This is a genomic window from Candidatus Nitrosopumilus sp. (genome assembly GCF_965263415.1).
GTDB lineage: Archaea > Thermoproteota > Nitrososphaeria > Nitrososphaerales > Nitrosopumilaceae > Nitrosopumilus.
Map to the genome: position 1 here is coordinate 1,581,910 of NZ_OZ253671.1, position 57,671 is coordinate 1,639,580.

General features: G+C 34.5%; 63 protein-coding genes, 1 tRNA gene and 1 pseudogene (2 of these 65 only partly in view). 20 read left to right on the forward strand and 45 right to left on the reverse strand.

Translation table 11 applies throughout. The features are described from left to right. Positions 1-286, reverse strand: the start of a protein-coding gene (locus ACQY22_RS10155; RefSeq protein WP_428324563.1) for a phosphatase PAP2 family protein. The gene continues 383 nt to the left of window position 1, outside the view; only the first 286 of its 669 coding nucleotides appear in the window; it begins with the start codon at positions 284-286; its stop codon lies off the left edge, out of view. Between the two features lie 118 nt (positions 287-404). Here ACQY22_RS10155 and ACQY22_RS10160 point away from each other — a divergent pair, with 118 nt between their 5' ends. Next, on the forward strand, positions 405-1,631 hold the full coding sequence (locus ACQY22_RS10160) for a phosphoglycerate kinase (protein ID WP_428324564.1): 1,227 nt from the start codon (positions 405-407) through the stop codon (positions 1,629-1,631). Here the strand turns inward: ACQY22_RS10160 and ACQY22_RS10165 are convergent. From ACQY22_RS10165 to arsM, 15 genes are all read right to left on the reverse strand, one after another. Beyond that, a complete protein-coding gene (locus ACQY22_RS10165) occupies positions 1,624-1,968 on the reverse strand; it encodes a hypothetical protein (protein ID WP_428324565.1) in 345 nt (114 codons plus the stop codon). The two genes, ACQY22_RS10160 and ACQY22_RS10165, sit on opposite strands and share 8 nt — an antisense overlap. Position 1,969: 1 nt before the next feature. After that, positions 1,970-2,413: an iron-sulfur cluster assembly scaffold protein gene (locus ACQY22_RS10170; protein WP_428324566.1), complete on the reverse strand. Its 444-nt coding sequence runs from the start codon at positions 2,411-2,413 to the stop codon at positions 1,970-1,972. Further along, positions 2,410-3,654, reverse strand: coding sequence for a cysteine desulfurase (locus tag ACQY22_RS10175; RefSeq protein WP_428324567.1), 1,245 nt, complete (start codon positions 3,652-3,654; stop codon positions 2,410-2,412). The genes ACQY22_RS10170 and ACQY22_RS10175 overlap by 4 nt, the downstream gene beginning before the upstream one ends. A gap of 13 nt (positions 3,655-3,667) precedes the next feature. Beyond that, positions 3,668-5,068: a Fe-S cluster assembly protein SufD gene (gene sufD / locus ACQY22_RS10180; RefSeq protein WP_428324568.1), complete on the reverse strand. Its 1,401-nt coding sequence runs from the start codon at positions 5,066-5,068 to the stop codon at positions 3,668-3,670. Positions 5,069-5,087: 19 nt separating this feature from the next. Next, positions 5,088-6,488, reverse strand: a complete 1,401-nt coding sequence (gene sufB / locus ACQY22_RS10185) for a Fe-S cluster assembly protein SufB (protein WP_428324569.1) — start codon at positions 6,486-6,488, stop codon at positions 5,088-5,090. A gap of 80 nt (positions 6,489-6,568) precedes the next feature. Continuing rightward, entirely contained in the window at positions 6,569-6,754 is a 186-nt protein-coding gene (locus ACQY22_RS10190) for a hypothetical protein (protein WP_428324570.1), read from the reverse strand. 41 nt (positions 6,755-6,795) lie between these two features. Next, a complete protein-coding gene (locus ACQY22_RS10195) occupies positions 6,796-7,599 on the reverse strand; it encodes a uroporphyrinogen-III synthase (protein ID WP_428324571.1) in 804 nt (267 codons plus the stop codon). After that, positions 7,599-8,339 (reverse strand): uroporphyrinogen-III C-methyltransferase, encoded by a 741-nt coding sequence (gene cobA / locus ACQY22_RS10200; protein WP_428324572.1) that lies wholly within the window; start codon positions 8,337-8,339, stop codon positions 7,599-7,601. The genes ACQY22_RS10195 and cobA overlap by 1 nt, the downstream gene beginning before the upstream one ends. Further along, positions 8,336-9,271 carry a hydroxymethylbilane synthase gene (gene hemC / locus ACQY22_RS10205; RefSeq protein WP_428324573.1) on the reverse strand — a complete coding sequence of 312 codons (936 nt, stop codon included), beginning with the start codon at positions 9,269-9,271 and terminating at the stop codon, positions 8,336-8,338. The genes cobA and hemC overlap by 4 nt, the downstream gene beginning before the upstream one ends. Then, complete coding sequence (gene hemL / locus ACQY22_RS10210; protein WP_428324574.1) at positions 9,268-10,548, reverse strand: glutamate-1-semialdehyde 2,1-aminomutase; 1,281 nt, start codon at positions 10,546-10,548, stop codon at positions 9,268-9,270. Before hemL ends, hemC begins: the two co-directional genes overlap by 4 nt. A gap of 387 nt (positions 10,549-10,935) precedes the next feature. Then, positions 10,936-11,058, reverse strand: a complete 123-nt coding sequence (locus ACQY22_RS10215) for a hypothetical protein (protein WP_428324575.1) — start codon at positions 11,056-11,058, stop codon at positions 10,936-10,938. 239 nt (positions 11,059-11,297) lie between these two features. After that, positions 11,298-11,558, reverse strand: coding sequence for a hypothetical protein (locus ACQY22_RS10220; RefSeq protein WP_428324576.1), 261 nt, complete (start codon positions 11,556-11,558; stop codon positions 11,298-11,300). Between the two features lie 237 nt (positions 11,559-11,795). Further along, positions 11,796-12,476 carry an MIP/aquaporin family protein gene (locus tag ACQY22_RS10225; RefSeq protein ID WP_428324577.1) on the reverse strand — a complete coding sequence of 227 codons (681 nt, stop codon included), beginning with the start codon at positions 12,474-12,476 and terminating at the stop codon, positions 11,796-11,798. Then, entirely contained in the window at positions 12,476-12,871 is a 396-nt protein-coding gene (locus ACQY22_RS10230) for an arsenate reductase ArsC (RefSeq protein ID WP_428324578.1), read from the reverse strand. The genes ACQY22_RS10225 and ACQY22_RS10230 overlap by 1 nt, the downstream gene beginning before the upstream one ends. 15 nt (positions 12,872-12,886) lie before the next feature. Further along, complete coding sequence (gene arsM / locus ACQY22_RS10235; RefSeq protein WP_428324579.1) at positions 12,887-13,645, reverse strand: arsenite methyltransferase; 759 nt, start codon at positions 13,643-13,645, stop codon at positions 12,887-12,889. Between the two features lie 63 nt (positions 13,646-13,708). Here arsM and ACQY22_RS10240 point away from each other — a divergent pair, with 63 nt between their 5' ends. Next, positions 13,709-14,086, forward strand: a complete 378-nt coding sequence (locus tag ACQY22_RS10240) for a winged helix-turn-helix transcriptional regulator (RefSeq protein WP_428324580.1) — start codon at positions 13,709-13,711, stop codon at positions 14,084-14,086. Between the two features lie 19 nt (positions 14,087-14,105). Here the strand turns inward: ACQY22_RS10240 and ACQY22_RS10245 are convergent, their stop codons facing one another. From ACQY22_RS10245 to pstC, 6 genes are read right to left on the reverse strand one after another with little or no spacing between them, the layout of a single operon-like run. Continuing rightward, the gene (locus ACQY22_RS10245; RefSeq protein WP_428324581.1) at positions 14,106-14,408 is read right to left on the reverse strand and encodes a DUF3240 family protein; all 303 of its coding nucleotides are present in this window, start codon (positions 14,406-14,408) and stop codon (positions 14,106-14,108) included. Then, positions 14,408-15,490 (reverse strand): sodium-dependent bicarbonate transport family permease, encoded by a 1,083-nt coding sequence (locus ACQY22_RS10250; RefSeq protein ID WP_428324582.1) that lies wholly within the window; start codon positions 15,488-15,490, stop codon positions 14,408-14,410. Before ACQY22_RS10250 ends, ACQY22_RS10245 begins: the two co-directional genes overlap by 1 nt. Before the next feature lie 46 nt (positions 15,491-15,536). Continuing rightward, complete coding sequence (locus tag ACQY22_RS10255; protein WP_428324583.1) at positions 15,537-16,196, reverse strand: phosphate signaling complex PhoU family protein; 660 nt, start codon at positions 16,194-16,196, stop codon at positions 15,537-15,539. Further along, positions 16,196-17,029, reverse strand: a complete 834-nt coding sequence (gene pstB, locus ACQY22_RS10260; protein WP_428324584.1) for a phosphate ABC transporter ATP-binding protein PstB — start codon at positions 17,027-17,029, stop codon at positions 16,196-16,198. The genes ACQY22_RS10255 and pstB overlap by 1 nt, the downstream gene beginning before the upstream one ends. Continuing rightward, positions 17,026-17,958, reverse strand: a complete 933-nt coding sequence (pstA, locus tag ACQY22_RS10265; RefSeq protein ID WP_428324585.1) for a phosphate ABC transporter permease PstA — start codon at positions 17,956-17,958, stop codon at positions 17,026-17,028. Before pstA ends, pstB begins: the two co-directional genes overlap by 4 nt. After that, positions 17,955-18,932, reverse strand: coding sequence for a phosphate ABC transporter permease subunit PstC (pstC, locus tag ACQY22_RS10270; protein ID WP_428324586.1), 978 nt, complete (start codon positions 18,930-18,932; stop codon positions 17,955-17,957). The genes pstA and pstC overlap by 4 nt, the downstream gene beginning before the upstream one ends. Positions 18,933-19,049: 117 nt before the next feature. Here pstC and ACQY22_RS10275 point away from each other — a divergent pair, with 117 nt between their 5' ends. Then, positions 19,050-20,093, forward strand: coding sequence for a PhoU domain-containing protein (locus tag ACQY22_RS10275; protein WP_428324587.1), 1,044 nt, complete (start codon positions 19,050-19,052; stop codon positions 20,091-20,093). Positions 20,094-20,428: 335 nt separating this feature from the next. Here ACQY22_RS10275 and ACQY22_RS10280 read toward each other — a convergent pair whose 3' ends face one another. From ACQY22_RS10280 to ACQY22_RS10305, 6 genes are all read right to left on the reverse strand, one after another. Beyond that, a complete protein-coding gene (locus ACQY22_RS10280; protein WP_428324588.1) occupies positions 20,429-22,054 on the reverse strand; it encodes a hypothetical protein in 1,626 nt (541 codons plus the stop codon). Positions 22,055-22,248: 194 nt separating this feature from the next. Continuing rightward, entirely contained in the window at positions 22,249-23,502 is a 1,254-nt protein-coding gene (gene pstS, locus ACQY22_RS10285; protein WP_428324589.1) for a phosphate ABC transporter substrate-binding protein PstS, read from the reverse strand. Between the two features lie 86 nt (positions 23,503-23,588). Then, a complete protein-coding gene (locus ACQY22_RS10290; protein WP_428324590.1) occupies positions 23,589-25,166 on the reverse strand; it encodes a 6-bladed beta-propeller in 1,578 nt (525 codons plus the stop codon). Positions 25,167-25,237: 71 nt separating this feature from the next. Then, positions 25,238-26,023 (reverse strand): ABC transporter permease, encoded by a 786-nt coding sequence (locus tag ACQY22_RS10295; protein ID WP_428324591.1) that lies wholly within the window; start codon positions 26,021-26,023, stop codon positions 25,238-25,240. Further along, on the reverse strand, positions 26,020-27,018 hold the full coding sequence (locus ACQY22_RS10300; RefSeq protein WP_428324592.1) for an ATP-binding cassette domain-containing protein: 999 nt from the start codon (positions 27,016-27,018) through the stop codon (positions 26,020-26,022). Before ACQY22_RS10300 ends, ACQY22_RS10295 begins: the two co-directional genes overlap by 4 nt. 219 nt (positions 27,019-27,237) lie before the next feature. Further along, entirely contained in the window at positions 27,238-27,690 is a 453-nt protein-coding gene (locus ACQY22_RS10305) for a hypothetical protein (RefSeq protein ID WP_428324593.1), read from the reverse strand. Between the two features lie 88 nt (positions 27,691-27,778). Between ACQY22_RS10305 and ACQY22_RS10310 the strand changes: the two genes are divergently transcribed. Next, a complete protein-coding gene (locus ACQY22_RS10310) occupies positions 27,779-28,096 on the forward strand; it encodes a nitroreductase/quinone reductase family protein (protein ID WP_428324594.1) in 318 nt (105 codons plus the stop codon). Here the strand turns inward: ACQY22_RS10310 and ACQY22_RS10315 are convergent. Further along, entirely contained in the window at positions 28,093-28,809 is a 717-nt protein-coding gene (locus ACQY22_RS10315) for an ArsR/SmtB family transcription factor (protein ID WP_428324595.1), read from the reverse strand. The genes ACQY22_RS10310 and ACQY22_RS10315 overlap by 4 nt on opposite strands. 128 nt (positions 28,810-28,937) lie before the next feature. On the opposite strand from ACQY22_RS10315, the gene ACQY22_RS10320 reads away from it, so the two are divergent. Further along, positions 28,938-31,154 carry a beta-propeller domain-containing protein gene (locus ACQY22_RS10320; protein ID WP_428324596.1) on the forward strand — a complete coding sequence of 739 codons (2,217 nt, stop codon included), beginning with the start codon at positions 28,938-28,940 and terminating at the stop codon, positions 31,152-31,154. Positions 31,155-31,162: 8 nt separating this feature from the next. Here the strand turns inward: ACQY22_RS10320 and ACQY22_RS10325 are convergent, their stop codons facing one another. Then, positions 31,163-31,804 (reverse strand): hypothetical protein, encoded by a 642-nt coding sequence (locus tag ACQY22_RS10325; protein ID WP_428324597.1) that lies wholly within the window; start codon positions 31,802-31,804, stop codon positions 31,163-31,165. Between the two features lie 121 nt (positions 31,805-31,925). On the opposite strand from ACQY22_RS10325, the gene ACQY22_RS10330 reads away from it, so the two are divergent. Then, entirely contained in the window at positions 31,926-32,363 is a 438-nt protein-coding gene (locus tag ACQY22_RS10330) for a hypothetical protein (protein ID WP_428324598.1), read from the forward strand. A 5-nt stretch (positions 32,364-32,368) separates the two neighbouring features. On the opposite strand, the gene ACQY22_RS10335 is transcribed toward ACQY22_RS10330, so the two are convergent. Next, the gene (locus tag ACQY22_RS10335) at positions 32,369-32,728 is read right to left on the reverse strand and encodes a tetratricopeptide repeat protein (protein ID WP_428324599.1); all 360 of its coding nucleotides are present in this window, start codon (positions 32,726-32,728) and stop codon (positions 32,369-32,371) included. Positions 32,729-32,774: 46 nt separating this feature from the next. Beyond that, complete coding sequence (locus ACQY22_RS10340) at positions 32,775-34,220, reverse strand: peptidase (RefSeq protein ID WP_428325551.1); 1,446 nt, start codon at positions 34,218-34,220, stop codon at positions 32,775-32,777. Positions 34,221-34,342: 122 nt separating this feature from the next. Here ACQY22_RS10340 and ACQY22_RS10345 point away from each other — a divergent pair, with 122 nt between their 5' ends. After that, entirely contained in the window at positions 34,343-34,510 is a 168-nt protein-coding gene (locus ACQY22_RS10345; protein WP_428324600.1) for a hypothetical protein, read from the forward strand. 35 nt (positions 34,511-34,545) lie between these two features. Here the strand turns inward: ACQY22_RS10345 and ACQY22_RS10350 are convergent, their stop codons facing one another. Then, complete coding sequence (locus ACQY22_RS10350; protein ID WP_187146555.1) at positions 34,546-34,689, reverse strand: hypothetical protein; 144 nt, start codon at positions 34,687-34,689, stop codon at positions 34,546-34,548. 53 nt (positions 34,690-34,742) lie between these two features. Next, positions 34,743-35,624 carry a hypothetical protein gene (locus ACQY22_RS10355; RefSeq protein WP_428324601.1) on the reverse strand — a complete coding sequence of 294 codons (882 nt, stop codon included), beginning with the start codon at positions 35,622-35,624 and terminating at the stop codon, positions 34,743-34,745. Positions 35,625-35,735: 111 nt separating this feature from the next. Here ACQY22_RS10355 and ACQY22_RS10360 point away from each other — a divergent pair. Continuing rightward, positions 35,736-35,810: transfer RNA gene (locus ACQY22_RS10360), tRNA-Glu, on the forward strand. Between the two features lie 44 nt (positions 35,811-35,854). Beyond that, a complete protein-coding gene (locus tag ACQY22_RS10365) occupies positions 35,855-37,087 on the forward strand; it encodes a tyrosine-type recombinase/integrase (protein WP_428324602.1) in 1,233 nt (410 codons plus the stop codon). Positions 37,088-37,365: 278 nt separating this feature from the next. On the opposite strand, the gene ACQY22_RS10370 is transcribed toward ACQY22_RS10365, so the two are convergent. Then, positions 37,366-38,739, reverse strand: a complete 1,374-nt coding sequence (locus tag ACQY22_RS10370) for a hypothetical protein (protein ID WP_428324603.1) — start codon at positions 38,737-38,739, stop codon at positions 37,366-37,368. Positions 38,740-39,126: 387 nt separating this feature from the next. After that, the gene (gene phnD, locus ACQY22_RS10375) at positions 39,127-40,104 is read right to left on the reverse strand and encodes a phosphate/phosphite/phosphonate ABC transporter substrate-binding protein (RefSeq protein WP_428324604.1); all 978 of its coding nucleotides are present in this window, start codon (positions 40,102-40,104) and stop codon (positions 39,127-39,129) included. Between the two features lie 157 nt (positions 40,105-40,261). On the opposite strand from phnD, the gene ACQY22_RS10380 reads away from it, so the two are divergent. Beyond that, positions 40,262-40,609 carry a hypothetical protein gene (locus ACQY22_RS10380; protein ID WP_428324605.1) on the forward strand — a complete coding sequence of 116 codons (348 nt, stop codon included), beginning with the start codon at positions 40,262-40,264 and terminating at the stop codon, positions 40,607-40,609. A gap of 684 nt (positions 40,610-41,293) precedes the next feature. Here ACQY22_RS10380 and ACQY22_RS10385 read toward each other — a convergent pair. Then, positions 41,294-41,641 carry a hypothetical protein gene (locus tag ACQY22_RS10385; RefSeq protein WP_428324606.1) on the reverse strand — a complete coding sequence of 116 codons (348 nt, stop codon included), beginning with the start codon at positions 41,639-41,641 and terminating at the stop codon, positions 41,294-41,296. Between the two features lie 130 nt (positions 41,642-41,771). Between ACQY22_RS10385 and ACQY22_RS10390 the strand changes: the two are divergent. After that, positions 41,772-41,930 (forward strand): annotated as a pseudogene (locus tag ACQY22_RS10390) (TATA box-binding protein); the annotation flags it as partial. Positions 41,931-41,975: 45 nt separating this feature from the next. On the opposite strand, the gene ACQY22_RS10395 reads toward ACQY22_RS10390, so the two are convergent. After that, complete coding sequence (locus tag ACQY22_RS10395) at positions 41,976-43,955, reverse strand: hypothetical protein (protein ID WP_428324607.1); 1,980 nt, start codon at positions 43,953-43,955, stop codon at positions 41,976-41,978. 146 nt (positions 43,956-44,101) lie between these two features. Between ACQY22_RS10395 and ACQY22_RS10400 the strand changes: the two genes are divergently transcribed. Both ACQY22_RS10400 and ACQY22_RS10405 read left to right on the forward strand, forming a co-directional pair. After that, positions 44,102-44,620, forward strand: coding sequence for a MarR family winged helix-turn-helix transcriptional regulator (locus ACQY22_RS10400; RefSeq protein WP_428324608.1), 519 nt, complete (start codon positions 44,102-44,104; stop codon positions 44,618-44,620). A gap of 211 nt (positions 44,621-44,831) precedes the next feature. Beyond that, complete coding sequence (locus tag ACQY22_RS10405) at positions 44,832-45,641, forward strand: ParB/RepB/Spo0J family partition protein (RefSeq protein WP_428324609.1); 810 nt, start codon at positions 44,832-44,834, stop codon at positions 45,639-45,641. 210 nt (positions 45,642-45,851) lie between these two features. Here ACQY22_RS10405 and ACQY22_RS10410 read toward each other — a convergent pair whose 3' ends face one another. From ACQY22_RS10410 to ACQY22_RS10425, 4 genes are all read right to left on the reverse strand, one after another. Further along, on the reverse strand, positions 45,852-46,244 hold the full coding sequence (locus ACQY22_RS10410) for a hypothetical protein (protein WP_428324610.1): 393 nt from the start codon (positions 46,242-46,244) through the stop codon (positions 45,852-45,854). Positions 46,245-46,688: 444 nt separating this feature from the next. Further along, a complete protein-coding gene (locus tag ACQY22_RS10415) occupies positions 46,689-47,381 on the reverse strand; it encodes a hypothetical protein (RefSeq protein WP_428324611.1) in 693 nt (230 codons plus the stop codon). A 41-nt stretch (positions 47,382-47,422) separates the two neighbouring features. Next, a complete protein-coding gene (locus ACQY22_RS10420; protein WP_428324612.1) occupies positions 47,423-48,409 on the reverse strand; it encodes a hypothetical protein in 987 nt (328 codons plus the stop codon). Positions 48,410-48,549: 140 nt separating this feature from the next. Further along, positions 48,550-49,248: a hypothetical protein gene (locus ACQY22_RS10425; RefSeq protein ID WP_428324613.1), complete on the reverse strand. Its 699-nt coding sequence runs from the start codon at positions 49,246-49,248 to the stop codon at positions 48,550-48,552. Positions 49,249-49,331: 83 nt separating this feature from the next. Between ACQY22_RS10425 and ACQY22_RS10430 the strand changes: the two genes are divergently transcribed. The 6 genes from ACQY22_RS10430 (at position 49,332) to ACQY22_RS10455 (ending at position 54,223) form a co-directional block, all read left to right on the forward strand. Next, entirely contained in the window at positions 49,332-49,586 is a 255-nt protein-coding gene (locus ACQY22_RS10430) for a hypothetical protein (RefSeq protein WP_428324614.1), read from the forward strand. Beyond that, complete coding sequence (locus tag ACQY22_RS10435; RefSeq protein WP_428324615.1) at positions 49,576-49,869, forward strand: winged helix-turn-helix domain-containing protein; 294 nt, start codon at positions 49,576-49,578, stop codon at positions 49,867-49,869. The genes ACQY22_RS10430 and ACQY22_RS10435 overlap by 11 nt, the downstream gene beginning before the upstream one ends. Further along, positions 49,862-50,314, forward strand: a complete 453-nt coding sequence (locus tag ACQY22_RS10440; RefSeq protein WP_428324616.1) for an SHOCT domain-containing protein — start codon at positions 49,862-49,864, stop codon at positions 50,312-50,314. The genes ACQY22_RS10435 and ACQY22_RS10440 overlap by 8 nt, the downstream gene beginning before the upstream one ends. A 105-nt stretch (positions 50,315-50,419) precedes the next feature. Continuing rightward, positions 50,420-51,136: an ABC transporter ATP-binding protein gene (locus ACQY22_RS10445; protein WP_428324617.1), complete on the forward strand. Its 717-nt coding sequence runs from the start codon at positions 50,420-50,422 to the stop codon at positions 51,134-51,136. Next, complete coding sequence (locus tag ACQY22_RS10450; protein WP_428324618.1) at positions 51,123-52,994, forward strand: COG1361 S-layer family protein; 1,872 nt, start codon at positions 51,123-51,125, stop codon at positions 52,992-52,994. The genes ACQY22_RS10445 and ACQY22_RS10450 overlap by 14 nt, the downstream gene beginning before the upstream one ends. Beyond that, positions 52,991-54,223, forward strand: coding sequence for an ABC transporter permease (locus ACQY22_RS10455; protein ID WP_428324619.1), 1,233 nt, complete (start codon positions 52,991-52,993; stop codon positions 54,221-54,223). The genes ACQY22_RS10450 and ACQY22_RS10455 overlap by 4 nt, the downstream gene beginning before the upstream one ends. Before the next feature lie 884 nt (positions 54,224-55,107). Here the strand turns inward: ACQY22_RS10455 and ACQY22_RS10460 are convergent. The 3 genes from ACQY22_RS10460 to ACQY22_RS10470 all read right to left on the reverse strand — a co-directional run bounded on the left by ACQY22_RS10460 (position 55,108) and on the right by ACQY22_RS10470 (position 57,454). After that, positions 55,108-55,494 carry a response regulator gene (locus ACQY22_RS10460; protein ID WP_428324620.1) on the reverse strand — a complete coding sequence of 129 codons (387 nt, stop codon included), beginning with the start codon at positions 55,492-55,494 and terminating at the stop codon, positions 55,108-55,110. Positions 55,495-55,534: 40 nt separating this feature from the next. Further along, positions 55,535-56,752: a DMT family transporter gene (locus ACQY22_RS10465; protein WP_428324621.1), complete on the reverse strand. Its 1,218-nt coding sequence runs from the start codon at positions 56,750-56,752 to the stop codon at positions 55,535-55,537. A 171-nt stretch (positions 56,753-56,923) separates the two neighbouring features. Beyond that, on the reverse strand, positions 56,924-57,454 hold the full coding sequence (locus ACQY22_RS10470) for a hypothetical protein (protein WP_428324622.1): 531 nt from the start codon (positions 57,452-57,454) through the stop codon (positions 56,924-56,926). 113 nt (positions 57,455-57,567) lie between these two features. Between ACQY22_RS10470 and ACQY22_RS10475 the strand changes: the two genes are divergently transcribed. Then, a protein-coding gene (locus ACQY22_RS10475) for a HEAT repeat domain-containing protein (protein WP_428324623.1) crosses the window boundary here: on the forward strand, positions 57,568-57,671 show its start. Its footprint extends 439 nt past the window's final position; only the first 104 of its 543 coding nucleotides appear in the window; its start codon is at positions 57,568-57,570; the stop codon falls past the right edge of the window.

The following is a 57,671-nucleotide window of genomic DNA, read 5'->3' on the forward strand; positions in this document are numbered from 1 at the left end:
TAGATAACACAATCAATATCATAAGGGTAATTCCTATCCTTCGAGTTTTTGGAATAATTAACATCACAATTCCAAATATTAACATGTTAAAGACATCGCCACTTTCGGTGATATACTGCATTACGATGTCAAGTGTAGGATTTCCAATATTTTCAGAGAAAAACAAAGTAATGCTTTGATCAAAACTTTCAGTGATTCCAGAATAAACCAACCAAGTTAAAATCAAAAATAAAATTGTCAGTAATACAAATGAACGGGACCTGATATCAAAAAGCCAACTTTGCAATTAATCAAACTCCATATACACATCTTTTAATTTTTGTCAATAGATAAGTTTTGGAAATCACTATTTTTGAAAACAAATCTAAGAAAATAATTCTGATCGGCTCAAAGAATTTAACCAAGTGCATAATAGAAAAGTCGTGAAGGTACTCACACTTGATGATTTTGACTTAAAAGGTAAAACCGTTTTTTTGAGAGTGGACATGAATTGTCCAATTGACCCAGAAACAATGGAGATTTCAGGTACCAAAAGAATTGAAGAGGCAATAGAAACACTGCAATCATTAAAAGATGCCAAAGTAGTTGTTGCATCGCATCAAGGAAGAGTAGGAAATAATGATTATACTGGAATGGACAAACATGCAAAAGTTCTTGAAAAATTAATGGATCGTGAAATAAAATATGTTGAAGATGTTATTGGAGAAGCTGCACAAAATGCAATTAAAAATTTAGAGAATGGAGACATTTTACTTTTAGATAATCTCAGATTGTGTGCTGAAGAGAATTACGAGTTTACTCCAGCGAATGCAGTAAAAACCATCATGGTTACTAGGCTAGCAAAGTTGTTTGATCTATGTGTATTAGATTCATTTCCTAGTGCACACAGATCACATCCATCAATTGTAGGATTTCCACAAGTATTACCTGCATGTGCAGGAAGAATTGTCGAAAGAGAGGTCAGAAACCTAGATGAAATTATGACTGTTGCAAAGGCACCTCATGTGATAGTCTTGGGAGGTTCCAAGGTTCCAGATAGACTTGAGGCAATCAAGCTACTTATTCAAAATGGTAGAGCAGATCATGTCTTACTAACAGGATTAATTGGAAATGTGTTCATGCGTGCACAAGCCAGGGTCAAATCATCACTTGGAATCAAAAGGGAAGAAGAAGTTGTTGCAAAAGCTCACACATTGATAGGAGAACATCCAGATGTCTTTGCAACGCCAGTAGACATTGCAATTGACAAAGATGGGGAAAGAGTAGAGATGGATGTAAGAGAGATGGGTAAAGGTGATAAAATTTTTGATTTAGGTCCAAAGACGGTAGAATATTATTCAAAATTGATTGCAGGTGCAGGAACTGTATTTATCAGTGGACCAGCAGGGTTTTTTGAGAAAGAAAACTTCAGTTACGGAACAAAATCATTGTTAACTGCAGTAGCAAATTCAATGGCAACAACAATTGTCAGTGGAGGTCACTTGACAACTGCATTAAAACAACAAGGACTAGCAGATAAAATCAATCACATAAGTACTGCAGGCGGAGCATTGGTACTTTATCTTACAGGAGAAAAATTGCCAATGATAAAAGCATTAGAAGATGCTAGAATAAGACACCAATCTAAATAGTAGATTTACACGAAGTATTTGGGCAGACTCTATCTTCAGATTTTCCAAGAAAGACATCTTGATTGCAAGCATTACAATGTAGTTTTTCAACTGTATCAAATAATTTGAGATGAATAGTAGTAAAGTTCTGGGCAACATTTCTTGCAAGACCAGAATCACAAAGGTCATTGACAAAAGATTCAAGATCATCAATTATCCACGAAGGGTCAATGTCACCATATTCTTTAAGAATTTCAAAAACAGAATCATTTGTAAAAATGGTATCTGCCTCATTGAATTTTTCAAAAATAATTTTTCTAATTTGAAGTTCAACTGGGGTTTTAGGCGTAAAACTCATACTAGTACAGGTTTGCGGCCTCTTCTTTTAGTTTATCGACATCTTCTGAATTTTCAAGATGTTTTCCGATGTATGTGTAAAGAGCAGATTTGAGTACCTTAAGAGAAAGCAAAGCACATTTGATTCTAACTGCTTGTAGATGTTCTAATCCCAATTCACTTAGGACATCATTTTTTTCGATGTTTCTTACATCTTCAAGACTTTTGCCTTTAGTGATTTCAGTTAAAACTGAAGAACAAGCCATGCAGATTGCACACCCATGACCATGGAATTTGATATCAGTTACTTTGTCATCATCAATTTTCATGTCAATGTCAATACTATCACCACATAATGGATTTGCATCATGAAATGTCACATCATGATCTTCTATTTTTCCAAAGTTTACAGGATTTCTTGAATAATCCACAATCATTTCATGATAAATGTCAGCATTACTACTCATAACTTGAACACCTTTGCCACAGTATTTAATGAATTAACTAGTACATCAACATCTTCTTTGGTATTGTAAATGTAAAAACTGGCTCTTGAAGTAGCAGCAACGTTTAGTCGCTCCATCAATACTTGTGCACAGTGATGACCAGAACGCAATGCAATTCCTTCTTCATCAATAATTTGTGCAACATCATGAGGATGTACATCTGCAAAATTAAATGAGATGACACCACCACGTTTTGAGATATCTTTAGTTCCATAGATATGAAGTCCTTTAATTGCAGAAAGTTTTTCCATAGCATATTTGGTTAGTTCAATTTCGTGTTCACGAATATTGTCCATTCCAATTTTAGTTAGATAATCAATTGCTGCACCAAATCCTACTACATCTGCAATGTTAGGGGTTCCAGCTTCGAATTTGTAAGGCAAATCATTCCATGTAGTTTCATATTTGTGAACTTCACGAATCATATCACCACCTCCATGGAAGGGACTCATTGTATTGAGAACTGATTTTCTAGCCCAAAGAACTCCAATTCCAGTGGGTCCTAACATTTTGTGACCTGAAAATGCAAAGAAATCACATCCAAGTTCTTCAAGATCAACTTTCATGTGAGGTACTGCCTGAGCCCCATCAACCAAAGTAGGAACACCTGCAGCTTTGCATTTTTCAATAATTTTTTTGGCATCAGTAATAGTACCAAGTACATTTGACATTAAACTAAAGGTAACAAGTTTCACCTTACCTGTTGCAAGATGTTTATCAAGATCATCTAGAATTAGCTCACCATCATCATCCATTCCAATGTATTCTAGTTTGGCACGTTTTTCTTGGGTAAGAAGTTGCCATGGAACAATATTACTATGATGTTCATATTCAGTAGTGACAATAATGTCTCCTTCATTGATGTGAGGACGCCCCCATGCATATGCAACTAGATTAATTGCTTCAGTAGTTCCTCTAACAAAGATAATTTCTTGTCTATCTTTGATGTTGATAAAATTTGCAATTTTATCTCTAGTACTCTCATAAGCTTCTGTTGCTTCTTCAGCTAGAGCATAAACTGCCCTGTGAATATTTGCATTATGGTTTTGATAGTAATCAGTAATAGCATCAATTACTTGATTTGGTTTTTGTGTAGTAGATGCATTATCAAGATAAACTAGGTGTTTGTTATCTCTAACAGTTCTTTCAAGAATTGGAAAGTCTTTTCTTAAATTTTCAAATGAAGATTGAGTGCTTTGCAAGTTTTAGTTTCACCTATCTGTATTTGTAGTGTTGTTCAATTTCAGCATCTTCGTTGTATCTTGTCTCTTCAATTTCAACGAATTTTGCTAGTTCTTCATCAGTGTTAATTGTCAACTCACGGTTTTCCCATTTGGATTCAATAAGATATGCAATCCATGCTCTAACCTGGAAAGACATTTTTCGCGATAATGGCTCCAAAAATCCTTCAACAATGGTTCTTTCAGCCTCTTCATGACTCAAACATCTACTTTTGAGGTAGAATATCTGCTCTTCGTCAATTTGTGCAACAGATGCAGAGTGAGTTGCCTTTACATCATTTGTTAGAATTTCAAGTCCTGGAATTGCATCAGATTTTGCATTCTTATCTAGTAAAATAGAGCGACCTGACAAAAAGGAGTTTGATTTTGCTGCATTTTCTTTAATTCTAATCATTCCTTTGAAAAGAGATTTTGATCTGTTTTTTAGAATAGATTTTTCTACAACTCTAGCTTCAGTTGCAGGGCTTTGGTGATTCATGTTTGTTTGGATATCAAAGTGTTGATCGTTGTTTCCAAAGACAACTTCAGATTCATTTGAGGATGCACCAGTACCATTGAGATAATAATCAATTTTGTATCTAGACAATACAGAACCAAATAGACCAGAGTACCAGTTTACTGTGGCGTCTTGTGCCAAATCAGTTCTTCTAGTAGAGAAATTAACAGAGTTTTGATCCATCATCTGTAAAGTTGTAAGGCTTAGTTCTGCATTAGCAGCAACATTTGTGTTGAGTAATTCAAGATATGCTTGTTGAGTTTCAGTTTTTGGAGAGTATAATTCTTGAACAATAAAAGCTTTACTACTTTCATCTGCAAAGATAACATTTCTAGAAATTGTAGATAATCCATCATCAGACAAACAAGATAAGAAATGAATTGGTTTTTCTAAAATAAAGTTTTTTGGAATGTGAATAAACACACCAGAATTGAATGCAGCATTATTCAAGGCTGTAAACTTGTCATCATTGGAATTTGATGCCTCTAGTGCTTTTTTTACAAGTTCAGGGTTGTTTTGAATTGCATCAGAGATAGATGAAACCACTAGTCCCTGGGATTTTAGATCATCAGGAAGATTGATTTTGTGAATGTTAGTTCCAATTTGAATAATACAAATTTCATTTTCTAGTTCACCGAGTCTCTTTTGAAGAAAGTCAGGAATTGTGTCTTTTGTAGAAGATGCAATTGAGATTTTTTCAGGATTGAGTCTTTTTGCATCAGTGTATTTGTTGTAAAGTGGAGACATCTCAATTGGCAGAGTAGAGTAAATTGAAAGAGAGTCTTTTCTGTAATCTTTCAACCAATCAGGTTCATTTCTTGATGAAGAAATTTCATTGATATGGGATTCATCAATTTTAGATAGTGTTTCTTGAGACATTTTACCACAACCAGTAGGACTATCCTACAGAATCATCCATCTCAAGTTTGATGAGACGATTTAACTCAACTGCATATTCCATTGGAAGTTCTTTTGTGAATGGTTCCATGAAACCATTGACAATTAGAGATAATGCTTCTTCTTCAGAAAATCCTCTACTCATAAGATAGAAGATTTGCTCATCTCCAATTTTTCCAACTGTTGCTTCGTGAGTAATTGTTGCATCTTCTTGATTGATTTCCATGTATGGATAAGTATCAGTCTTTGATGTATCATCAAGTAGTAATGCATCACATCTTACAGTAGATTTTACATTAGTAGCCCCTTTTGCTACATTGAGTAATCCTCTGTAAGTGGAACGACCATCTAATCTGCTTACTGATTTGGATGTAATTTTAGATGTAGTGTTTGGTGCCATGTGAACCATTTTTGCACCTGTATCTTGATGTTGTCCTTTACCTGCAAAGGCAATGGATAATGTTTCACCATAAGCGCGTTCACCCATAAGATAGACACCAGGATATTTCATTGTAAGTTTACTTCCAATGTTTCCATCAATCCATTCAACTGTTGCACCTTCATATGCATAAGCACGTTTTGTTACAAGATTGTAAACATCGTTACTCCAGTTTTGAATTGTGGTATATCTTAGATGTGCATCTTTGTGTGCAACTAGTTCAACAACTGCAGAGTGTAATGACTCTGAAGAGTAAACAGGAGCAGTACATCCTTCAATGTAATGTACATCTGCACCTTCATCTACAATGATCAATGTTCTTTCAAACTGACCAATGTTTTCTGCATTAATTCTAAAGTATGCTTGAAGAGGCATGTCAACTTTGACACCAGGTGGAACATAGATGAATGAACCACCACTCCAAACTGCACTGTTTAGTGCTGCAAATTTGTTATCCTCTGGGGGAATAACTTTACCAAAGTATTTTTTGAAAATCTCTGGTTGCTCTTTGAGTGCTGCATCAGTATCTAAAAACAAAACACCTTGTTTTGCCAAATCTTCTCTTAAGCTGTGGTATACAACTTCTGATTCGTATTGTGCACCAACACCTGCCAAGAATTTCTTTTCAGCTTCTGGAATTCCTAATTTGTCAAAAGTGTTTTTTACATCTTCTGGAACGTCATCCCAGTTCTTTTCTGTTTTCTCAGATGCTTTTGCATAATAGTAGATATTTTGAAAATCAATGACACTGAGATCTCCACCCCAAGTTGGCATTGGTTTTTTCATAAAGATTTCAAATGAACGCAATCTAAAATCAAGCATCCATTGTGGCTCATCTTTCATTTTGCTGATGCCAATTACAGTATCCTTAGTCAGGCCTTTCTTGCTAAGGTGGACATACATTTCTGTAGAGTCTTTAAAATCATATTTTGAATAATCCATGTCGAGGTTTTCAGTTGCCATGAGCAAAATAACCCCGTTATATTATAAATACATGAGGAAAAATAGGCAGAGCTAAATAGGATAAGCTAAATTTTTCGTTACTATTTTTTAGATTTTTTCTTTGTTTTTTTCTTGTCCTTTTTCTTTTCTTTTTTGTCTTTTTTCTTGTCCTTCTTCTTGTCTTTCTTCTTCTCTTCGATTTCTAGCTCGATTTCAATTTCAGTCTCAATTGCTTTTTCACAATGAGGACATGTGATATGGATCTTCTTTTTAATTTCATATTCCATGATTTGAAAAGAATTCCAAAGTATTAGAATTTGATCATTAGTTATGCAACAGTAAGAGTATTTTTCATAGATTCAAAGGCACCTGCGACAGTGTGAACTTCAGCTACGGTATTTTTGACTTTGAATTTCTTTAATTCATCAGAAGTAAACGGACCAATTGATACTACAGATAGTTTTGCAAGATTATCAAGCAAAGAATCCTCATCATAATCTTTAGTCATTATCTCAAAAAATCCTCTAACTGATGATGCGCTAGTAAACACTACACCATCAACCTTGTCTTGTGAGAATTGATCTCGGAATCCATTCCATTGAGATTTATCCCTAAATGCACAAACATCATACAGATGAATTTCAGAAACATCTATTCCAATTTTGTTTAATAGTTCTTTGAGAAATGGAGTTGATGCACCACTTCTAGGAACTATGACCTTTTTTCCAACTGCATTGATTTGTGTGAATAGTTCTCCAACACCAACAGATGAGAATGTTTTTTCAGGTTGATGGTTAACTTTGATTCCCTGTGCTTCAAGAGCAATGGTTGTTTTTGGACCAACTGAAATTACAATTGTATTTGCAATTGCCAGTTGAAGAGTTTCAAGTTTTCCAGAGTTTTTTGCAGTATCAAATAACAATTTTACAGCCTTTGAACTCATAAAGACAGAATAATCAGGGTTGTATGTTTTTACAGAGTTTAGAAATTCATCAACAATTTTCTCACCCTTGCTAACTAGTTCAATAGTTGGCAATGCTATTGGAGTTGCATTGTTTTGTTCAGCAAGAGAGATAAATTCAGAAGCATCATCACGGGAACGAGTGATGGCTATAGTCTTTCCATCAAGCATCATTTCCACCCAATAGTGTCTGACAAATCAACAACATTTCCAATTATGATATTAGCAGGAGGAGTTATTTTATTTTCTTTGACTTTTTTTGCAATATTTGTAACAGTTCCTTTGATCATCTTTTGCTTAGGAGTAGTACCATTTTGAATTACTGCTACAGGTGTTTTTTTATCCATACCGCCTGCAATAAGCTGTTTGCAAATAATATTGATTCTAGATAATCCCATCATAATTACTATAGTATCTACAGACTTTGCAAGCCGTTTCCACTTTACAATCTCTTGTTTCTTTTCAGGATCTTCATGTCCAGTTACAAAAACTACAGATGATGCATGTTTTCTATGAGTAAGAGGAATTCCAGTATAAGTAGCCGAACCAATTCCAGATGTAATGCCTGGAACAATTTCATATTTTACCTTATTTTCTTTGAGAAATTCTGCTTCTTCTCCACCACGTCCAAAGATTATTGGGTCTCCTCCCTTTAGTCTAACAACATTCTTTTTTGATTTTGCATATTTTACCATCAAGTCATTTGTTGTATTTTGATGAGTAGTGTCATCACCTACTGCACGACCAACATAGACTTTTTCTGTCTTTTTTGGAATCATTGAGATAATTTTTTTGCTTACCAGTCTATCAAACAAAACAACATCTGCTTTTTGGAGTAATTCAACTGCACGAAGTGTGATTAATTTACTGTCACCAGGTCCAGCACCAACAAGATACACTTTTCCAGTCATGTCTTATTCCATTCCTCCACTTTTTCTCTCCAATTTAATGCAAGATCATTTACTCCTTTCTCACGAAGTTCTTTTCCTGCGCTTTGACCAAGAGATTTTGGATTATTTTTGTCTCCAGTTTTAGTTACGTGCAGGGATTGTTTTCCATCAACAGAGAATGCCATTACAGTCAGAGTCATTTCAGAACCATTAGACTTTGCATATGCACCAACAGGGAATCTACAACCAGAATCAACAAAATCAGATAATGCACGCTCAGCCTCTATCTCTAAACGAGAATCAGAGTCTTCGATTTTTTTGAGCATCTCAATTGTTTCTGAATCATCTGTTCTTGCCACAATAGCGATTGCACCCTGACCAGGAGATGGAGAAAAATCATCAACAGATAACTCTGTATATTTCACATCAACGCCCAATCTTGTAATTCCTGCCTTTGCAAGAACAATTGCATCATAGTTTTCACTAGATGTTTTTTTGATTCGAGTCTCAATGTTTCCACGAATTGGTTTAACTGTAACATCAGGTCTTCTCCTAGATACCTGAACTGCTCTTCGAAGCGAGCTTGTACCAATTACTGAACCAGATTTTATAGAATCAAGAGTGGAGCCATCGGGAGAGATAAACACATCATTGACTGTTTCTCTTTTTGGAATACAAGCTAGTATCAAATTTTCATCTAGTTCAGAGGGAACATCTTTTAGACTATGAACAGCAAAATCAACTTCTTTTTGTGCAACCGCCCTATCAATCTCTTTTTCAAAAATTCCTTTTTGGTCTATTGTAAATAAGGGTCTGCTGTCAGTGTCACCTTTTGTTGTAATTGTTTTAATTTCATATTCTGTATCAGGATGCACTTTTTTTAGTTCCTCAATCACCAGGTTTGTTTGGGCAACTGATAATTGACTTCCTCTTGCACCTACAACATACTTCAATTTTTCACCGATTTTAGTGCCAAATGGTATGCATCAAGTGTTTTGTTTAGATCGTTTTCTGTATGTGCATCAGACAAGAATACAACTTCAAACTGAGAAGGTGCAATGAATACTCTGTTTTTTAGTAGAGTCTTGAACAATTTTTGGAATTTCTTTGCGTTGGCTTTCTTTGATGTTTCATAGTTTGTAACAGGTTTGTTTGTAAAGAAAATCTGGAACATTGAGGCTGTGAAATTGATTTGGTGAGGAATTCCCATGTCAGTTGCCATATCATCTAAAGCAGTAGAAAATAGAAGATTGTATTTTTCAAGTTTAGAGTAGAGTTTGTTTTTGAGTTTGTTTATGGTTTTGATTGAGGCAATTGCAGCACTGACTGATATTGGATTACCAGCAAATGTGCTTGCCTGATAGACTTTGCCTCCAGGAGAAAGCAAGTTCATTATCTCTTTTTTGCCACCTACTGCAGATATTGTAAATCCATTGCTTAGGGCTTTGGCCATTGTAGTAATGTCAGGTATTATTCCAAAGTGTTGTTGTGCACCACCTGATGCAACTCTGAATCCAGTAACTACTTCATCAAAGATTAATGGAATGTTGTTTTCTTTAGTAATTTTTCTCAAGTCAGATAGGAAGTTTTTCTCAGGTAAAATCAGCCCCATGTTAGCTAAAATGGGTTCAACAATTACTCCTGCAACGTCTTTATTTTTTTGAATTGTTTTTTGTAAATCTTCAATGTTGTTATATTGTACCACCAAAGTATTCTTTGATACTTCATCTAATCCACCATCAGAAACTGAAATTCCATTGTGTGCTGATCCTGATCCTGCTTTTACTAAAACAGAGTCATGAGCTCCATGATAGCATCCTTCAAACTTGATTATTTTTTTCTTTTTTGTAAATCCACGAGCTAGTCTGATTGCAGTCATTGTGGCCTCACCACCAGTATTCATTAATCGAACTTTGTCAACTGATGGAAAATTATCAATGATTAGTTTTGCAAGATCAGTTTCTGCTTCTGTAGGAGTACAGTAGAGGGTACCTTTGGTTAGTTGTTTTGAAACAGAATCAATGATTTCTTTTCTTCTGTGTCCTAAAAGCAATGCACCATAACCATTACAAAAATCAATTAGTTTTCTATTATCAGCATCCCAAATGTATGCACCATCTGCCTTTTTTGTGAAAAATGGGTAGGGATCAAAGTATCTAACAGGACTATTGACACCTGAAGGAGTCACTTTTTTGGCATCTAAGAATAGTTTGGAATTTGTCAATATCATAGTCTAATCTAGGTCATTATTATTCGTAAAAGCCTAAATTTTCAGGATTTTTAGGAACAAACTAGGCATAAATATATTCATCAGATTTTTCTTTTTTACACCAACAATTTGGGCTACATTGATTTTCTCTATTTTCAGTCATGACTTGTTCCTTTGTGACTCTCCCTATCATCGCAACTTGGATGAATCGCCAGAGTTGACTCTCGTACAACTTGTTTTATGATGTCTGCTACTTCTTTCGACAATAAGATTTTCGAGAAAGAATGATTGTTATGCTCAAGGAAGCGGGTAGCAGTCATTGATTATAGTAATACAAAATTTGTTAAAACATAATTGTAATTATTTTATGTAAAAAACTAAAAGATTGTAATCTATATAGAAATGCAATCATCTTAGTTGATTACAAATATCATCACAGTAAGGACAAAACAAAACATCTTCAGCAAATTTTCCCCGTCTCAAGATTTCAGTTTCAGCATTACCACATTTTGTGCATTTGATTTTTTGCATACTGGGGGTTGATTTTGAGATCTAAAAATAAATTCTAAAGGATTTACGTAAATTATGTAAAAATGATCAAATTACATAAAATTATGAAGCTATCGCAATAGCAACATTGCAATTATGATATCGAAATAATGTTTTTTGTTCGCACTTGAAACATATTTCTTGCATAATAATATTACATGAAGAACATTTTAAATAATTGTTTAAACTACTGCCACATTTTCTGCAACTTTCATCAGGCATTATGCTAAAATAGTTTCCTTTAATCTCCAATCAAAATCTCGAAGCAAAAATGAAATTTTCTTTGCAACATAATTTGGAACTACATCCAAATCACACAATACAAGGATCTGTCCTTCTAAATAAGGAAAGATAAATTCCAAAAGAGTTTCTCGTTGGACAGAAATATAATTTAAGGGCCCAATAAGATCATCAAATTCTTTACTAAGTGAAGTCTGAAGAGTTCTTTGCATGAAAAACATCTCTACTTCTTGTTTTGACATCTTTGTGAAGATTCTATCATTGCGAAATTGGAACTCGACGGATTTACCATTTTTGTTTAAAGAAGACACAAAAAAGATTCTCTCATCTGAGACCAGAATGTCTTTGCACAGGCGTAAAATTGCTTGATTTCGCTCAAGATTAGATGACATCATCACAAATCCTAGGCATAACTGTGACTAAAACACGTGGTCTTTAGATTCGATAAAACTATGGAGACTATGAAAGATATGGTTTTTCTATAATTCTTCTCTTCTTTGTTTTTCAAATTTGCCCTTGAACAAAAACGCTACAATTATTGTTCCAACAAATGGAGCAGTCCAATATAGCCACAGATCACTCATGGAACCAGATAGTAATGCAGGTGCCAATGCTCTTGCAGGATTCATAGAAGCCCCTGAGATAAATGCCAAGAACAAAATATCCAATCCAACAATTCCTCCAATTGCAACACCACTAAATCCCCTCAATCCCTTTGTATATACCACATAGAAGATTACTCCCATAAGCATTGCAGATGCTAATACTTCAACTGGAAAAATTAAAGACAATGAAAAATCATAATTTGGAGCATTTGCACCAAGGTTTGCCTTTTCACCAATAACTTTTAGAACAAACAAAGAGCCTAGCAACGCACCAATAATTTCTGCTGCAAAATAATAAACAATTTGAATTTTTGAAATGTGTCCTGTAATGTAATATCCAATAGTTACTGCAGGATTAAAATGTGCAAGAGATATTTTTCCAAAAGAGTAGACCCCAATTAGTAATGCAACAAAAGGAGCTACTGCTGCAAAGGGGATTCCTAGTTGCCCATCAAAAAATTCTACATCATAAACAATAGAACCAGTTGCAAAGATTACAAGAATAAAAGTTCCAATTAATTCAACCGTAAAGATTTGAAGATTAGAATAAGTCATTATTTGTGCTCTAAGTTTTTTATCAGATTCATTACTTTATCTTTAATTTGATCACGGATTTCTCTAATTTGATCAAGTTCTTTATTTTTAGGATCAGATATATTCCAATCAATTACATCCTTGACAAATAATGCAGGACATGATTCTTTATCCATACAGCCCATATTCACTGTGATAGATTCGGAAATCATTTCATTGGTTAGTTCTTTAGGTTTTTGCTTCGTAATATCAATCCCAATTTCAGCCATTGCTTTGACCACATTTGGATTAAGTTCAGATCTAGGCTGAGTACCGGCACTTAGAACATCTATGTTAGGCGCAAATTTTCGTAGAAATCCCTCTGCCATTTGACTGCGCCCTGCATTTTCAACACAAACAAAAAGAATTTTTTTCATATCCCAATTAATCACTTATTTTATTGCCTTTATTACAAGACTGGAGATTTTTCTGCCATTAATTTTTTCTCCTTCCATGTAGGATCTTTCTTCCAGTATTTCGATCTTTTCAAATCCTGCTTGTTTAATGCATGAGAGATAGTTTTCTTTTGTCAGAGCTCCATCAATACATTCACACCATTGATCTGAATTAATTTCTCCAGAAGGTAATTCCATATCAGTAATTAGATCAGAGATTACCATTCTTCCATTTTGTTTTAAAATTCGAAACACTTCTTTGAATGCATTTGTTTTATTTGTTGTAAGATTAATAACACAATTACTAATTACTGCATCAACAGAATTATGATTTAGAGGGATGTTTTCTTCAATATCTCCTTTCTTAAATTCAACATTGGAAAAATTTCCTTTTAATGCATTTTCTCTAGATTTTTCTAACATTTGTTCGGTCATATCAATGCCAATTGCTTTTCCAGAATCCAATACTTTTTTTGCTGCCAAAAAAATATCAATCCCAGCTCCAGATCCTAAATCAACTACAACTTCACCTTCCTTAAGATCAGCATGGTTTATTGGAGCTCCACATCCAACTCCCAAAATTGCTTCTTGAGAAATTGATTCAAGATCCTTTTGATCATAACCTATCAATTTTGTTGCATCAATTGGAGAATCACCACTTTGGCATTCACCAGGCATGCAACAACAATCGGCATTCCCAGATACAACTATCTTGGAATATCTTTTCTTAATATCATCTTTAATCGAATTTTCCATGTCATGGTTTACTAAGTAAACTATTAAAGTTGTCAAGTATAAAGCAATGCAGTAAGTGTAACTATGGAAACTAAAGGAAAAAGACTACCAGTTATTGAAAACAAATGTGAGTTTACAGGCTATGATGCATCAAAATTGTTGACAGAGACTTCAACCATCAGAGAATTAATTACAAAAAGAGCAACACTTGAGATCTTATTTCCACTATGTTGTACAACCGAACCAGTTAGACACAAACAATTCAAAGAATCACTCAAAGGGATAAGCAGTAAGACATTATCCACGAGATTATCTGAGCTTGTTTCTGAAGGAATATTGGAACGACAAACATTTGCAGAGGTACCTCCACGCGTAGAATACAAACTGACAACCAAAGGACAAGAGCTAATTGAATCAGTTTCTAATTTACTTGATTGGATGAGAAAATGGTCTAAGAAATAATTATTTAATTTTAAAATCGTTAGAATTTTTCTATTCTAACTACACCAACATCACTAACATAAAGCACAATAGCATAATTTGCAAATAAAGTTCGAGATATTTCCTCTACAACATCTTGTAATTTTTCTTCTCTCATAATTACTTCAACTTTAACATTCTTTTCATTTTTCAATCCCTGTCCACGTAAACCACGTGCCCCATTTCCATCAACTTCATAAGTAGTATATCCAGTGATTTCATGTTTTTTTAGAATCTCAATGATGTTTTCTTGGGCTAAAATTTCACAAGTAATTGTAAGCAGTTTAACATCGTATAGTTTCATCAAAATCCCTCCGTAATGAAATTCAATAAATCTATCGCTCCCCCGTCAGAATGAACAAATGTAGAGATTGTAAACAAGATAGGTAATGTAACAATGATGTTAAATGGAAATGTTATTCCCAATGCAGATGTGATATACAAGCTTGGTTTTGCTTGAGGAATTGCATGGCGTAAAACTGCAGGAGCTGCAATAAATGAGGCACTGGCCATAAGTAATCCAAACATTACTGCACCACCCACGCTCAATCCTAATCCAGTTGAGACTAGAACACCAATTATTCCATTGAATAATGGCATAATTATTGCAAATGCAGTAAGAAAGACACCAACTTTTTTGATATCATCTAGTCTTTGACCAGCAATAATTCCCATTTCAATCATGAAAATTACTATGGCTCCAGTAAACATGTCATCAAAAACAATCTTGATTGGTTCAAATCCATCCTTGCCAATAATGTAACCAATCACAATACTACCAAGAAGAATTACGATTGCTTTTCCAGTAATTGATTCATGGAGTACTTTGGAGAGTTTTGTCTTTGTTTGGTTTAATCCAATATCTATTTCTGTAGAATTATCATCAGAGAAAGACTGTTTCTTTACTTTGATCTGTTTTGCTACTGCCATATTTGTCATGAATATTGCCAAAATAAATGCAAGAGGTTCTAGTACTGCAAGTATTGCTGCAATGTATCCTTCAGAAGATACTCCTTGGTTTTTCAAAAAGGATAGCCCTACAGAAAAGTGGACGGCACCAACTGCACCATAAGTTGATGCAAGTGCATAGGAATCAAAGAGATTGAATTTTCCTAATCGTCTAAGAATTTGATAGTGATTTAATGTAAACAACAATGACAATCCAATTGCAACAAACATTGGAATCAACATGTTTTCAAATCCAGTGTTGCGCATCTCTATTCCGCCATGTAGTCCGATTGCAGCTAGAAGATAGATTGGCAAGAATTCTGAAATTGCCGCAGGGATTTTCAAGTCAGATTTTATTCGAGCTGCAATAATTCCAAACAAGAAGAAAAGAATTATCGGAGTAAGAAGATTAGCTTGAATTAGTTCTAGTATTTCCATTTGAATATTTCAGCCAATTTTTGCTTGAATAAAAACCAAGTTACGCCTAGTCAGATTTTGTATGAGATGCGATTCTAGCCTCACTTGGTCTATGTTTTCCAGTAACGATGTAGTTGATTGCATCACTCATAAACACAGCATGATCACCGATTCTTTCCAAATACCTTAGAAGTAGTGCTTCAGCTAGAGCACATTTTGTATTGTTTGATTCAATGAGTTTTGGCAATCTATCTTTGTAGATTTGATCAATTACCTTTTCATCTTCACGAATTTTGACTGCTTTTCGTACATCAAGTTCTGCAAATGACATTACAGCTTCTTTGATCATGTGTTTTACTTTTTTTGTAGATTCAATTAATGAGGCATTGGTACATTCTGAAACATCTCCAAACAAGTCACGCACTTGTGTAATGTCATATGCATATCTTCCAAATCTAGCAAATGCATAAGAGATTTCAGTTGATGAACGAATTAATCTAAAGTCATCTGCTACTGGTTGGAATTTTAATAACATGTCAAAAGTCAAGTCTTCTACTTCATAATATTTGGAACGAATAGAATCAGAAAGTGCAAGGACTTTATCCATAGTATTTGTTCCATCAAGATACGAATCTATTGCAAGTGAAATTGATTCAATTACCATATCACCCATCTCTGCCATGATAAAAGACAGTTTTTGTAAAGAAGGATCAATTAAACGAGTCATTATCCAAACTGACCCTGAACATATTTTGCAGTTAATTCATTTTTAGGATCTGTAAAGAGTTTCTTTGTTTCTCTAAACTCTATCAAATCACCAAGATACATGAATCCAGTATAATCAGAAACTCTGACTGCTTGTTGCATGTTATGGGTGACAATAATTATTGTGTATTCTTTTTTGAGTTCAGTGATTGTTTCTTCAATTTTTTGAGTTGCAATAGGATCAAGGGCAGATGCAGGCTCATCCATCAATAAAACTTCAGGCTGGATTGCTAAAGCTCTTGCAATACATAGACGTTGTTGTTGACCGCCAGATAATTCAATTGCGGATTTTTTCAAATCATTTTTTACTTCATCCCAAAGATATGCCATCTTTAGAGAATCTTCTACAATTTCATCAAGAATTCTTTTGTCTCTAACACCATTTAGTTTCAGTCCTGCAGTTACATTATCATAAATTGACATTGTTGGGAAGGGGTTTGGTTTTTGGAAAACCATTCCAACTTTTCGTCTGTGATAAATTGGATCAATTGACTTGTCATAAAGATCAATATCATCAATCATTACTTTGCCATCTACATGAGCGTTTTTTGTCATATCATGCATTCTGTTCAAACAACGAAGAAAGGTAGTCTTTCCACATCCAGATGGACCAATCAAAGCAGTAACAGATTTTTCTTTGAATTTCATCGTAACATCTTTTACAGCTTCAATACCATCATAACTAATTGTGACATTTTCAGCAATCATCTTGTATTTTTCAGAATCAACTGTTGGAGTTAGATCAGATGTAACCTGTGTTTCCATATCAGTGGGTTTTATGCTCAATGCTGTCAATTTTTAGTCTTACCGCCTTTCTTAATTAATTGTCCGAAAATTCCATTCTTTCCTTTCTTATTTGCAAAGAAGTATCGTACAGCAAGATTGATTCCAAGAATTATAAATATCAGAACTAATGCAGAGCCCCATCCTTGTAGTTGAGCGCTATCATATGGCAATAAGGACAATCTCCAAATTCTTAATGGAAGTGCATCCATTGGTACATCCATACTACTAAAGAATTGACTACTTCCAAGAATAGTCATAATTAACGGTGCAGTTTCTCCACCAATTCTAGAGACAGATAATAAAATACCAGTAATCATTCCATTTTTTGCAGCAGAAATTACAATTCTAAAGGTAATCACCCATTTTTTGAGCCCAAGTGCAGTTCCAGCTTCACGATAAGTTACTGGAACCATTTTGAGTGATTCCTCAGTAGTTCTAGCAACAATTGGGAACATAATCAAAGATAGTGCAAATGCACCTGCCCAGACTGAAAAGTGTCCTAGTATCAAAACAATCATCAAGAATGCAAAGATTCCAAGTACAATTGATGGGAATTCCATAAACACATCATTGAAAAATCTAATGGACTTTGCAAGTTTGTTATCACCATATTCAGAAAGAAAGATTCCAGACATTACACCAATCGGGACTCCAATCAGACTAGAAAGACCAATGATTATCAGAGTACCTTGAATTGCAGGACCAATTCCTCCTTCCCCTGAACCAATTGCACCAGGAGTTTCAGTTAAAAATTCATAGCTTATTGCAGCAATGCCATTTTTGAAAACTTCAACTAGAATACTACCTAATGGAATAATTGCAATTATTACACATGCAAAAACAATAATCCTAACAACTTTATCAACAACTAGACGCTTCTCTACATTTTGTTTAAACATGGCGCGATATTCTTGCCTTCTTTCATTTGTAGTACTCAATTGTTTATTGCACCCTCCTTTACTTTGAGCATTCTAGTAACTAGTAGATGAGCAACAACGTTGATTGCAATTGCAATTAGTAACAAAACTAGTGCAACACCAATTAATGCAGGAAGATGTAATGATGCAGGAGATGCTTCAACAAACTCGTTTGCAATGATACTAGACATTGTTTGACTTGGTTTGAAAAATGATGAAGGTATTGCAGCAATACCTGTGGCATTCCCAATTAACATAGTTACAGCCATAGTTTCACCAACTGCTCTTCCTAATCCAAGGATAGATGCACCAATTAGACCAGTTTTAGAATACGGAAATACTGCAAGTTTGAACATCTCCCATTTTGTTGCACCCAACATGTATGCAGCTTCTTTTTGTTGTTGAGGAACTGCTTTCATTACTTCTCTAGCAACAGCAGAAACTGTGGGAATAATCATAATAGCTAAAATTACACTAGCAGTAAGAATATCTAATCCAAAAGGGGTTCCAGAAAATAACCATATTGAATCACCAAATGCATCGTGAAGTGGTTTTTCTACCCAATCTTTGAAATAAATTCTAAAAACAAACAAACCCCAAAGTCCGTAAATTACACTTGGCACTGCAGCTAATAGTTCAACAATAAATCCTAAAGGCCCACCAATTTTTGCAGGAGCATCAGAAATAAACATGGCAATTCCAATGCTCAGTGGAACGCCAATCAGCATTGCAAGTCCTGCAGTTGCTAAAGTTCCAAAAATATACGGTAATGCACCAAAGGACTCACGTCCTTCTACAGCATTCCAATCAGTTCCAACAATGAATCCAAGTCCATCTTCTTCCCAAATTGGATAAGATTCAGAAAATAATTGGAAAACCAACAATGCAACCATAACTAAAACATAAACACCAGCAACAGTAGCACCAATTTTGAAAATTTTATCAGAGATTGGACGTCGATTTGGCTTTTCAGGTTTTAGTTTTATCTTTCCCACAATTTTGGGCGCGAATTTGATGTTATCTAGGATCTGATCATATTTTATGAGAACATCGTAGTTCTATATAGATCCTAAACTAAATTGTAAATAAGAAAATTTTCTAATGGAATTTAATTGGAAACCATTGAAAGTACCAAGCAAACCAGGCGTATACAACTCAGTGGCGGCTCTACATACATTATTTCATTACCAAAAAATTGGATAGAAGAATTAAAGATCAAAGTAGGTCAAAATGTTACAATTGTAAAGAATTCTAATCAATCATTAACATTATTTTCAAATGAAAAGACTAATGCTGAAAAAAAGACAATTGCAGTTATTCCATCTAGCCAAAAAGACACAGGAGATTCAATAAAAAGAAAGATTATTGCAGCATATCTAAGAGGATACAATACCATTGAAATAAAATCAAAAGGGATCAGAATTCCTACAGAACATTCTAGAACGGTCAGAGAATTAGTTAGGATAAGTATGATCGGAACTGAGATCGTAGAATCTAGTTCTGAAAAAATTTCAATTCAAATTCTAACTAGATTACCAGAATTATCATTTGAAACTGCATTAAAGAGAATGTATCTTATGGCAAGCAACATGGTAAAAGAATCCATAGAAAGTATAGATGAAGAAGACGACATTCATGCAGATGAGGTAGTAAACATGGATGATGAAGTAGACAGATTTGGATTATACATGAGGCGCAACCTAGTATTGGCAGTAGAAAATGAAAACATACTACAAGATATGGGATTAAGAAAACCAGCAGATTGCCTTGGGTATAGAGCAATAGTTACAAGAATTGAAAGGATTGCAGACCATGCATCACATGTTGCAAAAAGAAAAAAATTCATTGAAGGAAAACTAGACACAAAGTTATTTAACAAAATAAAAAAATTATCTGAAGAATCGCTAACTGTATTTGAAGAAGCAATTACAGCAGTTCAAAATCAAGATTTCATTAAAGGAGAAAAAGTTGCACAAAAAGTTGCAGATATTATAGAAGATGAAAGACAGATAATGGCCAAAGTATCAGATTCTGATAAAAACTCTATTTCAATTAGATTTATTCTTCAAGACTTGAGAAGAATTGCTGAGTATTCAGGAGACATTGCAGAAGTAGCCATAGATGAAAATATTCAAAGTATCATAACAGAAGAATAAATCTTTCAAAAAGCAATAGGCGTGAATTTTAAAATTTTTGGTAAAAACAATCCAATTTGTCAAAAAAATATCCATATTATCGGATTTAACAGATTATTACCCATATTATGAGGAATGATTGAATGGTTCTCTCAAGTACTGTGTTGGAAGTATTCAGGAATGGTTGATTCAACAACAGTTGCAAATGCATACATCTGGTTAACTACACACTTTGGAGATGTTGCAGGATATGCTAGTTATAGCCTAAATTACACAATAACGATTTAGCAAGCCAAACTAGAACTAATAAATGATTTCTCGAGGAAGTACTAAAAATAAAAAAAGAAAAGATGAATCTACTCTACGTAGAAACCTTTGCCCCAGTCGTGGGTATTTCTTAGGTCTGCAGAACTAATATTGTCTGCAGATTCCATTTCAAACATTGCATCATAAATTGGATTGTTTGGAGTGTATCCTTGGCATTCAAAGTCAAAAACACTTTCTAGTGCAAATGTATTTTTGACATAGCTTTCTTCAGTATTCGGATTTGTTTCAACAGTATAATCTGTTGCTCTACAGGTAGAATAGTTAAAGCCACGAATTGTTTCTCCGTTTGAAACAATTTCAACATCAATATCTACAAGATTTTTTAATGCAGTTCCCTTAACAGATTGGAATTGAATATTGTAATCTACATGATGATACAACAATGGATAATCACCCACAATTCCTCTTAATTCCAATGTTGGAGAAACCGTTTTTCTTGTAAATGCTTCAGCAGCAAGATCTGCATTACCATTATTATTGTCAACATCTACTGTTGCAGTCAATACTTCACTTTGTTTGAACATGGAAAATTCTATTGTTTCAACACCTTGTGGGGAAGTAAATGTTGTAATTACATCTAATCCTTGATCAGTGTTTTGCATAGATTCCATATAGACATTTGAAACTTGAGATGTCTTCCAAATAGGAGCATCACCTCTTAGTGAATCATAATTCATGTTATTTGGAGTTAGTCCAGAACATGTAAAAGTCATAGTATTAACTACAGCAAACCCACTCTTTCCAGTAAAGCCTTCTTCTTTGTCAGTAACTGTATTGATTTGAGCATCAGTAACAACACATTCTCTGAAATTAAAGCCTCTCAAAGTTTCTTCACCATTAGAAAATTCCACTATAGCATCAAAATCTTCATTTGATGCATGAGTGGTGCCAGAAATTGCTCTTGCATTGTCAATTGAGTTGAAGAGTAATGGATAATATTCCAAAAGTCCTTCCACTTGAAATTGAGCAACAACATTATCAGATGAATCCTCATATGCTGAAACTAGATTAAATACAGGAAATTCCATTTTTTCTACACCATCATCAAACACAAAAGTTACGTAAGTACTGATATCTTTTGCAAATGTGAATCCAGAGTCACCAAAATCAGTTAATGGTTCAGTTGGCATTACAAATTCATTATGTGAATTTACACCACTACATACAAAGTCTATTTTATCAACAATTGCAAATCCAACATCTTTAAAATAACTTTCATAATCATTTGAATCTAATGTTTCAACTTGATAGTTATCAATTCTACAATTGTTGTAATCAAGAGATACTAGAGACTCATCTTCTTTTATGAAATCAGCGTCAACATCAAAATATTTCAGTTGATAATCAAATGCCGTATTTGATAATCGGTATTTGTATGCTTCATCTAATGCTGCATGCAACAATGGAGATTCAGTTATAGATCCTTGTACTGAAAAGGAAACACCTGAATCAGATACAAAGTTTTCACCCATATCAAAAGAAGGGAATGTATGTACTTCAATTCCATCTCTGAAGGTAAAAGTTAGTACTGGAGAAATATCGCCAATCATTTTGTATTCTCTTTCATCTTCTGCAAATACATTAGAAGTTCCAAACGATGTAAAAGCAATGGTTGCTATAATGCTAAACACTGCAATGGTTTGTCCGTTTTTCATAGTCATTAAAATTCAAAAGAAAGTTCTGTCTATAAGCTGGATCCTTATTCTATCCGAGTAGAATATAACAATAGATAGTTTTCATAATCTATATAGAAAAAATTATTTTTCTGGAATTTTTTTAAAATCATAAAACAAGTTTTGAGAATAAAGCATGAAAAAGTATACAGAAATAAAAGTAAAAAGAAAAGAGTTTAGACTTTGAGAATTCCTTCTTTAATGAGGAATTGTAGTCCGTTGATATAGTCTTGATCAGTTATCAATCCTTCTGACCACCATTTTGCATTATCTCTAATCCATTTTGGAATTTCTAATGCGCCACTAGATGCAGCACCATCATAATTCCAAAGTACTTCACCATCATAGGTTACTTTGGATAGTCCTTGTTTTCCTAGTTCTACTACTTTGTCAGCTAGTGGAACATACAAGAGACTTGAAGAGAATTCTTGACCATCTGTAATCATCCAATGAATCATGTGAATGACTGCTTTTGCTTGCTCTTTGTTTTTAGTAACTGGTTTTAGATCTTCATACACAAGTAGGTATGTAAAACTAGCAAGTGGATAAGAATCTGGACCAGGTGCATTTACTAGAGATACTCCAACCCAGCTGTCTTCAGCTGCAGGTAAAGAATCTGCAACCCCACTAGATGCAGCAGAGATGCTGTCTAATGTTGGTTCGATAAATGCACTCTTGTCACCATTTTCAATGAATGCAAAACTCATTCCAGTTTGGAATGCATATGCAAGTTCAATGTATCCAACTGCATATTCAGTTGACTTTACAATTCCAGCAACACCTTCATTTCCTGCAGCAGCAAGACCTGAAGGCCATGGAACAGATTTTCCTTTACCTATCTGTTCATCCCAAGTTGGGCTAATAGTAGATAGATAGTCTGTAAAGATGAATGTGGTTCCGGAACCATCTGATCTGTGCGCAGTAACTATTTCCTTATCAGGTAAATTCAAACCAGGATTCTCTGCAGCAATGACAGGATCATTCCATTTTGTAATTTCACCCAAGAAGATTTTAGCTACAACATCTCCAGTCAGTTTTAATCCTTTGTCTGGAACTTCAGGAATGTTGTATACTACAACTACACCTCCAATTGATTCTGGAATGTGTAATGTTCCTGTAGCAATTTCTCTTTCAGCTTCACTCATGGGTTTATCTGAAGCTGCAAAGTTTACAGTTTGTTCGATGTGCTGTTTGATTCCACCGCCACTTCCAATTGATTGATAGTTCAGATTTACATTGTTGTATACATTGTTGTATTCAACTCTCCACAAATCAATTAATGGGAATGGAAATGTTGCACCTGCGCCTGTCAGATTAAATTCTAAGTTATCTGCAGGAGGAGTTGGCATTGCATCGGCATTGGCGTTAAGAGGTGGTACGATTGCAACTAATGCTGCGATCATCAGTATTGATGTTATTTGTCTTCTCATTGAAAGAACATGTTTTGAAATTTATTTACAAATAACAATCATAGATTACGGGAAAACAAGATCACTCTATTAACTATATAGAAATTCTATTCATTGCAGTTTAAAACTACATTTTCTAGTGAATCATAACAGTTGTCACTCTCAGAACCGCCATCAAGTACATCAGAGCCTGATCCACCATAAATTACATCAGATCCAGAATCACCTTTGAGGACATCATGTCCACCATTTCCACTGATGGTGTCATATCCATCATTTCCATATACAATATCATCACCTTCACCGCCAAAGATACAGTCATTTCCTTCTAATCCACTAATGATGTCATTTCCTTCTAATCCAAAGATTAGATCATCACTAGAGGTTCCTAGAAGAACATCATTCTCATCAGTTCCAACTATCATGTTGTAATCAGAGTAGGCATGTCCACATGCAAAGACTGTAATGTTTTGATAGTCTTCAGCAGTGTTTCCTGCATTATCAAACGCAATCCAAGTTACCTTGTTTACTCCCAAAGAGAATGCTTCAGGGGCATTATTCAAAATAGTTTTGATTCCACTCTGCAAGTCATTTGCAACTGCATCACCAATAGGGACAGGGGTAAGAAGATCAGTTGCCTCTAATTTTATGTCACTTGGGGCCATAATTGTAGGATCAATATCATCAGATTCATAACCTTCAGTTACTTCTGGAACAATAATTTCGGTTGTTTGAAAAACTTTTGTTTCATCATAAAACGGAGTTTCAAAAGATTTTACTTTATGTGCAGCAGAATCTACTATCAACAAGTTACCTTGAAATCCAAAGGCAACATCAGTTGGAGCAACAAAAGAATTTCCAAAGGGTCCAAGTTGTTCAAAGATATTCAAACGTAAATTATCATCAAGTTCAAGATACAAAACTTTGTTTTCTGCAGAGTTTATGACAAATATTTTTCCATCAGAATCAACAGTTATTCCGGTTGGAGCAAATACATAGTTTATACCAAATAGCGGATAAGATTTTATCAAAATTCCATCAGGAGTGAATTTTTCAATTTTACGATTTCCTTTGTCTGTAATGTAGATATTTCCATCTTTATCAACTGCGATTCCAGATAAAACAAGGAATTGATCATGATTCATACCACCAGAACCAAAAGATAATACAAATTCGCCATCAGTAGTGAATTTCTGGATTCGATAATTATCAGAATCTACAACATAAAGATAGTCAGAGTCCACTGCAATATCTTTTGGGGATTTGAGTTGACCATCTTGGTTACCATATTTTCCCCATTCATCTACAAATATTCCATCAAGAGTGAATTTTTGGATTTTATGTAAATTTTGATCTGCTACATAGACAAAATCAGAATCAACTGCAACACCAGAAGGGTGATGGAATTGACCAGAGGATTTTCCACTTTCTCCAAAGTTGAGAATGAATTCTCCAGAACTAGAAAATTTTTGGATGCGTTTATTTCCTAAATCACTAACATATGAATTTCCTTCAGCATCAACTGCTATGAATTGTGGATGTGAAAGGTGTCCAGGAGTAGATATTCCAAATTCGCCCCAACTAGCAAGAAAATCATAATCACCTAATGCATATGAATATGGGGCAAAGGTTCCAGATAACAAAATTGCAGTAATTATGGCTACAGCAACTGGGATTGTCTTCAACAGATAGTGATTTCAGAATTTCTCAAAGATCAACAGAGTTAACAATTGTTGGATTGTTTGTCAACTTTATCTCAAAATGGTTTGTTTACCTCACGCGTAAACACATAGCTTGCAAGTCCAACCATAACCAACACAAAGACAAAGATAATTCCGAGGCTAAGAAAAATTGATACATCACCCTCAGATACGCCTGTCATCATCTCACGTACAAGTAACACAGTATAGGTTACGGGATTTAGTTTTGCAATAGTTGCAAGCCAATTTGGAAGTAACTCTAATGGGAATAAAGCAGGGCTTAACATGAATAATGGCATTCCAAGGAAATTGATTATGCCCCAAAAGGTTTCTTGAGACTTTGCAGTAGCTGCTACCATCACAGAGATTCCAGAGAAGCCTAAGGAAAACAAAATTACAATTGCCATGATTGGTGCAATCATTATTGGATTTGGAAATGTTACACCAATTGCCAAAGCAATTCCCAAAATCAAACTAGCTTGCAGAGCTGCAATTAATGATATTGCAGACATTTTTCCTAACGCAATTGAAGAACGAGAAATAGGGGATGTTAATGCTTTATTCATAAAACCATAACGTCTATCCCACAAAGTGTTTACACCGCCAAAAATACTTGTAAAAATTGCAGTAAGTATAATGACACCAGGTGCCATAAATTCAATGTATTCACCTTCAAACCCAACTGATTGAATTAGTGGCTGAGTTCCTGAAAATGTATTTCCGATAACTATAATCCAAATTGCAGGTTGTATCAGTCTAATTAAAACACCACTTCGAGATTTTTTGTATCTCTTCAGTTCTCTCCAAAAAATAGTATAGGTATCATACATCAAAGTATTCAAGCGCGTAACCTCTTCATTTTTGCATGTTCTCGTTTTCGATTATACGTTCCATCATCATCTCGAATTTCATGTCCAGTGTAAGAGATAAAGACATCATCAAGTGTGGGTTGAGTCAAAGAGATGGAAGTGATTTTGATTCCAATGTTTGATGAAATTTGAAAGATTTTGGGAATTACTTCTGTTCCATTTGATACAAAAAGAGTAAGTTTAGAATTATCTTCATTGATTTTGTTTACTGATTCTATTTTGTCTAATTCAGATAAGAAAGAGCCTCTAGTTTCATTTTCTTCAATTATGATAGAGATAACCTCGTTTCCCATAGCATTTTTCATGTTTTCAGGAGAATCAATGACTTGAATTTTTCCACCATCAATAATTCCAATTCTATCACAGAGTTGATCAGCTTCCTCCATATAGTGAGTTGAAAGAAAGATAGTCATCTCAAATTCATCATGAATCTTTTTGATATACTCCCAGATTTTTCTTCTAGTTTGAATATCAAGACCAACTGTAGGCTCATCTAAAAACAAGACTTTGGGTCGATGTAGCAATCCACCTGCAATATCTAATCGCTTCCTCATCCCACCTGAATAAGTGACAACAGGCTCATTTTGCTTGTCAGATAATTCAATTAAATCTAAAACTTCATCAATTCTTGAATCAATCTCATCTTTTGGAATGTGATTAAGTTTTGCCTGTAACAAAAGATTCTCACGTCCTGTAAGATATTCATCAACAGTAGTTTCTTGTTGTACATATCCAATATTTTCACGAACTTTTTTTGGTTCAACCATTACATTATATCCAGAAATCAAAGCTTGTCCAGCAGTTGGTTTTAGCAAAGTTGTTAGAATCATCATTGTTGTGCTTTTTCCAGCACCATTTGGTCCAAGAAACCCAAAGATCTCACCGTTTTGAACAGTAAAGGAAATGTCATTTACGGCAGTTACATCACCAAATGATTTTGTTAAAGATTTTGTCTCAATAGAATACAACACATAGATCGCATTTTTCAATTATAAATTGCTAAGGATCCAATTTTCACTCATAAAAAAATTTAAGGAGTAATTCTAGAGTTTTTTCATGAAAGGATTATGTCAGAAATGCCACTCATCAAATGTAGAGGTTACAGTGAAGGAAGGAATTCCTGTTTGTGAGAACTGTGCCAAAAAAACAGATTAAGTGTATTTTTGAAAAAAGAAATTAAAAAAGAATCATTCAAGATTCTTGAATTCTTCTTTGGTCATTCTTAAAATGACTTTTTCGCCAATTCCCCAAATTTCTGATTTGGATAGAATCTTTGAATGCATTAATCCATGTGATACTTCAATTGATTCTAATTCATCAGTATCAGGATGTCTATGCAGTCTCTTTACTTTACCAATTTTATTTTGGTCAATATCAGTTACAGGAATTCCTGTTCTTACAGGAGGTCTGCTAAGAAGCAGTGTCTCTTCAGAGAATTTGTCAATGTAATCATCTGAGAGAAAATAATCCTTGTTAAATCCTTGGTGGATTGTAACGCCAGATACGGTAAGTGTGTCTTGATTGATGTGAATGTGTTTAACTTTACCATATCCTATTCCTTCTCTGTCTATGACTTTTTTTCCAGTAAAGGTATCTGCAGTAGCCAAGTTTGATGGCATGCCTTCTAGTTTTACTGACATGGTTTGAAATGTTGAGATTTGCTTATCACACCAAATATCAGAAATTTCTATCAATGGGGTTAAATTACTTGACAGAAGGAAATTACGCATGGAAATTTCAGAGAAGTTGTTTCGTCCAATCCTAGTCACAAAGGGAAGAAAAACAGGAAAAGAACACGGAGTGATGCTTAGGGCAGTAAACCACAATGGGAAAATCTATTTTTCAAGACACAGACCTGACGGAGATTGGTTTCAAAATGCCATTGTAAATCCTCAAGTAAAAATTCAGCATAATGGTACGGTGTTCACAGGACAAGCAAAACTTGTTGAAGATGAAGAGTTGAGTAGAAAAATTTCAGAGTTAAAGTATCCCGGAGAAGAAAGAGCAAAAGAAAAGAGAGTTACAATTGAAGTAACATTAGACTAGTTTGATTTTCTAAGTTTCCAAATATAGTAAGCAGTTAATCCACCCAAAATTATTGTAATTATTACAAATGGAATAGACAAATCAATTCCTGAAACTCCTGAATCAATAGTCCTTTCTGTAATTTCTACACCTGCTGAAAGATCTTGAGATTCAGATTCAACCATTGGCGCAGATGCAACCGTAGATTCTGCAGAGTCATCAAATGATTCTGTACGTTTTGATGATTCTTCAACTGCTGCAAATTGTCTTGTACTTTGAACGGGAATAGTTTTATTTTGAAATTGGGATAATGAAAATAGTCCTGAAATACCAGTGGCAATGGCAAGTCCTGCTACTTTGTAGATATGTCTAAAGGAGCGAACCAATAGTTTACTTTCTTTAGTTTTTTCAGATAGTTTTGGTGGAACAATTACAATACTAAATTTTGTTGCAGAGTAAACTTTCATGTCTTGAGATTTTGAATTCTTTTCAATTTTTGAAATCTTTACAACCCCCAAGTCTTGCAATTTGTTTAGATGATATTTTACTAATTGAAGTGAAATGTCAGTCTTTTGTGCAATCTGATTTGCAGTCATCTCATCATTGAATAGTAATTGTAGGATTTCACGACTAGAATCATTGGTAAATAGTTCTCCAAATGACTTTATTTTCTCATCATCTGTGGCTAGAATTTTGATTTTTTCAGTTAGTTCATCATCAGGATTTTCAGACATTAAGATTGTAGATGAGAATCTTGAATATGTAAGTTGTTTGGTAAAATTCCAATTTCACTAATCCTTTTATCCCAAACTACTAAGGGATAGTAATCACTAAAACTGATGAATCAAAAAAGAGAGTAAAAATGAGTTCAAAAATAATAATTCCAATTGCAGTAGCCATTTCGGTAATTGTAACGGCAGGAATAATGTATGCAGTTGGTTTTGAGCAAGAACCGCAAATTGTACAAGTTCCTACACCTGAAATTGTTTATGTAGACAAGTCAGTTTCAGAATTTTTCAAAGGAACAAACGATATCAAACAAATATCATCACAAGAAGAACTGGCATCAATTCTTGAAGCTTCATCATTGTTTGGTGGGGGCTTTTATGATACAAGATCCATTAGGGTTGCAGCAGTTGAAGAAGCTGTAATGTTTGATAGCGCAGAATCTGCAACAGTTTCAGCACCACAGGCAGGATTCAAAGGAGATGATGGAGGAGTTGATCATTCTACAACTAATGTTCAAGTAGAAAATGTAGATGAACCAGACTATCTCAAAAATGACTCAAAATACGTATACATTGTTTCAAGAAATACATTATCAATAATTGACGCATACCCAGCTGAAGATGCAAAATTAATTCTAAAAATTGCACTAGACATTGAATCACAGTACATTCAGAACATGTTCCTCAATGAAGACAGATTGGTAATATTTTACAACGGACAAAGTGATGAGGAAATAATACCACAATTTGACTTTATTCCAAGACCATCATACAATCCAGTTACCCACGCATTAATTGTGGATGTGTCTGACAAGGAAAATCCAACTATTCTCAAAGATTACTCCATTGATGGTCATTTCAGAGATGCTCGAATGATTGGAGATTACGCATACTTTGTTACAAATAATCACATCAATCATCAGAATCCCAGACTTCCGGTAATAATGGAGGATTCAGTAAGAATCATGACTCCAGATGCATTTTACTTTGATAATATAGAAGAATTTTCAAACTTTAACACATTAACTGCAATTGATATCTTTGGAGACACAATAAATTCTGAAACGTTCTTGATGGGATATACAGGAACATTTTATGTATCTGAGAATAATTTCTACTTGACATACCAGCAAAACATGCCATTTGGATATTATGAAAACTCATCACGAGATAGATTCTTTGATGTAATAGTTCCTTTACTGCCAAACGATATCCAAGATGAGATAAAAAATATTCAAAATGATTCATCATTAAATTTATCTGAACAATGGATAAGAATTTCAGAATTAATGCAAAATTCCTATAATGAAATGGACAAAAAAGGAAAAGAGACTCTATTTGAAAAGATAAGAGAAGCACTAAACGAGTATGATGTAAAAATTCAAGAAGAAAACAGAAAGACCATCATTCACAAGATTGCAATTGATGAAGACAAAATAGAATATGTTGCAAAGGGAGAAGTTCCAGGAAGATTACTAAACCAGTTCTCAATGGATGAGTCAGAAGATAGATTCAGAGTTGCAACAACAATAGAATATTACATTCAACATGAGGGAACAATCCGCTCAAATGCAGTGTATATCTTAGATGAACAACTCAACGTTGTAGGAGAATTAGAAGACATTGCACATGATGAGAGCATATTTTCATCAAGATTCATGGGAGACAGGCTCTATTTGGTAACATTTGAGCAAATTGACCCATTCTTTGTAATTGACTTGTCAACTGACACACCAAAAATTCTAGGAGAGTTGAAGATTCCAGGATTTTCAAATTATTTGCACCCATTTGATGAGGATCATGTAATTGGAATTGGTCGAGACACCAAAGTGACAGACAATGACAGAGTTCAACAATTAGGCATCAAAATTGCATTATTCAATGTAGCAGATGTGAATAACCCCAAAGTACTAGATGACTTTGTTATTGGAGATAGATCAAGTCATTCTGAAGCTCAATACAATCATAAAGCATTCTTCTTTGATAAAACAAGAAGTGTACTATCAATCCCAATTAGTGGAGATTCAGAGAGTTTGGAGCATATAACATCAAAGATGTTTGCACCAGAGTATAACCGTTGGAGCGGATTCTATGTGTTTGATATTGATAGTGTAAATGGATTCTCCATCAAAGGAGCTATCACACATTCAGATAGTGATTCCAGATATTATGGAATGGGAGATGCAAGAACATTTTACATTGGTGATGTATTGTATACAGCATCCCAGGGATATCTAAAGATGAACTCATTTGAAAATCTAGAAGAAATTAATTCAATAAAACTTGAAAACACTGGCAAGTTCATTGATTATTTAGAAGAACCAATGATGGAAATGGAACCAGTTAGATAAATTTCAAGTTATACTATGTGAATTATTGTACTAAGACCACGTTTTTCCATTTCAACATCATTTTCCATTTCATGAATGGTTACAGTAAATGAAATGACATCACGTTGTTTTGCATTTTCTGCATTAATCTTTAGATGAATATCCATAAAATCAAAATCTTCCAATGGGAGGTTTGTCTCATCCATGTATGCCCCGCAAGTAGATTCTATTCTAAATCGATCATCTTTGAAATGATATCCTAGTTTGACTTTTCTGCCTTCTCTTCCACTTGCCTTTACATTTACATCAATGATGCCAGGTTTTGCTTCAGTGTAACTAGGAGTTTTGTTTACAAAAACTCCAATTTGAAGTGGTTTTCCAGCAGTGGATTCTGCCATCTTTTGAATACCGTCATTCATCACAACATCAATTGCTGGAATCGATGTTGCGACTTTAGCAATCCATGTGTTTGTTTTAGTGATGGTTGCACGAATTCCATCCCTTCTTCGTTTGTCTTCATCTTCAGGCAATTTGTAATAATCAACCCATGCCTCATAATCATGAGAGATATCTTCAATGAAATCCATGCACGTTCGTTGGTAAGAGTTTACATCAGTTGTTCTTTCAGATTCATCGCCAATTCGCATAGAATCATCAGTCGGCATTGCCATACTCTAAGCCAATCAAAGTTCTAAAAAAACCAATCTGGAAGAAAATTAATGATTATAATAGGAATTTCTTTTCAAAGTAATGATGATATTTTCAGAATTAATTTTGGATCTTCAAAATGCATTGAAAAAAGATCTAGCGCAGATTAGATTTCTCTTAAAGAAGAATCCTGCAATGGGATACACACGAATTGTAGATATTGGAAAAGAGGTAGGCAAAAAATACAACATCAAACTTGTTGTGAATTTTCCAAAGGAGGGCAGAATTGAAGAGTTTGAGATGTATGGAAAAAGGGATTTGAGTTTAATTGTAGATTATGAAAGAAAGCGATTCCCAATAGACAGAGAGCAAATCAAGCAAAAGGCATTAGAATTCCTAGGAGATGTTCAGACAGAAGATGCATACATGTATGAAAATAAAGAGGGCGTACGAGTCTTTGGTGAGAATTGGAAGATAGACATTCTGCCTCATTCAGTGCATATTTGGACAGAATTTGATGCCAAAGTCACAGCATTTTGTGATTGGTTAATGGAAAACGCATACCAGATGAAAAAGAAATGATAGTCTTACAGTCGTTCTAGTTGATCAAGTAAATCATGAGCTTCATTATTTTTTGGATCAATTTTTAAAATGTGTTCGCAACAATTGATGGCATCAGATTTTTGCTCCAAGGCCAAATGAACATTGGTTTTTAGTCTGAGCATCTCAATATCATTTTTGTTTAGTTGAAACGCTTTTTCAAAATACGGTAAAGCCTTTTTTGGCTCATCAACTAAAAAGTAGACACTGCCCATGATGAACATAAAATCATGATCATCAGAATATTCAGATTCCAAACTTTTTCCTAGTTGTATGGCATCCTCATAATCACCTTGTTTGATTAATTTTTTAATTTTTCGTTTAGGATGTTTGAAAAGACCGACCATTTTACTTCAAAAACTTTTCACTAACTCACAATTTGAATGTAGGTAATTAAGAAGAGATACTCATGAGTCCTTCTTTAATTAAAAATTGAATTCCTTGAACAAAGGAATCATCATCAATTGCACCATCTGCCCACCAAGCAGCATTTTGTTTAATCCAAGATGGAATCTCATTAGAAGAACCAGTGCCTTGTGAAGTTGGAGGAATTTCCATTATTCCTTCCTTGATCAAGAATTGAATTCCTTGAACAAAGGAATCATCATCAATTGCACCATCTGCCCACCAACCTGCATTGTTCTTAATCCATTCAGGGATTTTCTGAGGAGTTATGTCCACAGGAGGAGGAATTACTGGAGCACTTCCTTCACCAGCAAAAACAGTTACAGGGATTTTTATATAATCAGCAGCAGTACCAGGTACTATTCCTTCTGGAGCAAGTCCATAAACCCAGATAACATAATTTGCCTCACCGGGTGGTTCATCAACTACCATATCAAGGATGTATTGTCCAGATGGAGAATAGAGATATTGTCGTCCTTCTTCTTGTGCAATAGAACGTAGTGGAGTCAAGTTATCATCTACAACTAGAAAGTCAAATTGGACTTGGTTCAAAAATTCAGTGTCATCAAATTTGCTGATAAATTTGATGAGCCATTGCATTTCACATCCTTGAACAGGTTCTTCAGGTCCATAGAACACATGGATTTGATAATCAAAATTGTTGGTAGGTTTTTTCACAGTGATATCTCTTTCAAAGTCAGTATCACATCCTTGTGCAAAAAAGGTGTCAGCAGTAGAAACAATTCCTGAAAAAGGACTGGTAGAAACATTTTCTTTGTAATCTAATAATTCAAATTTGTATTCAGCTGGAGGAATTCCTTCTGACACATGAGTTAACGTATGAGCTTTTACAGGGAATGGGAATTCATCTACAATCCAAACCTTACTTACATATCCACCAGTCTTCCATCCCATTTGAACAGTATCCCAAGTTCCAGATGAAATGGTAATCTCTTCAATTAGTTTTGGAAGTACTTGTTCTCCACCAATGTTTCCAATCTTTCCCCAAGATGCTGCACTAAATGCTTTAGGTCCTTTTCCACCTGAACTACCATCAGAAGTAGCAAATGCTGATAACCATGCAACTGAAGATTTGAATGCACCTCTATACACACCTAGTTCTTCACTACCACCTGTTGGTTCAGGTGCAATCTTTCCCAACTCCATTTCACCAACAATTATTTTACTGCCATCATACACTACAACTTCAGCTAACCATTTAGTTTCACTTCCAACTTGCTTGTCGCCTTTAATCCACATATCAAGACCAAATTCAGTACATTCTTTGTAATCTACATGGCACATGTTATAAGAAAAATAGTCACCGTGTTTGAGGCCTTCTCCAACATACCATGTTCCAGGTTTATCTACACCGCCAGATTGAATTTGAGCAAATGCTGAAGGAAGCATCAAAGTCCCCAAAAGTACCGTCATAAGAATTGGAAGAATTAGCAGTTTATTCAAATCTAAAAAAAATTGTAAAAAGAGATAGTTAAACGTTGTTCAACTTGCTTCAAATAAGCAAATATAGAGGAAAATTTAGAGACTGGATAGACATGTGCGAATGCTCAAAAGTCCACTTGTACGAAGTTGAATTCAAGTTAGATGGGATGAATGTTGTTCCAACACACAAGAATTGTGGATACGCACTAGATGCAAAACAAAATGACAAATTCCAAAAAGAGTTAGTAAAATCTTGGGGATTTGAGGAAGAGGAAGAATAATTTTAAAAATAAAAGAAAAAATTGGAAAAATCCAATTACATGTCTTTAGTAGCTTCTTTACAAACGTCAGTACCACATTTGCAATCTGCACTACAGATGCAATGACCTTGCATTGCACAATCACATGAATAATCAGGATCGCCGCTATCAGCTTCGCATCCACATGCTTGATCTGTCATGACAAAACATATTCTTACTTATTTTAAAAGGTTAGTACATGAATCAAGAAAATCTATTGGGACATAGCCTCAAGAATTGTATTACATGATTTTTTAATAAGATCAGATTGTTGTTTTAATAATTCTAAATCTGCTTCAACATCAAATGCAGTTTTTAAAATATGAATAAGATCAGGATTTCTACTTAGATTATTTTTGATTTTTATGAAATTCTCCTTATTGACATACCCCAAGTAAAAATAACAATCTGAAATCATTGAATTTTTTACAAAATAGTCATGTGTTTTTTTAATAATTTGAGAATGATTATTCTTTTCAACCATATCAGAAAAGCCAATTGTAGACTTTACCATGCGTTCAAGCAAAACAGGAGTGGCACGCTCTATTCCAACGGTTTGGGCCACAACAGAGATGTGTTCATTAGTTGGACTTTTTTCAAACTTTCTCAGAGAGTCAAGCATGTGTGTGGGCCCTAATCTTTTGTTATTGAGGGAGGCAATTGCATCAGCCAGGTAAAATGAGGCACATTTTTGCCAGCATGGGGCAAAGTCATCAGAATTATCAATAGATTCTTTTGTTTTTTGACAGCAAAACATGGATTCAATCAAAGAGTTTTTTGCAAAGTCAGCAAACAATGATGAATGTTTTTCTTTGATTTTTGATAGAAACATTCGAAGATCCCAAGAGGCATCTTGAATTATTTTCAGATTATCATATTGCAAAAGTTTCTTTGAATTTTTCTCAGAAAAGGTTCCATGATGAAGAATAAACATTTCATTATCAATTGGAACAATTTTATCAGGTTCGTCTTTTTCATCAAAGACAACAATATCGTATCCACAAGAATCAAAAAAATTTTCATTCATTCTGCAACCACCCAATCCTACAGGAAAATCAGACAAACCTAGTTTCTCAGGAATTTTTTGTAAATCCACGTAAAACAATATTCAAGATTTTCTATAAATGACCTAACTCACAAAGTTTAACAAATTCATGTAAAGTCAAAACATTTCCTTTAAATTGAGACAAAGGTTGTTTCGGATCAAGCTCCCATAGTGTAGTCCGGTTAAGCATACAGCCCTCTCAAGGCTGTGACCCGGGTTCAAATCCCGGTGGGAGCATTCACATTCTGGTTTAATACTCTGCCCATTTTATTATAGAGACAATGTCAAAACAACAAAGCTCAGAATTAAAACAGGACAAAATAAGACTGTACGATTATGACAGGATTATCTTCCGTACATTTGCATTGATGGAAAAAGACCTCAGTCAGGATAACGTCAAACTAATCAGAAAATTTGACCGTACTTTGGTAAATGAATCACTTTCAGATGCAAGACGCTCAAAGATTCTAGGAACATTGCTTAGTCTTTCAAGAATGCTTGGAAAGGATTGGGAGGATACAAACAAGGAAGACATTGAAGAACTAGTTTACAAATTCAACAAGAAATTTAGTAAAGATGGGCATGAAACCAACACCACATCAGACCACAAGAAAATTCTCAAGAATTTTTACCGTTGGTTCAAGCTTGGCTCAAGGGACCAAAAAGATGTAGGGGATCCTGATGAAACATCATGGATTAGAGTCAGAAAGCCAAAAGAGAATCTAACTGCAGACATGCTAATCACAGAGCAAGAAAAAAATGAACTTCTCAAAGCATGTGGGGATAGTTTACGGGATAGAGCATTTGTTCATGCATTTTCAGATTTGGGATGCAGACCAGGAGAAATTCTGACTCGCCAAATAAAACACGTAAAGTTTGATGACAAAGGTGCAATAGTTGTAGTTGATGGAAAAACTGGACCAAGACCAGTAAGAGTTATTGAATGTGTTCCGGACTTGGCAGCATACATTGAAAAACATCCAAGAAATTCAGAACCGGATGCTCCGTTATGGATTGCAATGGATGACAGAAGATTTGGAAAAGCATGGTCATATGCTTCAATGAGAAAGAGATTGCAGAGAATTTGCGATATTGCACAGATTCACAAGAGAATTTGGCCCAATCTGTTTCGCCATACAGGGGCAACAAAGACTGGAATGTTTTTGACAGAATCCCTGCAAAAAAAGAGATACGGATGGTCATCTGGTTCCAAAATGCCTGGAAGATACGAACACATGATGAATTCGGATGTAGAAGATGCAATCTTGAAGCATTATGGCATATCAAATGGAAAGGAAAAGGATCCAGTAAGCAGACCAAAAGTTTGCAATATTTGTGGAATTTCGAATGTTTTTGATGCAAATACATGTTCAAAATGCGGAAGACCATTAGATTTGAAATCTGCTGAAAAAATCGAATCAGAAAGCAAAGAACATGAAAAAAGGCTAGAAAGTAGGCTTTCTTCTATGGAAAATACAGTAAGAATGCTGGCAGAGAAATTTCTTGCAAGTTAGTTAATTTTTTTGGAGATTTCCAAATTTTTGGAGGTTTTTTGCATAATTCAAAAATCAAATAGTTTCAGGCGTGAATTTGTGTCGGTTAAACATCTATTTTTTGTCGGTTTGAGTGGTTTTTTTGTCGGTTTGAGTGGGTTTTTTGTCGGTCTCTAGGCACAAAATATGACCGACATTTTCAAATCCCTATAATTATGCCTGTTTGTCGTTTTGTCGGTCTAGTTATTTCTCAATAAATTCACATAATAAAATGAAACAGTCAACAATCGTTGCATCCGTCACGGCAGTTTGAACAAACATTCTATCATTTCATCAGTACAAGCATCTGCAAATGGCAGATGTTTTACATCTCCATCATAGTCAATAGCATATCCTTCTATCCCTTCAGTTGTCGTCCAATTTCGTTTTATGAGATCTATTACGCTGGTAGGCTTTACACATGCAGGAAAGCCGTCATATTTTTGAACCAAAACTAATCTGTCCATACACTGTAAGTTCTCAAAAAAAATTCCAGATGTTAGTTGTTCTTTGAGAGAATTTGAAGTTATCAAAATTTGATCAGAATACAAAAAACTTCCTGCAAATGCAAGAGATACAGGTAGGCCATTATTCCACATATACATTTCATAGAAATAAATGCCACCAGTCGTTGGCGTCCACAAATATTCTAGTCGCTTGCTTTCTTGTGCCATCACATCTACTGAGATTACATCAACAAATTCCACAGTGCTTTGAGGGTATTTTGTAATATCTCCTTCATCAAGACTCTTTGGAGATTTTTTTATTTGAAGAATCCAGTCAAAATCAACATTTTCTCTAGAGATATTTGTAACGTTTACACCTATAGGAACGGCATTTCCTTTTGTGCCATGTTTTATTGGAACATCAGGTTTTAGGATAATTGGTTTTGTATTCGGATATTTCATAGAAGAATTATCTGATTCTGCATAAAGACGTACTTGTTTGACAGGTTTTTCTTGTGGAATCAAAGCATGAATTTTAAATTCTTTTGTTTCATGACCGTTCAATATTTTAGGTTGGATGTCATCATCTGAATATCCCGCAACACCTACAAGACGATATTCTGATTCATGCAAGCTTGCAAGAACATAGATGTTTTTAGTTGCACCATAATGCATGTTGGTAATTGTTCCACTCACCTGCCATTTGTCAAATAAAGCATCGTGTGTTTTTCCTTGTATTGTCTCAATTTTTTTAAATTCAGTCAGTGTTACATTAAGATCAGTTGGTTTCCATGAGAAATAATCCACATGAGTTCTTCCAGTACCCACATGTGCAACTTGATTTAATATTTCAGAACCAGTGTCATCTATTACTAGTTGAAACGGTAAAGGATGTGCTCCAAGTGGATTAATTACAAAACCATCTCGTATTGGATGGCCATCTGTAACCAAAAGTTCTTTTTCAAACAAAGCATCTCCAGTAGAGTTGTAAAACACAAATTCGTATTTGGCATTTCCAAATGGTTCTCTTTTGTATGAATCATTCCACAGTTGTCCACTCACTACCAAGTTTCCCGTAATAGGATCGATATAGTGAATCATATCATAAGGAAAGCAACATACTGCAAACGCATCATCATGGGGCATAAAAAACACAATCAATGCCAAGAAAATTACAAAATATTTCATAATATAACTAACAGGATAATGAGAAGTTCATAAAGTGTTCTAATCTTTTACTATTGGCAGATAAAATGGATTAGTTTGAACGCTCTAACGTCTAAGAGTCAATCACATCCAATTGATTGGACAATGGTTCACAGACCAATGTCTGTTTTACGAGTGTTGGTCAAGTTAATCCTAAATGAGATTGGAACTAAAGTGACAAATCTCCATATGGGTTTTAGTAGTTGGTTTGCACGCCAATACTGTTTATCAAGTATTGGCTATATGAAAAATAATTTTTGAAAGGTTCAACTCCACGTGGATTTACATGCTATTTTGGGGTTCAAAATGGACGCAGATAGATATGAAAATTATTTTTCTTGAAAATATATCAGACGTTAAATCAAAACACTAGATAGGAGGTATCTGCGTAATTGCAAGGGCATTATCTAATGCTGCCAAGTGTGCGTGATGATTCACTGGTGTAAAGTCTGTAGCACCAAACAATGCTTTTTCCAATAGATCTGGTCTTTCAGACTTCATGTCCAGTATAGCTTTTTCAAATTTTGTGATAATTTCAGGGCTTATCATATCTGTCCTGTAGGTAATCCCATGAGTTGGTACTGGACCTTGTTTCTCTATCACCTTGATCTGACTCTGCTCTTCTGGAGTAAGGTAACGGTATTTGGCATGATCTCCGCCTGCTGCAATATCTACCTGACCTTCAATCAATGCACTAAGTGATTGTTGATAACCGCCGCTAAACAAAACATTGTCAAAATATGTATCAGCCCCATCTCCTGATTTTATCAATCCTCTATCCACAAGTTTAGACATTGGGAACAAATACCCGCTAGTTGATGTAGGGCCTGAAAATGCAACATTCTTTCCTTTTGCGTCTTCTAACTTGTTTATACCACTGTCTTTCTTTACCCAAAATTCACTCCAGTAAAACGTGTCTAGTTTTTCGCCGCCTGCACTTGTAAATGGACGTACTTCTGCCATGAACAATAATGTCTTTTGATCACTTCTCTCATAGGCAAACTCTGCAGGTCGTGCACTCATAAAAGCAATCTGCGTATCACCCGTTACAATTGATTCAACAGTCGTAGTTGCGTCTGTTGGAAAGAAAACCTCTGTTTCAATACCAATCTTGTCTGTAAAATATTCTTCTAGCATCTGAGATTGCAATTCAAAGACCATTGGATCTTCATTTGGCATAACTCCTATCGTAATTTTCTTAATATCATCAAAATTATTTGCCTGATTATTGGCAATAAAGTCTGAATTATCACCTGAAAAGCCATTAATTGAAAATCCAACTGCCAAACCCGCAGCTGCTGCAACAATTACAGAAATTACTAGAATTGGCGTGGTTGAACTATTCACAAATGCAAGAGGTCTTTAACTTTGTTATTAACCAATATCAAATTTTACAATCCTGTTTTAGTTTTTTAAAACAAGATAAGATATGTTTTAAAACAATATTCTACATTTAGAGAATTACTTCTTTTCTTATATCATAGTTTTTTTTAGAAATTTTTGCTTGCGAAAAAAACTGCATCCTTTACTTGTAGAAAAATACGATATTTCACACAAGGTTTTCAAGGAATTGGTAGATTTAGAATCACGACATATATTATTTTCAATGATTAATGAGCCAAAAAGGATTCAAGACATTTCAAAAGAGTTGAAGATTCCGCTTAGTTCAACATACAAAAAAATTTGTAACCTAAAAGATTGTTCACTAGTGTCAGAGAAACATGGTTTTTCTGAAACAGGACATGTTGTGACATGGTATCAAAGCAGAATCAATGATGCAAAGATTAGCATTGTGAATTTTGAACTGAATCTTTCATTTGTGAAGAACCGAAAGGTGAAAGAAGATAAGTAAACTAGCATCTCTGAAAGTTTGTATTTTTTGTGGAGAGGTTTTTAGCATATATCCTATGATGAGAACAAAAGATCGTTGTCCTAAATGTAAAGAACATTTTGGTCCATGAGAGTTGGCTTGTAGAGGAATTGTGAAAGGTATCGTTCTGAGAGTAGAAGGTACAGTCAAGGTGTCAAGAGATGCACAAATTGTGATACGCATATAGAATTTGAGGGAGTTCAGTGTCCATGTTGCAGAACACATCTACGTGCCAAAAGAAAAACCAAAGGATATAGAAGTTAAATAAAAATTGTTTATCGTTTATTGGTTGAACTCATAGGGCTTAAACCATTTTTGACAAATGTATGGTTCACAGACCAATCTTCACTTTACGAGTATTGGTCAAGTTAATCCTTAAGCGAGATTTGAACTAAAATGACAATGTACTTCAGAACATGATCCTAATGATCGCGGTTTTGTTTTAACAAATTGATCTCACTAAAGTGTAGTACAAATTCAATGATCCATTTTAGAAATTTCAATGGCGAATAATAATAACCGTACAAATGCCATATTCCCCTCAAAGTATATGTGTACTTGCTACGGTTTTTGTATAATTCAAAAATTAGAGAACTGCCACATACAACAATTCTCCATGTTAGATTGAATTTATTTCAATAACAGTCTGGAGTTATAAGGATTCAATCACCATTTTAGAGGACAGTTATTCAAAATATCTCTAGGGAGGGGGTTTGAAACAATACATAATGTATCACCATCTTTCCATGCCTTCAATACTACCCGGTCTTTTTCCAATAGTAGTTCAACATCGCTATTTTTTGCATGTGCGACATACTTGTAAGGAACACCTTTAGAATCAGGAAATTCAGTAATTTCACGATCTGAATATTTTTCTTTGAATGTTTCAATTAGTTCTACAGTTTTCATAGTACTATCCAATTGCAACTCATTGTAAAGAGATTGATTTTGTGCCAAAACAATTGTCAAAGTGATGCCAATAACAGCAATCACGCCCATTAATACCAAATTCAATGAATTCACAATATTGAGTTTGAAACGATGAGATTCATAAAGAATTCTAATCTTTTATTCTTTGATCTGGATTTACAGGATTAGTTTGACGCTCTAATGTATAACAGAGCCAATCATATCCATATTGATTGGACTAATTCACAGAATGTTGGATCCTAAAGTTGTGATTTTGGTTTTTGCATCAGGTAAATTAGTATGCACAGGAGGAAAGACAGAGTTAGATGTGTACCGTGCCGTAAATGTATTGCACATAACACTTGAAGAGAAAAAATTAATGATGTATGAATAAAAAAACTAAATTTTATTTTTCAACCCAAAAAAATGTAACATGCAATTATGCAAATGCCAATCCTATATTTATCAGCTTGAATGCAGTATCAGACGACACGCATATTGGGGAATTATCAACATACTTGAAAAGCAACTCATATCCAGTTTTACAATAGTTGTTATCGTACACATTGTCTTGTGAAGCCACATCAATCTCAATGTCTGCTATTTGTGAAACAGAATCAATCTCAGAACCAACAGAAATGATTGCCTTGAAATTGCCAGTTTCATTTGGAATCCACGACAATCCAACATTAAGTGTCTGATCAGGGTTTAATGAACCGGTCATCCATTTTGCAGGCTGAACAACATTGTTTGAATTATTTTTTATTTCAACCATATATACAAAATCCTGCATGGTGTCATCGTAATTTGTAATGTCTGCAGAGACTTGCAGAACTTGATCAATTTTGATCTCATCGAATTTTTGACCAATAGAGTTTACGATTCCAATGTCATCAAGATGTATTTCATCAGAAGTACTTTGTTCTAAGAAAGATACTTTGACAACAGGTGCAAGCACATTTTCAGGAATTATTTCTGACACTGTTTCAGATTCCAGATAATCCCAATCAACATAAAGATCAGAATTCTTCTCATGTTCCTTTACTACCTTTGATAGAGCCTGTTTTAGTTCCAATTCAATTGCATGTAATGTGTTTAGTTTTTCATCCAGTATTTTGTTTTCAACAATAGCAAAATTGTTTCTTATCTCTGCAATTGCTTGTGTTAGTTCTTTTTTGGAGATATCCTTACCATTCCTATAATCATTGATGAGATCATGTGTATTTTGTTTTGACAGCAACTGCTCATTTTCAAGTTTGGTATCGTATTTTGTCTCTAATTGCTTCTTTTCAAGGTCATATTCAGCATTGAGTTGCAAGATCTTTTGGTTTATAGCGTATATTTCATCCTCAAGGGCTTTGTTCTTGTCCTTATTTACGGCATATTCTGCAATCGTGTGTATTTCGGCAGTACCATTGTGCATCATTTCTTTGGAATCTGCCTCCAAAACACATCGATATTCTGAGGATAGAATGTCATACACTACAGCATACCCAACATCACATTTTGTTTCAGGGTTTATTTCCATACTTGATGCAGAACCATCACTTGAAATGTTTTCATCATGAAATATTATTCCACCTACTTTGTTTTCAGCCCATTTTTTTGCAATAGACTCATCAATACAAGAAAATACCTGAGATACAATTCTAGAAACCAATACAAAACCATCATCACAAGAAGTGTCTGCATTGATTTGTGAATCAACTTTAGGAGATGCGTAATCATCAGAATTTGCCAAAATGTAATTTGGTTGTAGTCTATAGTCGCCATAAAATTCAGATAGTTTTGACTTGGTTGCAGATGACATGTGAATTTGGCCTGTAGAGTTGAATACCTGTTGTTCGTTATAATCTGCAAGATTATGTTTGACATTAAATTGTGCATTCATTTCTATTAGTTCAATTCTTGGAGCAGATGCCATACTATGATATGCCTTTTTAGCATCTTGCATAGTTCCCCCATTCATCAAAACTTGATTCATTGCATTTCTTCCTGCAGTTACTTTTTGTTCTTTGAACTCAAACTGGTCCCAAAAAACTCCTTGTACATAGTCAGGTCTTTTGTTTACAAAACTGTCAAATGCATTTCTGGATGAGTGTTTTTCCCACAATCTTTCCCATTCTTGAAGATCTTGACTAAGGCGTTCAAGAGACATGTTGCGCATCTGTTCTAATTGTTCTTGTGCCTGATTTTGTTCATATTCTTTTTGCTGTAATTCCTCAATCATCTTTTTGGTTTGCTCTATTTTTTTGAGAAGATCTTGTGCAAGTGGATCATTTTGTAGGTTTTTTGATAACGTGGTTTGCTCATCAGTGTTTGATATCTGTGCATGGGCATGGTTTCCAGCAAACAAAAGTGTGAATGATACTGCAAATATTGTTAAAATAAGAAATTTTGTGTTTGCGGTATGTTGCATCTTGTGCCTGTTTTTCAAAACACGACCCATACACCTCATGTCACACTGTAGATAATAAAGATTAGGATACTAATCATTAGAATTATAATGAATAATATATTAACTAATATAGTTTTGATTAGTCAACTAGGCAAGGTCAGAGATAGATGAAAACATTAGATCTAACAGACAGCATAGGGCTCATGATGAAGCGATCTGCAAAATCATGGGAGAGAGCAACAGATATTGAAATGACTGAACGATTTGGCCTGACTGGTGGAAAGTGGAAGACAATTACAGGACTTTCAATCAAAGAAGGAATTACGCAAAAACAACTTGCAGATATGATGTTTGTCGAGGCACCAACATTGGTTCCAATTATTGACAAGTTAGAAAAAGATGGATACATTGTACGTAAAACAGACCCAAATGACAGAAGAAATAACTTAGTTTTTCTAACTGACAAGGCCAAGAAAACAACAGATTCCATAATTGATTGCATAGCAGAGATGAGAGATGTTGGATTAGAAAAGATATCTAAAAAAGATTTAGAGATTACAAAAAAGACATTGATGCAGATAAATGCAAATGCAAATGCATTCATCATCAAAAAAGGTGAAAAGACTGAACCGGATGTTTGGACAGACCCTCAGAACAAATCACATAAAACTCTGGTAAAAGTATAATTTACAAAAAACATATTCAAGAACTTTAAAATCTGAATTATCCCTAAATTAAAAACAAAATCAGCTAACTAAATAGATGGCATATCAGATAATTTTAAAGTAAACTCAACTTTTTGAATCATTTTCATACAAAACTGGTTGAATAAATTAGAGTTGTGATTGTTTTCAACAAACCGATCATTACATAAAAGATGAATGTAATAAATTAACAGTGAGAAAATACAAACCAACAATTTCTTACAGACTAAAAGAAATACCGATCAAACAAATCAAAGTATGGAAAGAAGCTCAGGCACGAAAGCTTGACAGAGAAAATATTTCAGAACTTGCAAAATCAATTAAAAATGAAGGGCTGTTAAATCCACCTCTAGTTCAAAAAGAGGGCAAAAATACATTCTTGTTAATGTCAGGTCAGAGAAGATTAGCTGCAATGAAAAGGCTTGGTGCAAAGAAGATTCCAGTTCATGTCCTTACAAAACAGACATCTTATGATCTGGACAATGCAAAGGCTGCATCAGTAGTTGAAAATATCCACAGAAATGACATGAATCACAAAGAGATTGCAGATTCTTGTAAATTTTTGACTGAAAATATGGGAAAATCTGCTGCTGCAAAATCAATGGGAATGTCACCTTCTACCCTTAACAAATATCTGGGATTTGCAGGAGTCCCAGACAGACTAAAGTCACTTGTTCCCAAGCAGATTTCTCGAGACGAGATGACAAGACTATACCTTACAATTCCCAACATCAAAAAGGCTGAAAAAATTGTTGAAAGAATTTCAAAACTAGAGTCAGGATTACGAAAAAGATATCTTCGTGCATTATCTCAAGCTCCAAAATCATCCCATCAAAAACTGCTAAAACGTGCAAAAAACATGCGAATCAAACAAAACATATCAATCAAACTATCAAAGACTAATGCAAGAAAGCTTGCAAGCCAATCAAACAAGAAAGAACTTTCTCCAGATGAGATGGCAGGAAAGATAATTACAGACTATCTCAAACGTAAAAGAAGATAAAATTTAACCCTTCGCAGAAACTACAAAAATAGTATATTCCAGTCCTTTGATTATGCTTCGGGTTAATTTAGTGAATTTGAAACCAAAGTCTTTTGCTTTTTCGTAAATAGAGTAATCAGTAACTACAGTGTTACTTTGTATGGAAATAACATCATGATAGAGAAATTTTTTGGGTTTGTCTGGGATTTAATTTCGGGCAATTAACTTTCTTTATTTTTTATTACTCTGGGCAATCTTTTTTGTTTTATGAGCAACTTTTGTTCCCATTTTTAGGGCCTTTAGTTTTTTAACTAAACTCAAGCCTATTTTGAAGAATTTGAATGCAGAAAATAATGGAATCAAAGCCAACATTACAATATCAATCCAGTATTTTTTTACAAATTTCTTTGGATCTTTTACCTTGTGATATTTGAGAGTCAAATCAATTACCAGTAATATGACCAAAGGCCAAATTAGAACATCAAAAAACTGTTTTAATTCATATGGAATTTGCAATAATTGTTCTGAAAATCCAATTGTGTTAAATTCAAATGAAACAACACCTACAAAAAACATCAACCCTATTGCAATTATTGTAAAATCCAACACTTTGTAGGTTATCATAGTACAACAGAAAGTATGATAACCAATGCTGTTGAAATTAAATAAAATCCATAAAATGACTTTTTATGACGAGGTATTGCAACGGTTGATTTTTTGAATTTTTGTCTTGTTTTATTAAAAGAAAGTATACGAGAACATTGTGAAAAAAAAGATTCACAATTGGTCGGTTCTAAGGTAGGGTGTTCTCGCATAGTTTCAGTATGCAATTTGTGGCAATATACCCTAGTCAGCTATCAAGCTTACCACACTCTATCTTCAACTAGTACTAATCATAATCATGAAATCACAAAAAATCTCAAACTGGGATAAAATGGTTCACGCACCATTTAGAAAGGTCGTAAAATTCGATCTCATCTGCATGGGAATAGGTGCAGTAATGGGAATGGGTATAGGGGCCTATCTTGTTGCTAGCGGAATCTTAAGCTAGCAATCATTTCTTTTATTTCAAAAATTATTCTTTGATATTTCCTGCTCTATTGTTGTTGGAAACTTCATAACGCCACGATGCCAGAAGTTGTATTGTGTCATCTCGTCTCTCTCAAATGTATGCTCCTTGACATCTTGGAACAATTCCAATTCATGTCCTGCCAAACTCTCAAGTGTAGATACGTATTGTTCTTGTGAGATATTACCTGATACAAACTCTTCTTTGATGTCTTCAAACTCCTTGTGAATTTGGTCGTATCTGTCACGTAGTTGCTGTGTTGTGTACTTGTTTCCAAGATCAACTGGCTCTAATTGCATAACATCCTCGACAAATATGACTTGTTTTGTTCTTCCCTGCTCTGGATAGTACCAGTCAGGAGATTCTGGATCAAAGTATCCTGATACTTGTACATTTTCAAGATTGTTTGGTAAGTGTTCAACATTGTACAATGCAACTTGAATCGCACCATAAAGTTCAGGATAACTTTTGTTAGGTACCAAAACAAATGTTGGTTCATTTTCACTGTAAGGAGCATTAAGTGGAATTTCATATGGCTTTATCTTACCATCTATAATTACATGCAAAAGATCGACTGGAACTGCAACAATTTCCGTATCTGTTGATTGTGTTTGAACAATATAGACACTCACAGTTGCTGCAATAATTGCAGCACTTATGCTAATCAAAATTACCTTATTTTTGGTATCCATGTTGCTTTTGAAGTATTTTATTCACTATTAGAATCTAGTTTTCATTTTCTACTCTTGTAAATAATAAAAACTAAAGATATCACTCCAAACACTACAAGCGGGACAACAATGTACAAAATATCATTTATGTCAAAAGTGTTGAGAGGTTTGCACAAATCAGGCAGTGTTGCAGTTGAATTTTCTGCATTGCATATTTTCTCTAAACTGTCTCTGTGCACATCCAGTTCTCCTGTTGTCTTGTCAATTAGTTTCTGATTATATACAAAAAAGCAATTTTCAAAGTGTTGGCTGTTTAGTATGCTTATAATGGCTTTATGTTCTAGGCTTTCAATTACCACAAGACCTGTCTGCGGGTTTGTAGACAATGTTGCATCAGTTGTGATGGTGTAATCATGACTGGTGTCCCTTAGTTTGTTAAAGACATACACATTATCTGCAAATAACTTCTCTGCTTGTTTCAAATCTTCTTCAAAGTTACAAGAATATCCATACTCGGTTTTATCGTTTATGAGATTATTTAACAAGACATTCCCTCTGTTGATTTTAGTATAAAGATTCATTTTTGATTCAAGTTGATTCATCTCAAAGATTGAAACTACATCATACAATCCATTCACATTGTTTCCGGGGGATTTACCTGTAACATAGTCATCTAGAAATTTTAGAATGTCGTTTGTTGCAATATAGTTACCAACACAGAGATCTCTGAAATAATGATCCTCCATTTTGTCTGCAAACAATATGTAGTCTTCACCTTCTCGGTAATAGTCATCCCAGCTCAAATCAGCCTTTACTGTAAATTGGTTCTGAGACTCTCCCTTGTATACATTAATTGTCTCAAAAACCAAAGTGGTCTGCTTTGTTACCAATGGAGTAGTCGTCTTTTCAACTAGTGTTCCATGCAACAACAAGTCATGTCTTTTGAATGCTTCATCAAAGGGAGGAATGCCACAAGACAATGCAAAAGATTGAGCAGGTAAAACAAAAACAATACTCAAAACAATAAGCAAGATTACAACATATCTCATACTGTATGGAAATCGATTCTAGTCATTCAAAAGTACTTCTATGTTTTGTATTAAATTCATAGATATTTTATAAAATATTTACAAAAATGGTGGCATAGGATTATTTTTGCCATGTACACGAAAATTAAAGAAAAAATACTCTAGAATTGAGAGTTTCGCATGTTTAGAAACATATCATCTTTGAGTTCTTGGAGTTGGTCTTTGATTGATTGTACAATCTCAGTATCTCCGTTCTCATATGCATCACGTAATTGTTGCAACAAATCTAAGAACTGAGATCTTGCATTGTCAACGTCTGAATCGCCAGTTGGTTCTGAAAATTTATGCTGGAATTTTTCAATTTTTCTGTCAATTTTATCACCTTTCATCTTTGAATGATCAATTGTCTTTGAAATTGACGTAAAGTTAGTGTTATCGCCTGCATCTACAATAAAGATGTTCTTGGTCTTTATTTGAGATTCAACATCTATGTCCACACTAATGATTTTCCATACAACATACTTGTTGCCTTCCCCATCTTTTGTAATTCCAACTTTGGCTTTTATTGCATCAGTAACACCATTACTTTCAGCAACAGAAACTGCTTGACCCAGAGTTACTGTGATCTGTTCTTTTAGATCACCAAAAATTTCTTTGGTCATCTCCTTGGGAATTACAACAGATCCAGTAAATCCTTCAACTAGGATAGCCTTGTGTCCATGTCCTTTTTTGTGGTATTTGTCGTCACTGTATTTTGCATAATCTACTCCTTCTGCAATTACGTTTGGTGCTGTAGCAACAAACATCAGAGCAAAGACTGCTGTAAATACAGGAATCATGTACTTGATTTTATCATTCATTGATAATTTCATACAATTTAGAATAAAATGGGTTGTTATCAAGTGATACGTAACAATGTTACCTGACACTTAAGTTACAATCCGTGATTTTTTACACATGGTTCAAGTCTGCAAAGGTATTTGTGAACATAAAAAGGCATATTCAATGCCAAATAATTTACGTTACAAGTCAGGACAGAAAAGATGTGGTTTGTGTAACTGTTATTTTTACACTGCAAAAAATATGTGTCCTTGCTGCACAACTAGACTTAGAACAAAGCCACGAAGTAAAAAATTATGAGGAAAATGATGATTTACAATGGAATATGTTACTAGAGGCGGAAACATTTGGTACGTGAATATAGAGACAGAATTTACATTAGGAAGGATGTGTTATTGAAACTTTACGAATTTGGAGAAATGAATCAAAGTCGGTTGATGAGTATTTGTGGATTAAACAATGTAAAACACAAAGGGATTTTAGATGACTTGGTAAAAAAACAAATGATTGAACGAAATACTGAATTTTGGGGAAACAAGACAACTATCAAATACAAGATTTCTGAGAGAGGGAAAGAAATTTTCAAGCAAGTTTTAGAGCCTTATGAAAAACTGTTTCCACGGGGGAATAAAGATGAGTAATCCAAAAGGCAATGATCGTCAAAATATATTTGAAATTCTTGATGGAATGATGTTCCAGTTAAGCCGAACAAAAAAAATGTTCATGATAATGATCTTGACTGTTCTGATTCTTCCTCCTGTAGCATTGATTGTAATGTCATCTGTTATGGAACCTTCATTTCAGCAACAATTTGAACAACGACTGCAAAACAAACTTGATCGTGGAGAAATAACAGAAGAAGAATATGATGAGATAAAGTCAAAGTTTGGTGAAAGAAGATCAAACCAACTATTACGTCCGTCTCAAATGATTATCTTTGCTATATCCATAGGGTGGTTAGGCGTAGGAATACGTCAATGGATAATCCTTTCCAAGTGGGATAAACGCTACAAGCAATTCAAGGCTCAACAAGAAGAGATCGACAAAGAGTTTGAAGAAGACGAGGACAAAGATGACAAGTCATAGTAAGTTCAACTTTGCAGTATTTGAAACCATGTTCAATGATTCTACATATGAAGAATGTGTTGCGTATTATAATATTTGGAGAAGTCAAGTATCGGTGTAAATGACATGAGTTCTGCATCTCAAACCACCAAACAGATTCATAGCGTTCTTGATGTACAAAATGTTTCAAAGGTTTACAAGACTGCAGCAGGCAAAGTAATTGCACTAAAGAATGTCAGTTTTACTATTCCAAAAGGCCAGTTTGTATCTGTAGTAGGGCCATCTGGAAGTGGCAAGTCAACGTTATTGAATATGATTGGGGCATTGGACAAACCGACAAGAGGCACAGTTTTCATGGATGGGATAGACATTTTCAAACTGCCTGATAACAAGCTTGCAAAGATTCGCAACAGTAAGATTGGGTTTGTGTTTCAGTCTTTTAATCTGATTAATCGGTCAAGTGTTCAAAAAAACATAGAACTGCCTGCAATAATTTTGGGAATGGATTCCACAACAAGAACCAAGAGATCTTTAAGCATTTTGAAAACGATGGGAATATTGCAAAAGGAAAAACACAAACCAAATAACCTTAGCGGAGGGGAACAGCAGAGAGTTGCAATAGGTAGAGCATTGATTAACAATCCTACCATAATTCTTGCAGACGAACCAACCGGAAACTTAGATACTGTTACAGGTGAAGAAATTTTCCAACTTTTATCACAATTAACAAAAAAATATCGACGGACAGTAGTGATGATTACCCATAATGTAGATTTGGCAAAACGGACGGATCGTTCTATATACATGCGTGATGGAGAGGTTGAAAAGGATGTTTACAACTAAAATGCATTTGAAAGATATTGTTTTGAAATTATTTACAATTGTATCATTTTTGATCATTTTATCTTTACCAATCTATGCACATGCTCAAGCAAGTGATTGTCTTTCAACTACAAACACAAGAGTTGATTCAGACTATAACGGTCCTGTCTTCTTGGATGCATATTGGACAGACAGAAGTGAGTCTAGTACAGATGAGTTAAACCCACTAGAGCTAGAAGTTGGTCCTGGAGAAGGTCAATCAACATTGGCTGTTGTCTTTGTTAATCGTTCATCACTTGAGCTTTATGCCATTACAGGATACTTACGTCTCCCTACAGGATTTGAGCCAGGAGGAACAAGTGCTGATCCTCAGGCAAAATCATACTTTGCATCATCACATAGTAGAATTACAGGTGATGTCTCACAGGCAAGCTATTTTGATGAGTTGGAGGAAGGCGAAGTGTTTACACTTTACTTTGATGTAGACATTACAGATGACGCATCAGTTGGTTCGTATCTAAGCTCTGCAATACTGGACTATTCTACTGCAGAACACGTCAGGAGTTGCAAGTCTGCATTGCTTAATGTGCCATTTATCTTACCTGGGAAAGTTATACTGGATCTTAGCACAGATAACAAGCCATTGACTCCAAAGGTTCCAAATTCCATTGATTTTATCATTTCAAACAAGGGGAGTTCCCCTGCAACAGGTGCCGTTTTGACAATACTTAGTATTGGCGATGACAACAATCGTTCATCACGAGACAGTTCTAGTTCTACTGTAACTTTAGAGTCATCTGATACTGAGCTTGTCAATCTAGGTGAAAATACATTTAACATTGGAAAGATTCCTGCAAATGGCTCTACAAAAATTTCTACTATAATTTTCCCAGAGGCCACTGCAGCATCAACTGTACAAAACATCAGCCTCCAAATCACTTATGGAAATGCATATGGATACAAACAAACTGAATTACTCACTACAGGTCTTGTAGTGTCTCCAAAACCTTCAGAATCTCCAATAATTGTTTCAGTTGATACACAACATGACCAGCCAGTAGTAACTGCAGGAATAGTTGAAAATATTTTGTTTCAAGTTGCAAACAATGGAGAAGATGAAATCACAGATCTGTTGCTCACCCTAACAGGCGAAACTACGGAAATGAAAATCATGGGAAAATCAAAATGGATGATATCTTCACTCCCCATTGGGGAGACCTATGAATTTACTACTGATGTGTTTGCATCAACTAGTTTAATCAATTCTCCTAGTTCCTTTAGCATGGATCTTGATTATATTTCTGATGGAGAGTCAAGTATAGATACTGCAAATGTAGGTGTCTTTGTTTCAGGAAGCATCGAATTGACACTATACGACATACAGGTTAACAGTATTGGCGGAAAACTGCACTTGGTTGGAAATGTACTGAATCAGGGAAGCACAACGGGTAAATTTGCAAATATCTCCTTGCTATCCCTTGCAGAAATTCCTAATGTTTCTGACACATCTCCACAATACATTGGAGATCTGACAGATGACTCTTCAATTCCCTTTAGCATACCCTTACCTGTCTCTTCAATTTCTGAAGGAAAGTACCCTTTCTCTGTCAAGGTAACATATGCTGACGACCTTAGGAATTTTCATGAGATAGTGTTTGATGATGTGGTTAATGTTTCACAAATCAGAGAACAGATCTCAAATGAACGTGATGGAGGAAATACTGATCTTGTACCCGTAGAAGTTTTATTGATAATTGTAGTAGCTGTTGTAATAGGTTCTATCATTGCATTTAGTATAAGAAAAAATCGCAAACAAGTCAGTTCCAGCGACGATGACTTGGACTTTCTGTTAGATGATTCAAAGAGTTCAAAGCATTGAATCCTGCTGAAATTCTGTCATTGTCATTGGCTGCATTAAATGAACGCAAGGTCAGAACATTACTTACAGTATTAATGGTTGTAGTGGGGAGCAGTCTGATGATTGTACTTAATGGATTGAGTGCAGGTCAATCTCAGTTCATAGAGGATCAACTCAACCAACTTGCAGATAACGTGCTTACAGTAACACCTGGTCAACGATCTTTTAGAAGTGTTGATAGCACACCTTCTATTGTATTTAATTCTGCAGTTGTAAACAAGATGAATTCCCTTTCATCAGTGATTGATGTAATACCGAGATATTCAGGTTCAGTTGATCTTAATTCCCAAGCTCGGGTGTTACGTGCTTCAGTATTGGCAATGAATCCTGATGATGTTTATGTTAGCGTGCCTGGACTTGAAATGGATGCGGGCTCTGTAATAAAACCAAATGATCCTTCTGCAATACTTGTTGGACAAAGAGTGGCATATCCAGATGGGGCCACATTTCCAATAGTTACACTTAGCCAATCTGTAAAACTTACTTTTAGCTATGTTGATAATGATGGGGAACAACAAGAGGATTCAAGAACGTTTGTTGTTTCTGGAATTCTAAAAGAATCAGGAGATCGTACGTTGGATCGTTCTGTAATAATTAATGAAAGTGTTGGAAACACCTTTCTGCAAAAATCAGGCAAATACGATAGTCTTTTAGTAGTTTTACAATCAGGTGAGCTGGCTACACAGACAGAAGAGGATTTGAAGGATCTTTTTGGCAATTCCATAGGAGTTTCTAGTTTGCAATCAAGACTGCAGTTCAGACAACAGTTCACAGAAGGTAACAATGCGTTTATTCAAAGCATTGGAGTGATTGCCCTAGTTGTTGGTGCCGTAGGTATTATCACAACATTATACACATCAGTAACTGAACGAATCAAGGAGATTGGAACTATGAAGGCAATCGGTGCTCAAAACAGTACTATTCTTATGCTATTTTTAATGGAGGCATTATTGATTGGTTTGTTGGGTGGAACAATTGGCATTTTAGTTGGTATGTTATCAGGTCATGCATTAAGTTCTGTACTATCTCCACCAGGATTTCGAAATGCACCTACAGTAATTCCAATCTTTCATTTTGTAGACACGTTACAAGTTTGGATATTGTCCGTTGTCTTGAGCATATCTGCAGGAATACTTCCTGCATGGAAAGCATCTACATTGTCTCCACTTGTTGCATTACGAAGGGAGTAATTAACAGTGATTGGACAAGGTATTTTTTATGGGGTCATCTAGGAGAACAGAGAGAGTTATTTGCCCTGAATGTGGGTATTCAATGACTGAAAAAAATTTCAAAGATAGACATAAGAATTCAAAGGCATGTAAATTGAATCAAAAACTAAATTCTAAAAAATATTAGTTCACGCTGTGACTAATTCCTAAACAATTTGTCACATTCCAAAAAAGATATGAATTACTAGTTTTCATCTATTTCTACACAAATAGGCACAAAAGATAGATTTTGGTTAGTCGGGTCAAAAGATCTGACCCAACTAGAAGCACTATGATCAGTTAACATACACACAGATAAAATGTTCACAATTCATTAGTATGATATTAATTTATTCATAATTGTTTGTAATTGTCACGTGTGACTATAGTCCGACAAAAAATAAACTTGGAGGTATGAGTTTTTCAATGACTTCATCAATTCCGAAATTGGGAATTAGTGATCTCTTTTTTATTATATGGTTTTATGAATATTTTGTGTATTATTGTCATTGTGGAAAAGAACTTTTTGACCTTGAAAAATTATTGGACCATGTGATTGACAATGGAACCGGCCACTATCAGATTAAAAAGATAATTACAACAAAATAAATGAGAATTACCGTTGTGGCAGATATCACTTTGATTTTGAGAGAAATTATCAAGCACCTCTAGAATATCAAAAATCTAGTTTTCAATTAATTAATCTAAAAGTTGGATAGTCATAAGATCTTCGTATTTTTTAGATATGAAATAAAAAATTAAAATTTTCTTTATAAACAAAAGTATGGAGTGTTTAACCAATTTGACAAAACTCGGTGGGAGCACCATAATTCTATTTGAAGTCATAATGATTTTTGGATATATTGTTATGTTTTTTGTATAATTATAGAAGTGGCACTTTCTAGTTCAGCAGTAATTTTGTTTATGATCTTAATATCAAAAGGTTTGTGGATAATTGCTGATGCACCATATTTTGACAGAGTATCTTCCATAGTTTTTGACATATCTCCAGTCACCATCACTATCTTTACATCTTTGTCAATTTCTCGAATTTCTTTTAGAGCTTGATCTCCATGTATTTCATCCATATGTACATCCATGAAAATTACATCGGGTTTGAATTTTTCATACAGTGTTATAGCATCACCGCCATCATATCCTTTGGAAACAACATCAAATTCTAACATCTCCAAAATATCAGAAAATACTTCTACGATATCACGATCATTATCTACAACAATTGCAGTCTTCATGGTATTATTTCCATATCTGGAAATGATATTTAACCGTTAGTCATTTTTTGACCCATGGGACATAGATTTTCGGTTTATGCACATGGTTAAGAGTTTGTAATAATTTAAGGGGTTTGGAAATGTGGAATGTTTCTAATTCTCTAGGTTTGGAAATGTGGAATGTTTCTAATTCTCTAGGTTTGGAAATGTGGAATGTTTCTAATTCTCTAGGTTTGGAAATGTGGAATGTTTCTAATTCTCTAGGTTTGGAAATGTGGAATGTTTCTAATTCTCTAGGTTTGGAAATGTGGAATGTTTCTAATTCTCTAGGTTTGGAATTTTGTACAAGATTAGGTGGAGATTCATCTGATTCAGCCTCTGCTAATTTATTTCTCAAGAAAAATATTCCAACCAGAGTTATGGAAATTGATATAGCATCAATTAAGGTAATCTCTTCTGCAAGAAATATTCCTGCAAACAGAATTCCAAATACAGATGTGGTAGAGTATAACAGAATTGTTCTCACAGCACCAATTTTTCTCAATCCTGCTAAAAACAATAATGTTGATAGTCCAGTACCCAGTATAGCAATTACTGCAATGCTTGGAATGTGAGATATTTCAAAGTCCATTGGAATTTGAAATAGCATGATTGCAAACAAGGCAACAAGTGCACATACAAATGATGTAACCTGTGTAACTCTTCTTGAATCGTATTTATCTCCAATGTATTTGCATATTGTAATATCTAAAGCATAAAGAAATCCCGAGAGAATAATCAAGAGATCTCCTGTTACAATATTTTGAATTGACATTCCATTTGTTAGAAGGTCGTTACCAATTGGAATAACCATCATACCCACAACGATCATGGAAAATGGGATGCATTCTTTGATGTTCAATCTCTCTTTGAATACCACCATAGCAATAATGAGTGAAAAAACTATCTCGCTGTTACTAAAAATAGATGCATTTACTGCAGATGAGTTTTGTAATCCAAAAAAGTATACTGCCAATGCTGCAACTTCAGACAATCCAATTATAGCCATGAATGCAATGTCTTTTTGTGAAAATTTTCTAATAGAATCAGTTTTTCGTGCTATAGGAGTAAAAAATATGCCACATATCATGTAAACAAGAAAGGTCATCACGATGGGGTTAATCTCAATGGAGTTACCTCCCATTTCCAGCATTGGTTTTGACACCACATGAACAAGAGAAGATAATGCAGCTGCTCCAATTACAAAGTAATATCCAAGATAGCGATTATTTTTGATCAAACTACATATCAATTGTTTCCATATTTGGGAATAAGGTCATTCCTTAATAGTGTGATCCCGAAATTTATGAGTGAATGTTATATTTTGAAGCAAATATTGCTTCTCATACAATACCGATTGTTCCCATATTTGAAAATCAAGTGAATCTTAATTGTTGGGTTTTAACAGTGGTTAAATTTTGATGGTTTGAATAAAGGAGCTCGTTTCAGAATCCATCAATTGTAATTCAACACTAGTACGTTTGTTTTCAATGTTAATTCTAAGATTACTAAATGAACAAACATACTTGTTGATTTTTTTATTATCACGTAAAACATGTCCTGTTTTATAGAGCAATCCATCGTCAATTAAGCTATTAATTTTTCTATATCCAGATGTTTGACTTAGATTGCAATCATTAATGATATCAGTAATTATTTTTGGTGTTTCAGTAGCTGATTCTAAAATTGCTTTCTTTTCAGGATCTCCAAAAGATTGTAAAATTAATTGGGATAAGTTTTCATCACGTAATTGGTACCATGAATCTTTTGATTTTTTTGATTTTGATTGGAAAATTGTTTCAAAGAATTTCTTCTCTAAACCATCTGCACCTTTACCAAAGAATTCTCTTAAAACTAAATCCAACTTGTCAAAATTCTCAATTGCCTGAGAAAACGAAATACCATATTTTTCAAATAAGCGGTCCTCAATTTTTTTGACCATATTGTTTCCAAGATCTTTTTTAATAGACTCTTCTAACGACTTAGAAAGAAGACTATCCAATCCGGGCATACAGGGTATTATTTTGTTATGAGTTATTAATATTATGGAAGGAAATGAAGGATATTTTTATAAAAGAGGAATTCCCAGATTTGGTAATTATGGCCATTCAGATATTTGATGAGAACAATATGCGAGAATTACCAGATAATGAGAGATT

What these genes read in the sequence shown, in the direction of transcription:
- ACQY22_RS10325 (WP_428324597.1), bottom strand. Translation starts at nt 31,804, where the DNA reads ATGGCAATGCCGACTGATGATTCTATGCGAATTGGCGATGAATCTGAA.
- ACQY22_RS10165 (WP_428324565.1), bottom strand. Translation starts at nt 1,968, where the DNA reads ATGAGTTTTACGCCTAAAACCCCAGTTGAACTTCAAATTAGAAAAATT.
- ACQY22_RS10415 (WP_428324611.1), bottom strand. Translation starts at nt 47,381, where the DNA reads ATGGATACCAAAAATAAGGTAATTTTGATTAGCATAAGTGCTGCAATT.
- ACQY22_RS10190 (WP_428324570.1), bottom strand. Translation starts at nt 6,754, where the DNA reads ATGGAATATGAAATTAAAAAGAAGATCCATATCACATGTCCTCATTGT.
- ACQY22_RS10420 (WP_428324612.1), bottom strand. Translation starts at nt 48,409, where the DNA reads ATGAGATATGTTGTAATCTTGCTTATTGTTTTGAGTATTGTTTTTGTT.
- ACQY22_RS10230 (WP_428324578.1), bottom strand. Translation starts at nt 12,871, where the DNA reads ATGAAAAAAATTCTTTTTGTTTGTGTTGAAAATGCAGGGCGCAGTCAA.
- ACQY22_RS10280 (WP_428324588.1), bottom strand. Translation starts at nt 22,054, where the DNA reads ATGAAAAACGGACAAACCATTGCAGTGTTTAGCATTATAGCAACCATT.
- ACQY22_RS10305 (WP_428324593.1), bottom strand. Translation starts at nt 27,690, where the DNA reads ATGTCAGTAAAACTAGAAGGCATGCCATCAAACTTGGCTACTGCAGAT.
- ACQY22_RS10215 (WP_428324575.1), bottom strand. Translation starts at nt 11,058, where the DNA reads ATGCAAAAAATCAAATGCACAAAATGTGGTAATGCTGAAACTGAAATC.
- ACQY22_RS10170 (WP_428324566.1), bottom strand. Translation starts at nt 2,413, where the DNA reads ATGAGTAGTAATGCTGACATTTATCATGAAATGATTGTGGATTATTCA.
- arsM (WP_428324579.1), bottom strand. Translation starts at nt 13,645, where the DNA reads ATGGAAAATTCGATTAAAGATGATATTAAGAAAAGATATTCCAAGATA.
- ACQY22_RS10395 (WP_428324607.1), bottom strand. Translation starts at nt 43,955, where the DNA reads ATGCAACATACCGCAAACACAAAATTTCTTATTTTAACAATATTTGCA.
- ACQY22_RS10425 (WP_428324613.1), bottom strand. Translation starts at nt 49,248, where the DNA reads ATGAATGATAAAATCAAGTACATGATTCCTGTATTTACAGCAGTCTTT.
- sufD (WP_428324568.1), bottom strand. Translation starts at nt 5,068, where the DNA reads ATGTCTCAAGAAACACTATCTAAAATTGATGAATCCCATATCAATGAA.
- ACQY22_RS10410 (WP_428324610.1), bottom strand. Translation starts at nt 46,244, where the DNA reads ATGATAACCTACAAAGTGTTGGATTTTACAATAATTGCAATAGGGTTG.
- ACQY22_RS10250 (WP_428324582.1), bottom strand. Translation starts at nt 15,490, where the DNA reads ATGGAAATACTAGAACTAATTCAAGCTAATCTTCTTACTCCGATAATT.
- ACQY22_RS10370 (WP_428324603.1), bottom strand. Translation starts at nt 38,739, where the DNA reads ATGAAATATTTTGTAATTTTCTTGGCATTGATTGTGTTTTTTATGCCC.
- ACQY22_RS10220 (WP_428324576.1), bottom strand. Translation starts at nt 11,558, where the DNA reads ATGTCAAAACAAGAAGTAGAGATGTTTTTCATGCAAAGAACTCTTCAG.
- ACQY22_RS10320 (WP_428324596.1), top strand. Translation starts at nt 28,938, where the DNA reads ATGAGTTCAAAAATAATAATTCCAATTGCAGTAGCCATTTCGGTAATT.
- ACQY22_RS10400 (WP_428324608.1), top strand. Translation starts at nt 44,102, where the DNA reads ATGAAAACATTAGATCTAACAGACAGCATAGGGCTCATGATGAAGCGA.
- pstS (WP_428324589.1), bottom strand. Translation starts at nt 23,502, where the DNA reads ATGAGAAGACAAATAACATCAATACTGATGATCGCAGCATTAGTTGCA.
- ACQY22_RS10225 (WP_428324577.1), bottom strand. Translation starts at nt 12,476, where the DNA reads ATGACTTATTCTAATCTTCAAATCTTTACGGTTGAATTAATTGGAACT.
- ACQY22_RS10340 (WP_428325551.1), bottom strand. Translation starts at nt 34,220, where the DNA reads ATGACGGTACTTTTGGGGACTTTGATGCTTCCTTCAGCATTTGCTCAA.
- ACQY22_RS10335 (WP_428324599.1), bottom strand. Translation starts at nt 32,728, where the DNA reads ATGGTCGGTCTTTTCAAACATCCTAAACGAAAAATTAAAAAATTAATC.
- ACQY22_RS10245 (WP_428324581.1), bottom strand. Translation starts at nt 14,408, where the DNA reads ATGAAACTATACGATGTTAAACTGCTTACAATTACTTGTGAAATTTTA.
- ACQY22_RS10445 (WP_428324617.1), top strand. Translation starts at nt 50,420, where the DNA reads ATGAGTTCTGCATCTCAAACCACCAAACAGATTCATAGCGTTCTTGAT.
- ACQY22_RS10315 (WP_428324595.1), bottom strand. Translation starts at nt 28,809, where the DNA reads ATGTCTGAAAATCCTGATGATGAACTAACTGAAAAAATCAAAATTCTA.
- cobA (WP_428324572.1), bottom strand. Translation starts at nt 8,339, where the DNA reads ATGACTGGAAAAGTGTATCTTGTTGGTGCTGGACCTGGTGACAGTAAA.
- ACQY22_RS10470 (WP_428324622.1), bottom strand. Translation starts at nt 57,454, where the DNA reads ATGGTCAAAAAAATTGAGGACCGCTTATTTGAAAAATATGGTATTTCG.
- ACQY22_RS10255 (WP_428324583.1), bottom strand. Translation starts at nt 16,196, where the DNA reads ATGACTCGTTTAATTGATCCTTCTTTACAAAAACTGTCTTTTATCATG.
- ACQY22_RS10365 (WP_428324602.1), top strand. Translation starts at nt 35,855, where the DNA reads ATGTCAAAACAACAAAGCTCAGAATTAAAACAGGACAAAATAAGACTG.
- sufB (WP_428324569.1), bottom strand. Translation starts at nt 6,488, where the DNA reads ATGGCAACTGAAAACCTCGACATGGATTATTCAAAATATGATTTTAAA.
- ACQY22_RS10345 (WP_428324600.1), top strand. Translation starts at nt 34,343, where the DNA reads ATGTGCGAATGCTCAAAAGTCCACTTGTACGAAGTTGAATTCAAGTTA.
- ACQY22_RS10450 (WP_428324618.1), top strand. Translation starts at nt 51,123, where the DNA reads ATGTTTACAACTAAAATGCATTTGAAAGATATTGTTTTGAAATTATTT.
- ACQY22_RS10240 (WP_428324580.1), top strand. Translation starts at nt 13,709, where the DNA reads ATGGAAACTAAAGGAAAAAGACTACCAGTTATTGAAAACAAATGTGAG.
- ACQY22_RS10195 (WP_428324571.1), bottom strand. Translation starts at nt 7,599, where the DNA reads ATGCTTGATGGAAAGACTATAGCCATCACTCGTTCCCGTGATGATGCT.
- ACQY22_RS10310 (WP_428324594.1), top strand. Translation starts at nt 27,779, where the DNA reads ATGGAAATTTCAGAGAAGTTGTTTCGTCCAATCCTAGTCACAAAGGGA.
- ACQY22_RS10440 (WP_428324616.1), top strand. Translation starts at nt 49,862, where the DNA reads ATGAGTAATCCAAAAGGCAATGATCGTCAAAATATATTTGAAATTCTT.
- ACQY22_RS10460 (WP_428324620.1), bottom strand. Translation starts at nt 55,494, where the DNA reads ATGAAGACTGCAATTGTTGTAGATAATGATCGTGATATCGTAGAAGTA.
- hemL (WP_428324574.1), bottom strand. Translation starts at nt 10,548, where the DNA reads ATGATATTGACAAATTCCAAACTATTCTTAGATGCCAAAAAAGTGACT.
- ACQY22_RS10350 (WP_187146555.1), bottom strand. Translation starts at nt 34,689, where the DNA reads ATGACAGATCAAGCATGTGGATGCGAAGCTGATAGCGGCGATCCTGAT.